Consider the following 55356-nt stretch of genomic DNA (forward strand, 5'->3'; position numbering starts at 1 on the left):
CCCCAGCCCTGCCCCGCCACCGCCCAGGGCGCCTTGGCTGCCGGAGGCGTTGGCCACCGTAGTGCTGGTGGAATTACCGGCCAGGCGGCCCAGGTACCACTGCACGCCCAGGTCCAGTTCGCCGGTGAGCTTGACCTCCAGAATGCGGGTCTCGATCTGCACTTGCAGCGGTGGGTTGTCGAGGCGTTTGATCGCCGCTTCGATTTCTTTCCATTGCGCCGGGCGGGTGCGCACCAGCAGTTGGTTACTGCTTTTTTGCGCGGTGATGCGCGTGCCCGCCTCGAGGTCGCTGGTGTGCGATGCCTGGGTGTTTTCGGCAGGCTCGGATTCAGGTTCTTCGGCTGCGGGCACCGGGGCGCTCGCCTGCAAACCGGCACTGGTGGATGAGGACAAGGTGGTGGTACGCAAGCCCGGCGCTACTTTCGCCGGGGCGTCATCCTTGATCGCGCCATTGCCGTAGATCTGCCGCAGGTACTTGGCCAGATCGGCGGCCTTCATATTGCGCACGTCGTACACATACATCTGCGGCTCGTTACCGCCGCCCTCGTCGATGGTGCGGATCCAGTCGCCCACTTCGCTGAGGTACTGGGGCTGGGAAGAAATCGCCACCACCGAGTTGGTGCGCTCGACCGGCAAGAACCGCAGCATGCCGGCCAGGGGTGTGCCACTGTCCGCGCCGAACATGGCTTGCAGCTCGGGCATCAGCTCGGCCACCGAGGCGCGTTGCAGGCCGAACACCGCCACCGACATGCCCTTGAGCCAGTCCACGTCGAAGGTGTCGATGGTGTCCTGGTAGTTGGCCAGTTCGTCGGGCGTGCCGGCCAGGCTCAGGACATTACGCGCCGGGTCCACCAACAAAAAAGCGTTTTCACGGGCGAAGGGTTTGAGCAGTTTCTGCATCTCGGTGGCCGAGATATAGCGCAGTGAAAACAGACGTGCCGAGAGGCCGCTGGCCGGTTGCGCCACGCGCATCTGCGGCACCAGCTTGCCCGCCACGGCCTGGTTGGCCGGCAGGATCACATAGCGGTTGCCCTGTTTGATCATGGCGTTGTCGGTCCAGGACAGCAGGGTTTCGAGAATCGACAGCGCTTGCTGTTTGTCCACGGGCTTGGAGGTGGAGAAGCTGACAGTGCCCTTCACGCCCTCGGCGATGCTGTAGTTCTCGTGCAGCAGGTCGCCCATCACGCTGTTGATCACGGCCTCGATGGGCTGATCGGCGAAATTGAATACGATGTCGCCGCCCTGCTCCGGCACGTTTACGGGCGCCGCGGGCTGGCGCACAAACGCTTGATTGCCACGAATCAGCTGGCGCTGCGGCGGAGCCTGGGTGGCAGGCGGGGGGCTTTCGGCCACAGGCGCCTGAAGCGGCGGGCGTTGTGCGCCGGTGCCCTGCAGGGCCTCGTGCAGCAGGTCGTCGTCCGGGTCGAGGGTGTCGGGCAAAGATCCACAGCCGCCCAGGGAGACGGCGGTAGCCAGGCAAAACAGCGAAGTGCGCATATCGATCAAGGGAGAGACTCGCGGGGATGTGAGTTCAGGGGTAACCGCTTACCGTAGAGGCTCAGGGTCTGGGTGCGCCCGTTGAGGGCAAAACGGGCGTATTGCGGGGTCAGGTGCTCCAGGCGCCAGCCGTTGGGCAACGCCTGGCCCAAGCGCACCGTGAGCATTGGGCCACCGGCTTGCTTGAGCATGGCCATTTGCAGGTTGCCGGTGATCATGATGCCGCTGAGGGTCAGGTTGGCCAGGCTCGCCACCTGGGTTTTACCCACCTCCCGGTCCGAGCGGCGATCCGGGCTGAACAGCGGTGCTTGCCAGGTACCGGCAAGGTCTTGCAACGCTGGCGTGGGAGCGGCCTGCACCTGGAACGAGGGTGGCGCGTGCGCCGGCGCATCGGGTAACCACCGGGGGGCGTCGCCGATGCTGCTGAGGATCATCGCCATCAACACCCCCAAGAGCCCGGCCACGCCGAGCCAACCCCATTCAAGAGGACGCAAGGGGCCGATCATGGTGCCACCCGCGCCGGTTGCAGGTAGCCGCGCACCAGCAGTTGCACCGCCAGCTTGCCTGCCCCACCACTGGCTGGCGCCTGTTTGTCGCGACGGATATGCAGCTCATCGACGAACAGAAAAGGCGGCTGATATTCCAGCCCATGCAGGATCGCGGTCAGCGGTTCGATGGCGCAATTGAGCGTGAGGCTGACCTTGACCTGGCGATAGGGCTCGCTGTCATCCTGTTCGGGCGTGATCGGCTTGCGCTGGGTGAGGTTGCAGCCGCCGCCGAGGTTGGCGTGGCTGTTGATCAGGTCGGCGAGACGCTGCATCAAGTCGGCGGCGACCACGTCCGGGTCGTCCCCCGGCAACAGGCTGGCGCTGCTGGCCGGGTCTTGCTGTGCTTGCGCCAGCTGTTCGCGCAAGGCATCGCCCTGGCGTATGACGCTGGCATAGCGCTGCTGCTGTTCACGCAACTGTTCGGCCTGTTCACCCATGGCCCGCAGCGGCCCGGCGAACCAGCTGTCGATCAACAGCCAATAGGCCGCGCCGAGCACCAACGCCAGGGTCAACAAGGCGGCGCCGCGGCGTTCACGGGGTGTGAGGGGTCGGCGCATCGGCGGCCTCCTGGCGTAAGTGGGCACGCAAGGCAAACTGGTCCTTGCCGCTGCGTGCGTCGGGTTGGATCACACCTTCAAACTGCGCGTTGTCCAAGCGCTGGCAGCCTTTGATGCGGCTGATCAGGCCACTGGCCTTGGCGCTCTGGCCGGAGAAACTCACCTCGCCGTCCTTGACGTCCAATTGGTCGAGCCAGGTGTCGGCGGGCAGGCAACTGGTCAAGTCATTCAGCAGCGCGGCCAGGGGCGGTTGCGCCCGTTTACGCTGGCTGAGGTACTGCGCCGCGCCACGGGTGTTGAGCAGTTGCTGGCGCAGGGCGTGCACCTGGGCGACCTCGGCTTTTTGCTGTTGGACAGTGGCGTGCATGCTGTCGAGTACCCGCTGGCGGTCGTTGAGCCACAACAGCATCGCCGCGATCAGCAACGCGCCGCACAACCACGGCAGGCTGCGCTGCAATTGCTTGCCGGCAGGCCGCGAACGCGGGCGTAACGGCGCGGGCAGCAGGTCGATACCCAGGCCCGCCACATCCACGCGGTGTGGGTACAGGCCGAGGGCGGCGCAGTCAGTGAGGACCTGGTCAAGGCGCTCGCGCAGGATCGCCACCACCCTCACCTCCAGGTGGCTGGGTGTGCGCCGCTCCTGGCGGGCGACGAAGTAGAGCTGCTCGGCGTTGAACGGGGTGTAGCGGTCCAGTTCATAGCCAACCACCTCCACGAGGTTGCGCGCGGCAGCCAGAGGCAGTTGCACGCTTTGCTGCAACACGGCGTCGGGGGCAAGCATCAGCACCTGGCGCGTATTGCCTGGGACCACCGGTGTCGTCAGCGGCCAGTGATGAACGTGCTCGGGCGGTTCCTGGAACGCCAGCCACTTGGGCAAACAGCCGCGTAACTCCGTGAGCCACAAACGCCAGCCTTGTTGCAGCAGGCTGCCGCGCCAATAGCGGGCAATCGGTTCGAGTTGAATCATTCTTGCCACCGCACTACCCGATAGGGCTGTGCGCTGTCCTCCGCAGGGCTTAGTAAAAGGGTCAGTCGCAGGCGTGCCTGATAGCCGCCGGGACGCTCGGCGCGGCTGTCGATTTCCACGACCTGGCCGGGGTCGACGCCCTCGGCGTCCTGGCGTGGCAGGTTCAACGCCTTGCGCATCAGGGGGCTGGCGAATGCCGGAGCGGGCCGGTCGAGGTCGCTCCACAAGGTGATGTGTGGCAGTAGTTGGCTGTAGAGCGCCGGGGTCATGCCGGGGAGTTGACGTACCTCTTCCAGCACCCGAAACGGCGCCAGGCCCTGATGGCGGCGAGTCTCAAGGGCCTTGGTCAACTGCTGGGCCTGAACCGGTGTAGCGCCGCAGGCCAGGGCCAGGCGCGTGAGGTCTTGGGAGGCGGCGTTGACCAGGTACAGCTTGCCGCGCTCACTGCGCACACTGACCTGCAAGCGGGCGTCGTCGAAGGTCAGCGCAATAGAACGCCCGTCCGCCACCCACTGCCCTTGCGCCATGACCTGTGCGATACCGGCCTGGGCGGCCAACAGTGTCTGGGTGTGCTGGCGCAGCCACAGCGCCTGGCGACTTTGCAGTTGCACCCACCCGGCCAGGCCACCCAGCAATACGCTGAGCAAGGCCAGCACCCACAACACCAGCAACAGGGCCGCACCGCGTTGGCGCTTCATTCTTCGCTGCTCGCGCTGGACAGGTTCAGGCGCAGCGCAACCACCTGGGCGACCCATGGCACCGGCCCGTCGACGGAGGCGTCGATACGCACCGCAGTGGGCAGGCGCCGGGGCCAGGGCCACGGGCTCAACCAGTCGGTGGGCTGGCCCAGTGGCGAGACACCGCGATAGCTGAACTGCAGCGCCTCGACGTTATGCAAAAGCACCTGCGGCTCATCGCGCTGCGCGTTGGCGTGGGAGTCCCTCTGCGAAAAAGCCACCTGCAGATCCTGCCCGACCCGTTGCAGGGTAAAGCGCTGGATACCCCCGCCCAATACACCGGGCAAGGTCGCCACAAACTGCAGACGTTCAGGCGTGCCGATAAAAAAACCTTCGGCCTGGCTGTCATCGTCAGTGAGCTTTAGCGGCAGCGCCTCGCTGATCGATGTGCGCAAAAACTGTTGGGCGGCGCGCATTTCATCCAGGCTGACGGTGTAGGCCTGGGCCTTGGCCACCGCCCGATTGGCCCCCAGCAACGCTGCGCTCACCAGCAGCAACAATACCGACAGCAAGCTGAGCACCACGAGTACTTCCAGCAACGTGAAGCCCTGCTCACGGCGCTTCACAGGCGCGCCTTCAAGGTGCTGAAGTGCGCCTGATGCGCGCCTTCACGCACGTTCAGGTCAAGACGAAACAGGTGCGGCTGTTGGCGGGTACTGGTCAATTGCCAATGGATACCCTCGAGTTCGCCTTGGCGGGTTCCCTCCGTCAGCGGGCCGGCGGCTTCCTGGTCCAGCAGCGTGAGCGCGGCATGGCTGAGGCGGTCGCTGCGGGCCACCTGGGACAAGGCGCGCGCGCTTTGGCCGAAGGCAACCAGCAACACGCTGCTGCACACCGCCATCAACGTCAAGGCGGCGAGCATTTCCAGCAGGGTGAAACCGGCCTGGTGCTTCATGGCAGCGCCTTGGACTGCACACTGCCGGTAAGCCAGCCAATGTCGATGCGCCAACGCCGGCTGCCGTTGGCCAGCAGCAGGTTACCGCCTGTGGAACTGCCGTCGGGATAGAACACCACCGCGGGCCCAGCCTGCTCGGCACTGTGCAAGGTCACTTGCACCTGCGCTGGCCACTGCTGTGACGCACGCCCTGGAGCCTGGAACGAGCGGCCCTGGAGGTCGAACTGAGTGCGCGCCGCCTGGCCGCTGACGATGGCGCTCGCCCGCGTGGCGCGCAGCGCCTCGACCATCTGCGCGACCACCCGGCGCTCCTTGGCCACCTGCAGCCCTTGCCGTACACCCAGCCCCAACAACCCCGCCGCAATGCCGATCAATAGAATGACCACCAGCATCTCCAGCAGGGTAAAGCCTCGCTGGGCCACGGGCGGGTTATTCCCAGTTGCCCAGATCGGCACTGTAGCCCTCACCGCCGGGTTGGCCGTCCTGGCCGTAGAAGATCAGGTCGAAGGCGCCGTGCTCACCGGGGAAGCGATAGCCGAACCCGTGGCCGAACGGGTCTTTCAGCTCCGAAGGCTTGGCGTAGGGGCCGGCCCAGTTGGAAGCACTGGCCGGCTTGTCGAGCAATTGTTGCAGGTTGTTGGGCGGCGCCCCCACGTCCAAGGCGTAGCTGTCGATCTTCATGCTCAAACTGGCCAATTGCGCCTTGCCCGCGCCGTACTTGCCCTTGTCCACATTGCCACCGACCTGGCGCACCACAATGGTCGCGACAATGCCCAGCAGCACGATCACCGCCAACATTTCCAAAAGGGTGAAGCCGCCTTGGCGGTGTCGGGTTTTCATCGGTTCTGCTCCTTGAAAGTTCATATATGGCTGGTGAGGCTCATCAGCGGCAGCATGATCGCGAGCATGATCACCGCCACCAGTACCGCCATGACCACCGTCAGGGTCGGCACCAGTGCAGCGAGCAAGCGTTCGATGGCGCGCTTGGCCTCGACGTCGAAGGTGTCGGCGACCTTGAGCAGCATGCTGTCCAGTTCGCCGGCCTGTTCACCGACTTCGATCATGTGCAGCGCCAGCTCCGGTAACAGCGGCTGGCGGCCGAACGCATCGGCCAGGGTGCCGCCGCCCTTTATCCGTTGCGCTGCCAGCGCCACTTGCGCCTGGAGCGCACGATTGCTGCAGACCTGCCGGGCGATCACCAGCGCGGGCAGCAGCGCCACGCCATTGCTGAGCAACGTGCCCAGGGTGCGGGTCAGGCGGGCGGCTTGCACCCGTTGCAGCAGCGGGCCGATCACGCGGATGCCCAGCAGGTAACGGTCGTAACGCTCACGGCGGAGGGGGTCGCGCAAGCGCGCCGCCAGGATCCATCCACTGATCGACAACCCGGCCAGCACCACCAGGCCATAGGCGCCGAGGAACTCGCCGAGCGCCAGGATCACCTGGGTGATCAGTGGAATCGGTACGCCAAGGTCCTGAAAAATCGGCACGAATTGCGGCACCACATAGGCCAGCAACAGCGCCAGGGAACCCAGTACACCCACCACCAGGAACGCCGGGTAGATCAGCGCATTGATCACCTCGCCGCGCAGCAACTGGCTACGCTCCAGGTAGTCGCTGAGCTGGCGCAGGGTACCTTCCAACGCCCCGCCGGCTTCACCGGCGCGCACCATGCTCAGGTACAGCGGGGAAAACGTGCCGCCCTCCTCCTCCAGCGCAGCCGACAGCGGTTTGCCGGCCTTGACCTGGTCGCGGATACGCTCGATCAAGGCCCGCACCTCAGGATGGCGGGCTTGCTTGAGCAACAGGTTTAAAGCGCGTTCGAGGGGCTGGCCGGCGCCCAATAACGTGGCCAACTGCTGGGTGAAACTCACCAGCGCGGCGCCCTTCAACTGCCCGCGTGCCTGGCGCAACAAGGGGCTGCTGGCCGTTTCGATGTGCAGCAGCAACCACCCGCGCTGATGCAAGGCGGCGACAGCAGCCGCCTGGTCAATGGCCTGCAACGTGCCGTTCTGGGCCACGCCCTGGCTGTCCAGGGCACGGAACTTGAACAGGCTCACACGTCATCTCCACGGGTGACACGCAGTACTTCTTCCAGGGACGTCACACCGGCCAGGGCCTGGCGCAAACCGTCTTCATACAAGGTGCGCAAACCGGCGCGGCGGGCGGCGTGCTCGAGGCTGGCGGCGTCGGCGTGGCCCATCAGCAGGCCACGCAACTCGTCGTTCATTACCAACAACTCAGTGAGGGCACTGCGGCCGTGATAGTCACCGCGGTAAAGCAGGATGGGACGCTGCTCGGTCAGGCGATCCAGGCCGTGCTCCTTGATCAATTCCGCTGGGGCCTGGAAGGCAACCCGCGTGGCAGGGTCCAGGCGCCGCACCAGGCGCTGCGCGAGAATACCGCTGACCGTGGAGGCAATCAGGTAGCTCTCCACGCCCATGTCCAGCAAGCGCGTGATGCTCGCAGCGGCGCTGTTGGTGTGCAGGGTTGAGAGCACCAAGTGACCCGTGAGGGAGGACTGTACGGCAATGCGGCAAGTTTCAAGGTCGCGGATTTCGCCGATCATGATCACGTCCGGGTCCTGGCGCACGATGGCGCGCAGCGCTCCGGCAAAGTCCAGGCCGATGGCCGGCTTGACCTGGATCTGGTTAATCCCTTCAAGCTGGTATTCCACCGGGTCTTCCACGGTAATGATCTTGCGTTCAGCCGTGTTGAGCTGCGACAACGCGGTATAAAGCGTGGTGGTTTTGCCCGAGCCCGTAGGCCCGGTGACCAACAGGATGCCGTGAGGCCGCGCCAATAGATCCTGGAAGGCCGCCAGGCGCGGGCCATCAAAGCCCAGGCTGGGGAAATCGAATTGCACGGTTTGCCGGTCCAACAGGCGCATCACCACCGACTCGCCAAAGCTGGTGGGCACCGTGGACACCCGCAGGTCCAACGCTTTGCCCTGGATGCGCAGCATGATGCGCCCGTCCTGGGGCAGGCGCCGTTCGGCAATGTCCAGGCGCGCCATGATCTTCACCCGCGAGATCACCGCCGCCGACGAACTGGCAGGCGGTGCTTCGGCGTCGTGCAGCACGCCGTCGATGCGGTAGCGCACCTTGAGTTGGTTTTCGAAGGGTTCGATATGGATATCCGAAGCGCGCTGTTCCACCGCGCGCTGCAGGATCAGATTGACCAGGCGAATCACTGGCGCTTCGGAAGCCATGTCCTTGAGGTGTTCGATGTCCTCCAGCACGCCGCCCTGCTCATCGAGGTTTTCGATCAGGCTGCCCATGGCGGAACGGCCCTGGCCGTAATAGCGCTCGATCAGCGTCTCGACATCATTACGCGAACCGACGGCCAGCCAGACCGGCACCTCACAGGCATACGCCAGGGCCTGGAACGGATACCACTGCGCCGGGTTGGCGGCCATTACGCGCAACCCGCCCTGATGCCAACCCATCGGCACGACCTGGTAATGACGCATAAAGCGCTCGGTGAGCACGGGAAGCGGATCGAGCAACGGCGGCGCCGCGTCAGCCAGCAGCAGTGGCGCATCCAGCAAATCGGCCCAGGCGCGAGCCAGTTCGACTTCGGACACCAGGCCCAGGCGCGTGAGTAAACCGAGCAGGTCGCCAGGCTCAGTGGATAAACGCTGGGCGCGTTCCAGATCAGCGATTTTGAGCCCGGCGTGCTGCATCAGCCACGCGCACACTTGGTCGGTATGCGGGATCTGCATCTTGCAAGCATCGATGGGCACTGACGACATCATTGAGGAATATCTAACGTTGCGAAAAGTATGGCTATTTAGAACTACCGAACAATGCCATTAGTTCGCCATAGCCCAGGCAGGCGTTAGCCGGGTGTATCGACTGGAAGTTATAGCCCTAGTTCCGGATAAGGGGGTAATTAAATACAAAACATTGCTAAATGCACTGATTTAGAGCGTTAGCAGCCAATAGCCACTAGTTGCAATTAGCCATAACGGCGGGTCATCAGGTGCTCTCTCTTTCAATTAACTGACAGTGCAAAAGATTCAAGCGTTTGACTTCCTCATTGGTGGCTAATACGCCCAGACGTTGCAGGACGCGTGTGGCGGCGAGTACGCCGATCTCCAACGCGGGTGGCTGGAGGGTGCTGAGGCTGGGCAGCAACATGTGGGCAAACGGGTAGTCGCCAAATCCCAATAAGGCGCACCCTGGGGGATGCTCAGCCCGGCGCGTTGACGGGCGAGCAAACCGCCGGCGGCGAGGTTGTCGTTGGCGAAGAAAATCGCGTCGGGCGTGACCGCCTGCCCCATCAGCGCTTCCATGGCCTGCTTGCCCGCTTCGAAGGGCGCACGGTCGGCGTCCGGCACAAAGACCCACGGCTGCACACCCAACTCGGAGAGGGTCGCGGTAAACCCATCGCGCCGCTCCAATTCGCTGAAGTCGCCCACTGCACTGTTTTGTACGAAGGCGATCGGCCTGATCGCAACCGCTACCACCAGCTATAACGAGCCGTACCACATAGCGCGCAAATTCGCCTCGCTGGATCACCTCTCCGGCAGTCGCGCAGACCTCACTGGCCGACGCGCAGGCCTTCTATAGCGACCTCAACGGTCGCCTGGGCCAATACGGGCGCGAGGCCGATTCGCTGAAAATCATACCGGGCGTGTTTGTGGTGGTGGGGCAAACCGAAGCTTTCGGCCCAGGCCAAATTCAAAGCGTTCCAGGCGCTGGTCGAACCCGAGGTGGGAGTGGCGTTGTTGGGGCGCAACAGTTTGACCGGCATGCCGAGGATTTTGCCGGCTTGGTCGTTCCTGAGTTACAGAGGCGCGGCTTGCTTCGTCGCGAATACACCGGCACCACGCTGCGCGAAAATCTCGACTTGGGGCGGCCGATCCGTCGACCTCACGCATTAAGGTAGGCACAGCCGTGGGCAACGTACGAAACAATGACTGTGAGCTGACTCTTCCTCTGGATCAACCTCTCACAGTGCACACGCGCTAGTGAAAGCCACCTAAACTAACCAGGGTTTGGGCCGATACCCCGATCAAACTCCCTTTACCGGGAAATTGAGAAACGCTTCAGCGGATTTAGATTATGAAAGACATTTACCTACTCGTAGAACATGGAGCCGATCAAGGGGAGGTGTACATTTTGGGTTGGTTCGATGACCAAAAAAGTGCAGCCGATATTGCAGAAGCAAAGGAATGGCAGGCTTACCGAGAGGCGCTGAACACTGAGCACTCATGGTCTCGCCAAAAACCTGTACCTCCCGACCAGACCAAATACCGCCGCTACTGGATTCAGAGTGTCTCCAAATTTTCTGTGCCTACAATTCAAGCAACACCCGCGCTTCATTAAGCTGCGGAACGTCATTTAACGCCGACATAGTCGGTGCCGTAGGCTTGGTAGGCATGCACAGCCATTATGGCGCTGGCTCCGTCGGCGGTGATGGAGGCGGCGATTGACAGGCGAGCCTGGCGCAACCGCTAACCCTCCAAGTTTTGGAACTCCTCTCAAAAACCGCCCCACCGAAGCGCAAAGCGCTCCATTACCTCAAGGAAATGACAGGGCTGGAGACTGCACTCTACAAGGGGTGCGCCTTTAGTTCTGGAACGATCCACCCTCCCTCGGCGTCCTGCCGAACGAAATTTACCGAATGCCCTGCCGCAATTTCAAAACACGTCTACAGTCACTGTGATTCGAACGGACCTCGATTAATGCAATACAAAGGAATCATCATGCGTAGGATTGCTTTTGCGAACGCGGGCTACCGTCTCCAAAATCAGGCACCGCCGATTTGTAAAATCGGCGTTTGCGAGACGAGTCCGTACAGTGCGTTTTATTTGGAAATTCCAACATAAGGTTCGTGAAGAATGCTGTTATTTATTTCAGCTATTTTACTGTGCGTTCCGTTACGGATATTTGTTCCAGCTCTTGGTGTCGAAATAGCCCCCTCCGACGGCCTATGCCTAATTGCGCTACCCTACGTACTATTTATTTATCAGAAAGCGAACAAATGGCTTTTGACTAGCATAGCTTTTTCACTCATCTCGATAATTTACATACAACTATTCTTCCAGCCGGGAAACATAACAAGAGCACTTCTTTCCATGGCCTTCTTTTTCAAACCTTACTTAATATACTTACTGGGACGAAGCTTAGCAGAAGTCAATTTTAACCCCGAAAAATTCAACAGAAATCTCATCTACTTTATTACCGCCACTGCGTTTGCAGCAACAATTGATGCGATTTTATTCAAGGGACATGTGACGACATTTGTTGAGTTTGAACGTATTCCGGGAGAGGTCATTTATGGTGGGGTATTTGACCCAACATTTTTTGGCCTGAAATTTCACGGAAGCAATGGAATTAATGGTATCGCTGTATTTTTCTCAGTGGCATTCATGATTTGCCTGTCACTTGGCGTAATAATGAAACCAAAAAGAAGCTTACGATTAGTTTCATATATTGGAATGATGTGCAGCTTGATTTTAGTGTTAGGCAGCGGATCACGACAAGCTGCGCTCGGGTTGGTCGTTAGCTGCCTGTGCTGTTTTTTTGCTGGAAAGATGACACCCCGCAGAACAATAAAAGTATTCTTTTATATAGTCTTTTCTCTATTTTCTTGCGCCACCATTGTAATATTATTTTCAGACTACTTCTCTGAACTGTTTGCAAAAATATTAATCATGATAGACAACATATACTCTGGAAACTGGGATGGCGTATCGTCTGGACGATTAGGTTTGTATGTGATACTAATTGAAGACCTGATTAAGAGCCCGTTATTCGGTACTGGCTTTAGCGGATATGGTATTTTCGATTCAGAACTCGGCTACTTCGACAATGACGTTACTACATCTGGATACACTCCCCACAACCAATATTTAGGAGCGCTTTGGAAGATGGGAGGGATAGCGGGAATATTTTACTTAATATTTCTCTGGAAAATAATAAAACCATTCTTTAAAGCACAACAAGAAGACGAATACCAAAAACGATTTTATATTGCGATGATGGTGATAATCATACCGTTCTTTACAGTGTTTAATATGTTTCAAGATGGTCTTTCCTCACCATCTACAGGTCCTATATTCTTGCTAATAGTGGGCTTCTATTGGCGACATGCTGTCAATTTAAACCTCCACAAAAGCATCTCCAAGAACGCTCTCCCTGACCCATGCCTCATTCCATCCGGCCAGCCAGCTTAAATAAAAACGTATCGTCTTTACGAGCACCTCACGCGAGGCTAAGAACGCCAGTCTTAGGGAAGGCGTCTGGTGGGGGAGTAAAAAAGCTATTCAGGGAATATTTTTGAGCGAAGAAGGTCAAGTTTTGACCTTCTTCGTGTCTCCTCTTAAATGATATCGAAACATTGAGAGGCGAACCGATTCATCACACAGCTACAGCTTATGAAAAATCCTGCTTGCTAAAGATAAAGCAATCAACGTTCTCTGGACTCTCGTAAGTATCAAGAATTAGAGGAAGCTCTGTCCTCGGCCGAATATAACCACTTCGAATAGATTGGGTATATACGCCGACATTTACATTATTCCTGCGGGCTCTTGCATCAACAGCTACGCTATCAATACAGTAATTCATTGCGCTGCCATTACCGCAAAGCTCACCGCCGCTATTAACCATGCGAGATGAATCTTGCCCCTCCATAACTACGCCCCAAGCATTTTGCGTAGGACCGGCCCCTGGCTCAGTGCCAGAACAATAGCAATCAATAACAGAGTTATTGCTTCCGCCATTATCGATAAGAACTAGAGAGCGGCCACGCCAATCGACAGACGTAATGTCTTGAAATGTGCAGTGCTGCGCATAATGAACATGAACTCCAACAGCCGAGTTCCCAGTGAACTCAAGACCTCGAATAATCACGTTACGAATTGGTACGCACGTAGCTACGATGGCTCCATTAGGATGCCCTTTTTTTAGGGCATTGTTGATAACCAAGGATTCGCTAAATACCCTAATGACTTGACGAACCTCCATAGGGCCATCAAGTGGAAGCGGCTGTGTATCAAAGTCCGTGGACGCATCGGAAATTACAATCCAATCACCGGCAACATATTTTGTCGGGTCATCGACAAAAATTTCATTTTGATTCAGAAAAGCTTCCCGAGTTAAAAAGCTTGCTGGGCGGACCTTCCCTTGATAATCAAATGCGGCATAGCTTGGATCAGTAGGAACTTCAGGATTTCGACCAACCCCGCTCGAGTCAATTAGCACCTTATCAATGCCTGGTGCAGGCTCAATAACCAGGCCATGAATCGGGGTTAGATCTGCCTTATTCAAAGGAACCGTAGTCTTGATCGGGCACACGTCGCGGTTAATTTGAATCCAGCGATAACCTGCCTGGATGATGGACCTAAGCTGTGGACCGTTATCGAGCGTAGCGCTTGGGGTGAATACATAGGGCGTCGCGTAGTACATGGACATGTTTTTCTCCTTGTTTAGTGGTCATCCTTAACCACATCAGAACTGTACATACATACAGCACAAACGTCAAAGAAGAGTTTTCCCCAGTGAGATATTTCCCTAGCGTAAGCCTGACACGCCCGCAACGCGATCACTCCTTGGTCGCCGCCTTCATGATCTTTTAGCCAAGCTTTACTCGACAAGCAGCATGAACCATTAACGGCGCTAGGGGTGTCAAGCTCATTGCAGCCAATGACTGAATCCCAGAGGAAAACTGACAGCCAGCCGGAGATCAGCAATAGCAAGCTGGTCGCGCAGGCGCCCTGGTTACGCTGGGCGTCAGACAATTCCTTGGTGTGTTTTTGATCCTGGGTTGCGAACTACTACTTGCTGGTCAAGCGCTTGTGCTGCTCGGAGCGAGCCTGGGGCAGCGCCCAGTATCTGACTGGGCATCCTCACGACACACCCGTGAAAAAGTTGTGGTGACACAGGCGTAGCGTCTGTGCTGCCGCAGTGCCACGTCATTGATCGATCCGGACGTTCCGCTCTCATAGAGCCACATCAGCGCGCAGTTAGCCTCCCGCTCCGACTGCTCGCCCAGATGGCCCTTTCACCATACCCTTGTGTACTGCAAGTCGGCCCGGCTGAAACATAAGCAGGCACAGACAAAGGACACTGGACGCAGATTGAGGAGCGGTATTTGACGCGAGTGCTGAAAGAAACCGGAAAGGACGGGCAGACGATCGCAGGCCATGCGAGTGAGGGCATGACCAAAACTACCAGCGAGACCACGAGGAAATCATCTGGTCCGAGGCGATGCCGGACGTGAATATTAGCGAAATCACCGGATAGTTTTGCGCGGGTTTTGCGCAGGCACAAAAAAGCCGATCTGTCTGATCGGCTTAAGTGTCTGATTTTACTCAGGAATAATGGTCGGGACGGAGTGATTCGAACACTCGACCCCTAGCACCCCATGCTAGTGCGCTACCGGACTGCGCTACGCCCCGACTAGGCGTGTTACTGGGTTCGCTTCTTAACGAAGCGAACCGGAATATACCGCAAGCTTTTGAAATGTGGAAGTATTTTTAAAGCTTGAATCATTTTTTCAGCACCACCAGTACATCTTCCAATTCGGAGATCATCTGGCGGATCAGTTGCTTGTATTGGGTGGTGTCGTCTTTGGCTTCATCACCGGACATACGCTGGCGTGCGCCGCTGATGGTGAACCCCTGGTCGTACAGCAACGCACGGATCTGTCGGATCATCAGCACGTCCTGGCGCTGATAATACCGACGGTTCCCGGTGCGTTTGACGGGGTTGAGTTGAGGAAACTCCTGCTCCCAATAGCGCAGCACGTGCGGTTTTACCGCACACAGCTCGCTGACTTCACCGATGGTGAAGTAGCGCTTGCCTGGGATGACGGGTAGCTCGTCGTTATGACTTGGTTCCAGCATAAGCCTCAACTCGGGCCTTCAACTTCTGCCCTGGACGAAAGGTGACCACACGGCGAGCCGTGATCGGGATTTCTTCTCCCGTTTTTGGATTGCGGCCAGGCCGCTGGCGTTTGTCTCGCAGGTCAAAATTGCCGAAACCGGACAATTTGACCTGTTCGTTGTCTTCCAGAGCGTGTCTGATCTCTTCAAAAAACAGCTCGACCAATTCCTTGGCCTCGCGCTTGTTCAGACCCAACTCTTCGTACAGACGTTCCGCCATCTCAGCTTTCGTCAAAGCCCCCATACGTCACTTCCTTAACGTGGCGTTCAACCTTTGTTCGAGCGAGGTGAGGATATTTTGCGTCGTGGTATTCACCTCATCGTCATTAAGAGTGCGCGATGGATGCTGCCAGGTCAAGCCAACTGCAAGGCTTTTTCTATGCGGATCAATGCCTTTACCCTGATAGACGTCAAATAGCCTGAGGTCTGTCAGCCATTCCCCTGCATTTTCACGGATTACATCCAGAACCGCAGTGGCGGCGACTTCACGGTCGGCTATCAGGGCCAGGTCGCGACGCACTTCAGGGAAGCGCGACAACTCGCTGAATTTAGGCATCTTGCCCGACGCAACTTCAGCCAAGACTAGCTCAAACACGAAGACTGGACGGTCCAGCCCCAAGGTTTTCGACAGTTCTGGGTGAATGGCGCCCACAAAGCCCACCAGGCGACCTTCACGCTCGATACGTGCAGTCTGGCCTGGATGCAAGGCTGGGTGGCTACCCGGCACGAACGTAAAGGCGTCCAACGCACCGGCAAAGCCGAGCACCGCTTCCACGTCTGCCTTGACGTCGAAGAAGTCCACGACCTCACGGCCTTGCGCCCAGCCTTCGGGCAGACGGCTGCCGCAGACGACGCCCGCCAGCATCGGCTCTTGCTTCAAGCCATCAAGCTGGCCGACGAAACGCAAGCCGCTTTCGAACAGACGCACGCGGTCTTGCTGGCGGTTCAGGTTGTGGGAAAGTGCCTTCACCAGGCCCGGCCACAGCGACGTACGCATGGCGGCCATATCGTTGGAGATCGGGTTGGCCAGCAACAGCGGTTCAACACCAGGGTTGAACAACTCAAACTGCTTTGGATCGATGAAGCTATAGGTCACGGCTTCCTGGTAACCACGGGCCACCAGCAGGCGACGCAGTTCAGGCAGGTGCGCACGCGCTTCGGCCTTGGGTTGCGGCGCCAGGCGTGCTTGCGGATAGCGAACCGGCAGACGGTTGTAGCCGTACAGGCGCGCCAGCTCTTCGATCAGGTCGACTTCCAGGCTGATGTCGAAGCGATGGCTAGGTACTGCAACTTGCCACTGCCCTTCCCCGCCCGCAGAAATACCCAGGCCGAGCGCGGACAGCAGTTGCTCGATTTCAGCCGGCTCGATGACCAGGCCAAGCATCTGCTCAACGCTTTTGGCACGCAGGGTGATCGGCGCAATCGACGGCAGGAACTGTTCGTTGACGGTTTCGGTAATCGGGCCGGCTTCACCACCGGTGATTTCCAGCAGCAGGCCGGTAGCGCGCTCCATGGCTTCACGGGCGAGTTTCCAGTCCACGCCACGCTCGTAGCGGTGCGACGCATCGGTGTGCAGGCCGTAGGAACGAGCCTTGCCAGCGATCGCGATCTGGTCGAAGAACGCGCTTTCAAGGAATACGTCACGGGTGGTCGCGGATACACCGCTGTGCTCGCCACCCATCACGCCGGCAATTGCCAGGGCACGTGTGTGGTCGGCGATGACCAGAGTGTCGGCACGCAGGCTGACTTCCTGGCCATCGAGCAGCACCAGCTTCTCGCCTTCTTCGGCCATACGCACGCGGATGCCGCCATTGATTTCGGCAAGATCAAACGCATGCAACGGCTGGCCGAGTTCCAGCATCACGTAGTTGGTGATGTCGACGGCGGCGTCGATGCTGCGTACATCGGCACGACGCAGGCGCTCGACCATCCACAGCGGGGTTGGCTTGGACAGGTCCACGTTACGGATCACACGCCCCAGGTAACGCGGGCAGGCGTTTGGTGCCAGTACCTCAATCGAGCGTACTTCGTCGTGTACCGCCGGTACGCCAGCGACCACTGGACGAGCGACAGGTGCGTTGTACAGCGCGCCCACTTCACGGGCCAGGCCAGCCAGGGACAGGCAGTCGCCGCGGTTGGGGGTCAGGTCGACCTCAATGCTGGCGTCTTCCAGTTCCAGGTAAACACGGATGTCCTGACCCACTGGCGCGTCGGCCGGCAGCTCCATCAGGCCATCATTGCCCTCACCCACTTGCAGCTCGGCCTGGGAGCACAGCATGCCGTTGGATTCAACGCCACGCAGCTTGGCCTTCTTGATCTTGAAGTCGCCCGGCAACTGGGCGCCGATCATAGCGAACGGGATCTTCAGGCCCGGGCGCACATTAGGCGCTCCGCACACGACCTGAAAGGTTTCCGAGCCGTTGCTGACCTGGCACACACGCAATTTGTCGGCATCCGGGTGCTGCTCGGTGCTCAACACCTCGCCCACCACCACGCCACTGAAAACACCGGCGGCCGGCGTAACGCTATCGACCTCAAGACCGGCCATCGACAGACGAGCAACCAGCTCGTCGCGATCTACCTGCGGGCTTACCCAGCCACGCAGCCATTGTTCACTGAATTTCATCCTGCTCTCCTAAAGATTCGTTACGACTAGCGAAATTGCGCGAGGAACCGCAAGTCGTTGTCGAAGAACAGACGCAAGTCGTTCACGCCGTAACGCAGCATGGCCAGACGCTCAACGCCCATGCCGAAGGCAAAGCCCGAGAACTCTTCCGGATCAATCCCGGACATGCGCAGCACGTTGGGGTGAACCATGCCGCAGCCCATCACTTCCAGCCAGCCGGTCTGCTTGCACACGCGGCAGCCTTTACCGCTGCACATCACGCATTCCATGTCGACTTCGGCGGATGGCTCGGTGAACGGGAAGAACGAAGGACGGAAACGTACCGCCAACTCTTTTTCGAAGAACACCCGCAGGAACTCTTCGATGGTGCCTTTGAGGTCGGCGAAATTGATATCGCGATCAACCAGCAGGCCTTCGACCTGGTGGAACATCGGCGAATGGGTGATATCCGAGTCGCTACGGTACACACGGCCTGGGCAGACAATGCGGATCGGCGGCTTGTTCGCTTCCATGGTGCGGACCTGTACCGGCGAGGTATGGGTGCGCAGCAGCATGTTGGCGTTGAAATAGAAGGTGTCGTGCATCGACCGGGCCGGGTGATGGCCTGGGATGTTGAGCGCCTCGAAGTTGTGGTAGTCGTCTTCGACCTCAGGGCCTTCGGCAATGCCGTAGCCGATGTGGGTGAAGAACTGTTCGATACGTTCCAGAGTCCGGGTGATCGGATGCAGACCGCCCGACGCCTGGCCACGACCAGGCAAGGTCACGTCAATGGACTCGGCGGCGAGCTTGGCCGCAAGATCGGCCTCCTCGAGCGACGCCTTGCGCGCATTGAGAACCTCTGTGACACGCTCCTTGGCGACGTTGATCAGCGCACCGACTTGCGGACGCTCTTCAGCGGGCAGATTTCCCAGGGTCTTCATCACCTGAGTCAATTCACCTTTCTTGCCAAGGTAGTGAACCCGGATTTGCTCCAGGGCATTTACATCTTCAGCGCTTTGCACAGCCTCAAGGGCTTGGGCGACGAGCGCGTCCAGGTTTTCCATGTACAGACTCCAGATACAAAATAGGGGAAGAGCTTGAAGGCTCTTCCCCTATTTATGACGTTTACCACCTTGGGCCACAGGAGTAGCCCAGGGTGACTGTCGGGGGTACTTAAGCCAAGGAGGCTTTAGCTTTCTCGACAATCGCAGCAAACACCGCTTTTTCGTTCACGGCCAGTTCAGCCAGAACCTTACGGTCGATTTCGATGGACGCTTTTTTCAGGCCAGCGATGAAACGGCTGTAGGACAGACCGTTAACACGTGCACCGGCGTTGATACGAGCGATCCACAGAGCGCGGAACTGACGTTTTTTCTGACGACGGTCACGGTAGGCGTATTGGCCTGCCTTGATTACCGCTTGCTTGGCAACACGGAATACGCGTGAACGCGCGCCGTAGTAGCCTTTAGCGAGTTTCAGAATTTTTTTGTGACGCTTACGGGCCATGACGCCACGCTTTACACGAGCCATGAGTTACTTCCTCTATTCTTGAACCAAAATTAACGAAGGCGCAGCATGCGCTCGACTTTTGCCACGTCAGACGGATGCAGCAAGCTGCTACCGCGCAGTTGACGCTTACGCTTGGTCGACATTTTGGTCAGGATGTGGCTCTTGAAAGCGTGCTTGTGCTTGATGCCGTTAGCAGTTTTCAGAAACCGCTTAGCAGCACCACTTTTAGTTTTCATCTTTGGCATGTTCGGTACTCCGCATTCAGTTGATAAACATAATCAGAAGGCCTGCCGTGCCCTGTTGATTACTTCTTCTTTTTCGGGGCGATGACCATAATAAGCTGGCGTCCTTCCATCTTAGGATGCTGTTCGACCGAACCGTACTCCAGCAGGTCAGCTTCAACCCGCTTGAGGAGTTCCATCCCCAGCTCCTGGTGGGCCATCTCACGGCCGCGGAATCGCAAGGATACCTTGGCCCTGTCCCCATCACTCAGGAAACGTACCAGGTTGCGCAGTTTTACCTGGTAATCCCCTTCCTCCGTCCCTGGACGAAACTTGATTTCTTTTACTTGAATCTGCTTCTGGTTCTTCTTCGCTGCGGCAACCTGCTTCTTCTTTTCGAAGATCGATTTGCCGTAGTCCATCACCCGACAAACAGGTGGGATTGCATCGGCGGAGATTTCCACCAGGTCCAGCTTGGACTCTTCTGCAATACGAAGCGCTTCATCAATCGAGACGATGCCAATCTGCTCGCCATCAGCGCCAATTAACCGAACCTCGCGTGCCGAGATATTCTCGTTGATCGGGGCTTTCGGTGCAGCTCGTTTATCTTGTCTCATTTCACGCTTAATAATAATTACTCCGAATCTGGGCGACCACGCCGGGAAACCGCTTGCGCGAGGAACTCAGCGAACTGGGCGACGGGCATCGAGCCCAGGTCAGCACCTTCACGAGTACGCACAGCGACAGTCTGCATCTCGACTTCCCGATCTCCGATAACCAAAAGATAGGGAACCTTGAGCAAAGTATGCTCGCGGATTTTAAAGCCGATCTTTTCATTTCTCAAGTCGGACTTGGCACGAAATCCGCTTTCGTTGAGAGTTTTTTCAACTTCAGCGGCAAAATCTGCCTGTTTATCAGTGATATTCATGATCACTGCCTGGGTCGGAGCCAGCCACGCTGGGAACGCGCCCTCGTAGTGCTCGATCAGGATACCGACGAACCGTTCGAACGAACCGAGGATCGCCCGGTGCAGCATAACCGGGTGTTTACGGCTGTTGTCTTCGGAGACGTATTCGGCTCCCAGACGGATCGGCAGGTTAAAATCGAGCTGCAGGGTACCACACTGCCAGACACGGCCAAGGCAATCTTTGAGCGAGAACTCGATCTTCGGACCGTAGAACGCGCCCTCACCCGGCTGCAGATCGTACGCAAGGCCCGCACTGTCAAGCGCAGCGGCCAATGCCGCTTCGGCGCGATCCCATAGTTCGTCGGAACCGACGCGTTTTTCCGGACGAGTGGACAGCTTCATCTCGACTTCGGTAAAGCCGAAATCGCGATAAACGTCCATGGTCAGCTTGATGAACGCTGCGGACTCGGCCTGCATCTGCTCTTCGGTGCAGAAGATGTGGGCGTCGTCCTGGGTGAAGCCACGCACCCGCATGATGCCGTGCAGCGCACCCGATGGTTCGTTACGGTGGCAGGCACCGAACTCGGCCAGGCGCATCGGCAACTCGCGGTAGCTCTTCAGGCCCTGATTGAATACCTGCACGTGGCATGGGCAGTTCATCGGCTTGATGGCGTAGTCGCGGTTTTCCGACTGGGTGGTGAACATGTTGTCGGCGTAGTTGGCCCAGTGCCCGGATTTCTCCCACAGGCTGCGATCAACCACCTGGGGAGTCTTGATCTCCAGGTAACCGTTTTCGCGCTGCACCTTGCGCATGTACTGCTCAAGCACCTGGTACAGGGTCCAGCCATTCGGGTGCCAGAACACCATGCCCGGCGCTTCTTCCTGAAGGTGGAACAGGTTGAGGCGCTTGCCGATCTTGCGGTGATCGCGTTTTTCAGCTTCTTCGATGCGCTGGATATAGGCGGCCAGTTGCTTCTTGTCAGCCCAGGCCGTGCCGTAGATCCGTTGCAGCTGTTCGTTCTTGGCGTCACCGCGCCAGTAGGCACCGGAGAGCTTGGTCAGCTTGAACGATTTGAGAAAGCGCGTGTTCGGCACGTGCGGGCCACGGCACATATCCACATATTCTTCGTGGTAGTACAGCCCCATGGCCTGCTCGTCCGGCATGTCTTCTACCAGACGCAGCTTGTAGTCCTCGCCACGTGCAGTAAACACGTCGATCACTTCGGCACGCGGGGTGACTTTCTTGATGACGTCATAATCTTTTTCGATCAGCGCGTGCATGCGCTGCTCGATGGCCGCCAGGTCGTCCGGAGTAAAAGGACGCTCATAGGCGATGTCGTAATAGAAGCCTTCTTCAATGACCGGGCCGATCACCATCTTGGCGGTTGGATACAGTTGCTTGACCGCATGGCCAATCAAGTGCGCGCAAGAGTGGCGAATGATCTCCAGCCCCTCTTGATCCTTGGGCGTGATGATTTGCAGGCTGGCGTCGCTGGTGATCAGGTCGCTGGCGTCAACCAGCTTGCCGTCGACCTTGCCGGCCACGGTGGCCTTGGCCAGGCCAGCACCAATGGATGCGGCGACCTCGGCTACGGAAACCGGATGATCGAATGAACGCTGACTGCCGTCGGGAAGAGTAATAGTTGGCATGGCGCCTCCTCTCCTAGTGGTGACCCCTACCAAAGGTCACGTGGGTTGGGATGAGCCAGTACAAGATCCAACACCAGGCCGCTCAATAATGAACGCCTGCCTTACAGCGGCAGGAGCCTTTCGGCCAACCGATAATCGAACCAGAGTGACTGGAGTGAACAAAAAGAACCTGGCAAGGCGGCAAATGGCGCGCCCGGAAATAGCCAGGCAAGGATGCTAGCACAGATGAACGGTCATCGCGTCGGCCAAGCGCTGGGTAAATAGCAATTCATGGCTTTATAGCTGCAAAAGTGAACTTGAGCTGTACGCAGGGCCTCAAAGCCACTGAGAATCGCCGTTCGTCCTCGACCCAAAGGAGCATCCCATGATGCGTTTTACCTCTACCCTCGCTGTCGCCGCTACCCTGAGCCTCCTTTCCCTCGGCGCGCAGGCTGCAGCCCCTTCCAACTGGCCAGTTGGCGCCCGTGACGCCTTCGTCAGCGACTGCAGTGCCGCCGCCAGCCGGAACGTGGACGTCAAAACTGCCAAAGCCCACTGTGAATGTGGCGCTGACAAGATCAATGCCGAATTGAGCACTGCCGAGATCAAGGAATTGATGACCAACCAGAACGCCAGCCCGGAGCTTAGAAACAAAGCAGTCGCGGCTATTTCGTCCTGCAAAGTGATGAAGAAAAAGTAGGATTGGCTGATGATTCGACGGTCATTTCGCTGAAAAAACGGCCTGAAAACTGCCATTTCACACAAATTATGCAGGTTTTACGGCTTTTTTTAACAGCTGATATTTCGTCGCAAAGCCCCGTAAATCGGGGCTTTCAGCCCAAAAACGGGTCAAACGCAAAGCGATTGATTAGCAAACAGTGCCTTGGGGGGGCTCCCAAGCCGAACATTTCGACTATGATAGCCCTGTGTGCCCAGTTGGCCTGAGCAGCACAGCACTACTGAAAATATATGTTTCTTGGAGATACACCATGTCTAATCGCCAAACCGGCACCGTTAAATGGTTCAACGATGAAAAAGGCTTCGGCTTCATCACTCCTCAAGGTGGCGGTGACGACCTGTTCGTACACTTCAAAGCTATCGAAAGCGACGGTTTCAAAAGCCTGAAAGAAGGCCAAACCGTTTCCTTCGTGGCTGAGAAAGGCCAAAAGGGTATGCAAGCTGCACAGGTTCGCGGCGAGTAATTCTCCGCTGAGCTAAAAAAACCCCGTCCATGTGACGGGGTTTTTTATGGGCGATGCAAAAGCCGTATCAGCCGCAGTTAACCCGGTTGATCACCAGATTGTCGTCGGTGTTCAGGTTCAGGCGGTCAGAGCGATACTCCAGCGTGACCATGTCATTGGGCTTGAGGATGCGTGCATTCTGCGCGCCAGCACGCGTGCGTGCTTGCTCCAGCAACTGGGGCGAGGCTTTCTGGCCGATGGCGAACTCTGCGGCCTTCGACTCACAGCGGCTATGACCGGCATCGGTCACAGTGGCAGCTTTGCCTGGCTCAGAGGCACCCGGGGTACTGCAACCCGCCAACGCAAGCGCAGCCAACAAAGTACCGAATGATGCGAGCTTCCAAGGCATGAAGCCTCCTATGATAAAAAGTGGACAGAGATCGTGCGACAGCATTCAAAGCGATTGGTTTCAAGACGTTAACCGCCTGCGGGCAAGTCTGCCTGAGTCACGGCCTGCAATCGCTTGGTGAATCGTGACTAGATATGAACGTATTCAGTAGATATCGATGTAGTCCGACGAAGGAGTAGGCCAATTCTGCTTCAGCGCGTTGAAAACCTGCATGACCCAGACTTCATCGCTGGCCGCCACGTTGCCGACATAGCCGGAACCTTTGGCCCAGGTCTCCAGGCGAAACACCAGGCCAGCGATATCAGCCCCCCCGACTACGCCGGAAGAAATGTAGGCGATGCCTTCTTTGGTCACCCGCAACTGGGTATGTTCGTCATCACTGGCGCTGCCAATCAATTGGCGCACGGCGTCCAGCGTCAGGTTGTCGGGCTTGCTCAAATCGATTTGCACGCGGTGTTTCCCGGCCATTTAAAAGGCCAACAGTGTCGCACAGCCGCTGCTTCATGCCTAAGTAGCAGTGCCAAATGCCGTACAAAATGCTTAACTGCGCCCCTCTGGAACGGCGTTCCAGTGCATTGCCCCCGCATTTTTCAGCCCGTGAGATTTCCATGACCACCGTAACGCTTCAAGCCGACATCAAAGCCAAGTGGCCCCAAGGGCAAAGTTCCTACAGCCCCGGAAGCCCGGAAGAACTGGCGATTATTGGTATCGACCTGTTGGTCAAGGAGCTGGGCACCCAGGCGGCACAAGCGTTCATCGGCCAGATATTCGAGAAATACCCGGCCGACTACATGGGCGCCCAAGAGCGCGAATAGAACCGGGCGACGAGCGCCGCCCCGCTAACTTACTTCAGACGCGCCAGGCGCTCGGTCAGCAGATCGAAGAAGCCCTGGGCGTCGCCATTCTCAACCCAGAACACATTCTTCGGCTGCTTGAGGCCGTCGTACCAATCGACGATGGTCTGGCCGAAGGTCGGGCCTTCGCGGCTGTCGACCACCATATTGGCCTCACGACCGCTGAACAGCGAAGGCTTGAGCAGGTACGCCACCACGGTAGCGTCATGGACCGGGCCACCCGGAATGCCGTAGTGCTCCATATCGCCTTTGACGTACTCATTCAGAATACTGCTGACGACCTTGCTCGCGTTGTTGTTCAGGTCCGCAATCTTCTTCAGGCGGGCGTCGCTGGTGAGGACTTTATGAGTCACGTCCAACGGCAGGTAGGTCAACTTCACACCGCTTTTGAGCACGATCTCCGCCGCCACCGGATCGGCGAACAGGTTGAACTCGGCCACTGGGGTGATATTGCCGCCGTTGAAGTGGGCCCCGCCCATCACGACCACTTCTTTGATGCCCTGGGTGATTTCGGGCGCTTGAGTCAGTGCCAGTGCCAGGTTGGTCTGCGGGCCGAGCATGGCGATGGTGATGCTGTGCGGCTTAGCGCTGCTCAGGGTCTTGATCAGGTAGTCGACGGCATTGCCTTCGGCCAGGCCTTTTTTCGGTTCATGCACCGTGACGCCCGAGATGCCTTCCTTGCCATGGATATTCTCGGCGTAGATCGGTTTGCGCAACAACGGCGCTGGCGCACCTGCGTACACCGGGATGTCCTCGCGACCTGCCCACTCGCGCGCCAGGCGCGCGTTGCGGGAGGTCTTGTCCAGGCGCACATTGCCGGCGACGGTGGTCAGCGCACGAATGCTCAACTCCTCCGGCGAGGCCATGGCGAACAGCAAGGCCACCACGTCATCGGCACCCGGGTCGGTATCGATGATCAGGTCGATTTTTTCCGCCGCTTGGGCGCTTGCAGCAGTGAGCGCGGACAAAAGCAGAACACTCCGGAACAGGTTTTTCAGGGTAGGTAGACCACGTTGCATAAAGCACTCCTTGTCATAGGGGGACACTAGAACGTTACGCCGGACACCAGCGCGATATTGCAGTACGGCTGGCACTCGCCAGTGCGCACCACAGCGCGGGCATTGCGGCTCAATTGCTTGAATTGGTCATGGCTGAGCAGGCGTCGCTCGCCCAGTGCAGCCTGCTCTGTGAGCACATCAAGCTCGGTCAGCGCAGGCGGTTGTTTCAGCAGGATCTCTTCTGCCAGAACATGGCTTTCCACCTGCATTTCGCTAAGCACGATGCGCAAGGTGCTGATGAAGTCCGGGATGCCCTGGGTCAGTGCCAGGTCGATCAATTCGACGCCGGGAGGTACCGGCAGGCCGGCATCGCCGATGACCAGAATGTCACCGTGGCCCAGGGACGCGATCACGCGCGACAGGGCGATATTCAGCAAAGGTGTCTTTTTCATGCGGGCACAAAACCTTGTACGTCGTGCAGCGTAGGAATGGAAGGCTGAGCGCCGGCGCGGGTCACTGACAACGCCGCCGCCACCTGGCCAAAACGGATCGCCTCGGCTTCGCTCTGGCCCGCGGCCAGCGCGGCGGCAAAGCCACCGACAAAGGTATCGCCAGCAGCGGTGGTATCCACCGCCTTGACCTTCGGCGCCACCAGGTGCTCAAAGCTCTTGCCGTCGGCAAACAGCGCGCCCTGGGCGCCCAGGGTAATGATGACCTTGCCAGCACCCGCCTGGATCAGCGCGGTCGCGGCGACCTTGGCGCTGTCGAGGGAGTCGACCGCTACGCCGCTGAGAGCACTGGCCTCGCTTTCATTGGGGATCAGATAATCGATCGAGGCATACCAGTCAGCGGGCAATGGTCCGCTTGCCGGGGCCGGGTTGAGGATGACGGTCTTGCCCAGCTCGCGACCCCGCTTGAGCGCATACCCAACGGTCTCCATCGGCACCTCAAGCTGGCAGATGATCACGTCTGCCGCCTGCAGCACAGCGTCGCACGTTCGCAGCGACGCAGGCGTCAGCTCACCGTTGCTGCCGGCCACAATGACAATGGCGTTCTGGCTGCTGTCATCGACCACGATCAACGCCACACCGCTGGAGCCGTCCACCGTGCTGACTGCCTGGCAATCGATCCCTTCCACCAACAGCGCATCGCGCAATTGGCTGCCATAGGCGTCGGTACCGATGCATCCCACCATTGCGACACTCGCCCCCAGGCGTGCCGAGGCGACGGCCTGGTTGGCGCCCTTGCCGCCGGGCACAGTGGAGAACGTCTGGCCGATCAGGGTTTCACCGGCACGCGGCAAGCGACTGGCGCGGGTGACCAGGTCCATGTTCAAGCTGCCTATTACCACTACTTTTGCTGGCATACATCAGTACTCATCAATTCGGTTCAGCGGTATTGGGCGAACACATCAGCCAATGGCGCGGTCGACTCACGCAAAACAATACTGGGCGTCACGATACGTTGATCGATCGGCAGTTGGGGTGTTGCTATTCGTTGCAGTAATAATTCGGCCGCAGTCTCGCCCAACTGCAGGATCGACTGGCCGACCGTCGTCAGCGCCGGATAGACGTAGCGCCCCATCTGGATGTCATCGAAACCGATCACCGACAGCTCGCCCGGCACCCGCACATTGCGCTCGGCGGCGGCGCGCAGCACGCCAAAACCAATCATATCGTTGCTGGCGAAAATCGCGCTGGGCGGGTGTTGCGATAATAACTGTACAGCTGCGGCATACCCGCCCGTGCTGGTGAAATCGCTTTCCAGGGTACGACTGGCCAACACCTCGATGCCCGCCTCGCGCAATGCACGCTGGTAACCCGCCAGGCGCATCTGCGCCACGCGGGTATGCCCAGGGCCGCCGATACAGGCGATGTCCCGGTGCCCCAATTCCAGCAAGTGCCGGGTCGCCAGGTAAGCGCCCTCTTCGTGATCGATGCGCACCAGGTCCACATCAATCCCATCCAGCGCCCGGTCGACAATCACCATGGGCGTGCGCACTGCACTCAAGCCTGCGGCAAGGCCACTGTCATCACCGCCCACGGATGTGACGATCAAGCCGTCGACGCGCTTTTCCAGCAACACGCGCAAATAACTGCGCTGTTTCTCTGCGTCGTCATCCGAGTTGCAGAGGATCACGCAATAGCCATTACGCTCGCAGTAATCCTCGATACCCCGAGCCAGCTCGGCAAAATACGGGTTGAGGCTGTTGGGCACCAGCAGCCCGATGGTGGCCGTGGTCTTGGCCTTGAGCGAGCGTGCGACGGCACTGGGCACGTAGTCCAACTGCTTGATCGCCGCCTCGACCTTGATGCGTACCGGCTCGCTGACTGGGCGCGTCTTGTTCACCACATGGGACACGGTGGTGTAGGAAATACCTGCAAGCGCTGCCACATCCTTGATCGTTGCCATGGTTCAGCCCCGCCGACTGGCGCGCTGGCTGCGATAAGTATCAAGGACCACGGCGATCACGATCACGGCACCGGTAATGATGCGTTTAGTCGGTTCCGTCGCGCCAATCTGCGCCAGCCCGGCGGCCAGGACCGAAATAATCAACACCCCGAAGAACGTACTGATGACCGAGCCACGCCCGCCCATCAGGCTGGTGCCACCAATCACCACGGCGGCGATCACTTGCAGCTCCAGGCCCGAACCGGCATTCGGGTCCGCCGCTTCCAGGCGCGAGATCTGGAACAGCGCCGCCACACCGGCCAACAGGCCCATCAGGCTGAACACCAGGACCTTGTAAGGCTTGGGATTGATACCCGCCAGGCGCACCGCTTCTTCGTTGGTGCCGATGCCGATCAGGTAGCGGCCGAAGACCGTACGGGTCAGAACCAACTGGGCCGCGATGATCACCAGCAAGGCGATGATGAACGACGGGGAAATACCGAAGGCAATCGGGTTGGACAGCCAGGCAAACGAGTCACCGATATAAGCGGTGCGCGAGCCCGTCATCTGGTAGGCCACGCCGCGGGCCATCTCCAGCACGCCGAGGGATACGATAAATGACGGAATGCGCCAGGCCACCGTGATGGACCCGGTGATGGTGCCGGCCAACGCCGCGCAGCCCATGCCCAACAGAGCGGCGGGCAACACGCTCCAGCCCCAGCCCAGGATCGCCACGCTGACTGCCGAGGCCGCCAATGCCAGTACCGATCCCACAGACAGGTCGATGCCGCCAATGATCAGGATGAAGGTCATGCCCACCGCCAGCACCATCAGGTCTGGAATCTGGTTGGCCAGGGTGCTGAAGGTGTCATAGGACAGAAAGTGATCGCTGAGCACCGAGAACAGCGCAATCATCGCCAGCAAGGCACCTGCCAGCCCGAGGTAAGTACCCAGGCCATAGAAGTTGCCGCCAGTTTTACCGGGGGAAATGTTTGTTTTCATGGGGTATTCCTAGGTGCTGCTTCGTTGAGCAGCGCATCACGTTTCTGATAGCCGGCAAAGGCGGCGGCGAGCAATTCGTCCTGGGTCCAGCTGTCACGCTCGAAGGTCTCGATCAGGCGCCCGGCGGACAGCACACCGATGCGGTCACAGATCAGCATCAGCTCACGCAGGTCACTGGACACCACCACCAGCGCTTTGCCTTGGCGGGTCAGTTCACCGAGCAAGGCATAGATATCGAACTTGGCACCGACGTCGATACCGCGGGTAGGCTCATCGAACAGCATTACTGCGCAGTCGCGCTCCAGCCAGCGGCCAATCACCACCTTCTGCTGGTTACCACCCGACAGCTCGGACACCAGTTGCGTCGGGCTGGAACTGCGGATTCGCATGGCGTCGATCTGGCGCTTGGCCAGAGCGGTTTCGTTACGGCTGTTGACGACGCCCCCGCCGGAAATTTCCGGCATGTTGCCCAGGGCGATGTTGGCGCTGATGGACTGGGTCAGCAGCAGGCCCTCGCCCTTGCGGTCTTCGGTGATCAGGGCAATACCATGACCGACCGCGTCCACCGGCGAGCGAATGCTCACCACCTTGGCCGGCGAACCCAAGGCCACGGTGCCGCTGTCGGCCGGGTCGGCGCCGAAAATCAGGCGCAGCAATTCGGTGCGGCCGGCGCCGATCAGGCCGGAAATGCCATAGATTTCACCGGCGCGTACTTCAAAGGACACATCGCGGACCTTGTCCGAACGGGTCAGGCCCGTCACGGTCAAGGCCGGGCCTCCGATGGTGCGCGGGCCCAAATCGATGTGTTCACCCAGTTCGCGACCGACCATCAAGGTCACCAACTGCTCACTGTTGTAATTGGCCATCGGCTCGACGCAGACCAGCTTGCCGTCGCGCAATACCGCAATACGCTGGGCGACACGGGCCAACTCTTCGAGCCGGTGCGAAATATAAATGATCGCCACGCCTCGAGCCTGCAGGCGCGTGATTTGTTCAAACAGCATCTCGACTTCACGAGCAGTAAGCATCGCCGTGGGCTCGTCGAGGATCAATACATGGCAGTCGCCGATCAGGTTACGAGCGATCTCGACCATTTGCTGATGACCAATGCCCAGGCTGCCTACCAGTGTGTCCGGGTCGATCGCGTCCAGGCCGACTTGGGCCATGGCTTCGATCGCGGCTTTGCGCAGTTGTTTGCGGCTGATCCAGCCACAGCGGCTCGGCAGGTTATCCAGGAACAGGTTTTCAGCCACGGTCAGCGTCGGCAGCAGGTTGAGTTCCTGCATGACCATGCGCACGCCCAAGGCTTCGGCCTGGGTGCGGCTGGCGGGACGATAATCCTGACCGTTGAATTGCATGTGCCCGGTGGTGGGCGTGACCAGGCCGCCGATGATCTTCGACAAGGTACTTTTGCCTGCGCCGTTCTCACCGGTCAGAGCCAACACTTCCCCGCGATTGAGCGTCAGGGTGATGTCGGACAGAACCGGTTGGGCATAGGTCTTACCGATACCGCTGACCGAGAGGACAGCGTTCGGGGCGGAAGATGACATAGGAAAATCTCCAGGCGCCCGCTCAGGACGAGCGGGCGCTGTTGGGTACTGCCAGGATTACTGCTTGATGACGAGTTCGACCGGGGTTTCGATCACGCCATCTTTGGCATCGACTTTCTCACCCTTGACCAGCTTCAGCGCGTTCTGGATACCGAACACGGCTTGCTGGGCGGCGGCCTGGTCAGCGGTGGCCAACACGCGGCCGTCCTTGAGCATTGGCTTGATCGCGTCAATGTTGTCGTAACCTACCACCAACACCTTGCCGGCCTTGCCTGCCGCACGCACGGCGGAAACAGCGCCCAGGGCCATGTTGTCGTTACCGGCCAACAGCGCCTTGATATCCGGCGTTTCGCTCAGCATCGCTGCCGCGATCTTGTTGCCTTGGTCGATTTCCCAGTTACCGGATTGGGTGGAAACAATCTTCATGCCTGCCGCGTCCATCGCATCCTTGAAGCCTGCGGTGCGCTGCTGGGCATTGGTGGTAGTGGGTACGCCCTCGATGATGCCGACCTTGTCACCGGCGGCCAGTTGCTTGGCCAGGTAGTCGCCCACCAGCTTGGAGCCTTTGCGGTTATCCGGGCCTACAAAAGGAATATCGAGGTTTTTGCTTTTGAGTACTTCCGGGTCCAGGCGGTTGTCGATGTTGACCACCTTGATACCGGCATCAGAAGCCTTTTTCAGCACACTGGCGAGTGCCTTGGAGTCGGCGGGAGCAATGACAAGCGCATCAACCTTGGCGTTGATCATTTCGTTGACAATGGCGATCTGCGCGCTGGTATCGGTTTCGTTCTTGATGCCGTTGGAGATCAACTTGAATTCTGTTGGGTGCGCTTTCTGGTAATCCTTCGCACCGTCGGTCATGGTGACGAAAAACTCATTGGCAAGGGACTTCATGACCAAACCCACGGTAGGCGTTTTGGCAGCGTCATCGGCAAATGCAGAAGAGAGAGGCAAAGCGGCGGATGCGGCAGCAAGCACAGCAACAGCAAGAAGACGTCCAGCAAATGGCAGCTTCATGGGTTCACTCCGATCTTATGATTATTGTGAGCAACGCTTGCACCGAAGAGCCCTTCGGCAGCCCTCCCACTTGGGCGGCTGATACGAGCTGTCACGATGCGCCAAGGGCGCAGTGAAACATCTCGCAAACGTTTGCGTTGAGCAAACTATGAGAACCTTGTCGAGATTTGTCAACGGTAGCAGCAAGCCTTTCATTGGCGGCCTCCAAACTCTCCCTTGAGCTACCGACGGCTGATACGTTTAAGCAAATTCGCCCTCTCTGACGTTCGCTGAAAACGACAGGCTGCACTGCGAATGATCAACCACAGCGCTCGGACAAATCGTGTTCGCTTTCGGACAACCGAACACCACAACCCTTCGCGTTCGGAAAGCCGGACAGCGCCAAGCCCCATGAAACTAAAATATTAGCTTAAGTTGTTTTAAATCAATAAGTTAATTTATAAAAACCAACATGCTCAGTCTGGTACAAATCCTGCTCTTTCTCAGCACCTCGCGGCGTTCAGAACCGCCCGGGTGTTCTAGATGAACCTGCTACAGCACTCATCAAAAACCAGAGAGAAAAATAATGAAATCTGCATTGAAGAACGTCATTCCGGGTGCCCTGGCCCTTCTGCTGCTGTTCCCCGTTGCCGCCCAGGCAAAGGAAGTCGAAAGCAAGACCAAACTATCCAACGTAGTCATCCTCGCCACCGGCGGTACCATCGCTGGCGCCGGCGCCAGTGCGGCCAACAGTGCCACCTACCAGGCGGCCAAAGTCGGCATCGAACAACTGATCGCCGGCGTTCCTGAGCTTAGTCAGATCGCCAATGTTCGCGGCGAACAAGTGATGCAAATTGCGTCGGAAAGCATCAATAACGAAAACCTTCTGCAACTGGGTCGCCGTGTCGCCGAATTGGCCGACAGCAAGGACGTGGACGGCATCGTGATCACCCACGGCACCGACACCCTTGAAGAAACCGCCTACTTCCTGAACCTGGTGGAAAAAACCGACAAGCCTATCGTGGTGGTCGGTTCCATGCGCCCAGGCACCGCCATGTCGGCAGACGGCATGCTCAACCTGTACAACGCCGTTGCGGTCGCGGGTAGCAAGGATGCACGGGGCAAAGGCGTGCTGGTGACCATGAACGACGAGATCCAATCTGGCCGCGACGTCAGCAAGATGATCAACATCAAGACCGAAGCGTTCAAGAGCCCATGGGGCCCGCTGGGCATGGTCGTCGAGGGTAAATCCTACTGGTTCCGCCTGCCGGCCAAGCGTCACACCATGGATTCTGAGTTCGACATCAAGACCATCAAAAGCCTGCCTGACGTTGAAATTGCCTACGGCTATGGCAACGTGAGCGACACCGCCTACAAGGCATTGGCCCAAGCGGGCGCCAAAGCAATCATTCACGCCGGTACCGGCAATGGATCAGTATCGTCCAAGGTCGTTCCAGCGCTGGTGGAATTGCGTAAACAAGGCGTGCAGATCATTCGCTCTTCCCACGTCAACGCCGGTGGCATGGTTCTGCGTAACGCCGAACAGCCAGACGACAAATACGACTGGGTCGCCGCCCTTGACCTGAACCCGCAGAAAGCCCGCATCCTGGCGATGGTCGCCCTGACCAAGACCCAGGACAGCAAGGAACTGCAACGGATCTTCTGGGAATACTGATCCCTGCTGATTCATCTGTAGAAAGATGCTTTTGTGGCGAGGGAGCTTGCTCCCGCTGGGCTGCGAAGCGGCCCAAAATACTTGCGGGCGCTACGCACCCGAGCGGGAGCAAGCTCCCTCGCCACATTCAGCCCCTCTCCCCCCCGAACCTCAACAAACTCCCTGATTCGCTGTCAGACGAACTTCTTGAAATTTAAGCAGTTGCGAAATTGCCTACAGTTAAATACTGTATGTGCGTACAGCCCATTAAGGAATGCTCTGTGGCAAAGCCCTCTTCCGCAGCACCTGCAGCGCCTGACGCCTATCAGCGCCTGGCTATCCGCGTGCAAAAAATCATCAACTCGACCAACGCGCAGAAAGCCAAGGCGGCGTTGATCTTCCGTTTACCCGAGGAACCGGAGAACGATTGGCAACGTTTACTGGAAGAGATTGCAGAAAATGACAACGTCACCCTCGCCTATCGGGACGACGGTGGCGTGCAGATTTTTTGGGTTGTGCCGAAGGAAGATTGATTGTGAGTGCCCGTTTTATTGCTGTGTGCTGTCTGTTTTTAACCTTCACTGCCAACGCCCAAGCCCCTCGCACCTTCAGCGAAGCCAAGAAGATCGCCTGGAAGCTCTACGCGCCGCAATCCACCGAATTTTATTGCGGCTGCAAATACACCGGTAACCGGGTGAACCTGAAAGCCTGCGGTTACATCCCCCGCAAAAACGCCAACCGCGCTGCACGCATTGAGTGGGAACACATCGTGCCGGCTTGGCAAATCGGACATCAGCGCCAATGCTGGCAAAATGGCGGGCGAAAAAACTGCACGCGCCATGATGAGGTGTTCAAGCGCGCCGAGGCAGACCTGCACAACCTGGTGCCGAGCATCGGTGAAGTGAATGGCGACCGTAACAACTTCAGTTTTGGCTGGCTGCCGGTGCAAAGCGGGCAGTACGGCTCATGCCTGACCCAGGTGGACTTCAAGGCGAAGAAAGTCATGCCGCGCCCGTCCATTCGCGGGATGATCGCACGCACGTATTTTTATATGAGCAAGCAGTATGGCCTGCGCCTGTCGAAGCAGGACCGGCAATTGTATGAAGCCTGGAACAAGACCTATCCGGTGCAAACCTGGGAGCGCCAGCGCAACCAGACAGTGGCGTGCGTGATGGGACGTGGTAATGAATTCGTCGGCCCGGTCAACCTGAAGGCCTGCGGCTGACTGTGGGCGGGGGGGCCGCCCACTTCGCCCGCTACTGCGCAGCCTTGTGTTCGATAATCTCCGACACGGTGTCGTTTTTCTTGGCCCGCGCCATTTTTTCGTTTAGCAGCGCCTGCTTGGCTTCGGCCTCGGCTTTGGTCGCGAACGGCCCCAATAGCACCTCATCCTTGCCGTCGACTTTCACGATGTAGAAATTGAACCCGTGCTCCAGCAACCAGGCGGTCAGGTCGGTGATCGCCTGCAGCTTATGGTCCGGCGGGCCGACCCGTATATCCCATTCCTGAGCGGCAATCGCACCGGTTTGCGGCAGGCTTTCGGTCACGGCAGGCTTGGCCTTGGGGGCGTCGACCGACTTACCTTCACCGCATCCGGCCAACGCCAACACCACAATTGCCATCGCTACTTTACGCACTGCCCTGCTCCTTTGAGGATCAAAGAGGCAACTTTACCATTCACTGTCTATTCTGGCCGTCATAAACGTTGGCTTAAACAATGCGAATCATGTATCGCGACCTGTATGATACCGCCATGGGAATTAATGTCGCCTCTATGCGTCCTAGAAAGAGGCAGTCACAGGGAAGCGCTTCGCAGTAAGCTACACACATCCGACACCTACCCTGTCTGAAACATGTGTCCTTAAAAGTAATTCAAGGAGAAGTCCATGCTTATACTCACCCGCAAAGTCGGTGAAAGCATAAACATCGGTGATGACATTACGATCACCATCCTGGGCGTTAGCGGCCAGCAAGTACGAATCGGCATCAACGCACCTAAGGATGTTGCCGTGCATCGCGAGGAGATTTACCAGCGTATCCAGGCCGGCCTGACTGCACCCGACAAAAACCAGACGCCTTGAAACGCCTCCAGTAGCCAGCCTTTTCGTTCACTGTAACGGCTGGCGAAAACCCAATTGGCCTGTTCGCGCTTCCGCGCGTGACCAGCGCACCTTGAGCCCTCCCTTCGCTGCAAGATGAAACTGTCAGGGTATCCGGAACTTGTCGCGCTATTGGCAGCCCAACTTCTGACACTTTATCCTGCCGTCCGAGTGCATTTCGGGAACACGTCGATGAGGCCAGCCGCGTCGCAACCGCTTGTTTCAAAATCCTGGATGATCGCCCTGCTGATAGGGCTGGTCTTCGTGGCACTCGGGTGCTGCTTGAGAATGGAAGTGGAAGGGGCTGATCCCGACACCCATTCCTCGTTGGATCTTGCGCTTCTGCTCTGCGGCTACCTGCTTGCGTTCTGCCTCAAGCCCATTCAGAAGGTGATCTTGCGCAAGCTGCGCCAGCGTGCCGCTCATCGCCCCCATGAAAAAACCGCACGCTGAGGGCGTTTACCTGTTATCGGATCGCCGGTATTTACAGCACCGCCGCACCACCTATCATTGGGCTTGCGCAGTCAGCCAAAGGGGCAGATACAGATGGATACCCTCAGCAAAGCCCAGATCGAGTCAGCACTGGCAGCGCGCCTGCCCAGCTATACCGTTGAGTGCACGCTGCATGCCGACGGTACTCTCTCAGCCGTTCTCAGCGGCCCGGGAACCGATCACTTCGCCATTACCGGCATCGTGCGCGCGCATTATCACGGTACAGAAGCCATCAACCGGCTCGCCACCGAGATACTCAGGGAAATGGTGGTGTCGCGCCAGGGGATGAAAAACAGCCGGCTGCAGGCACTGTCCGATCCCATCGACTGCATGGAAGGCCGAGACCGGTAACGGGCTCGGCCTTCCACGTATCATGGCGCCAACGAACTTAAGGACAGCAAGCCATCAGCCCCACGCTCGGCGTTCAACGCACCGTATTGCTCGATGCAAGCATGGGCGGTCACCATCGGCGTCAAGTGTGTCGAGGTCACCACCATGATATCCGCCCCCGCCGCTTCCCCAGCCTGAATACCCACTGTGGCGTCCTCGAACACCAGGCAGTCTTGAACCGGCACTCCCAGGCGCCGAGCACCCAGCACATAACAGGCCGGATCGGGCTTGCCCGTCGTCACATCTTCGGCTGTCACCAGTACCGCCGGCACGGGGATGCCCGCTGCTTGCAGCCGGCGCACGGCCAATGCCTTTGGCGCTGAGGTGACCAACGCCCATTGATCGACGGGCAGGCTCGCCAAAAACGCCACCGCGCCGGGAATCGCCACGATGCCTTCGACATCGTCCAGCTCAGCCTCGGTGATCCATTGGGCTTCTACCTGTGGATCGACGCCCGGCAATGCCTGGCGGGTGATCGTATCAATCGCGCGGGCGCCATGAATGGTGTGCAGAAACGCTTCCACATCCAAGCCATGCCGTGCAGCCCAGATGCCCCAGACGCGCTCCGCAGCGGCAATGGAGTTGAGCAGGGTCCCGTCCATATCGAACAGAAAGGCGCGGTAACGCCGGGTAAATACATTTGGAGTTGGGCTGGACACTGCGCGGCTTCCTCATGGGCTGGGCCCTGCAATCTACGGATCACCTCGACGCTTGTAAACGCCGAGTCCTGGCCCGTCACCTCCAAGTAAAAAATGACGAACTTGTCATGATCCTGTTGGTTGGCTGTTGGGGTCGCCTGGTTACCGTGAGCTCACTACCCACCCGGAACGTGAGACACCACCATGAAACTCTTCGCCTTAGGCTTCGCCGCTTTGCTTGCCACTGGCTCGGTATTCGCTGCCGACACCGCCCCCGCCACCCACGTGATCCACGATAAAACCGGCTTCTTCGTGCACCTGGATGTCGCCAAGGTGCTGTCGAGCACCGACACCTACGGCCAATGCGGGGTTGTGCCGGCGCAACTGCGCTACCTGGACCACCAAGACCGCGAACATGTGCTGGATTACCAAGTCCAGGGCACCGGTTGCGCCAATGACAATTGATCGGGCTACACTGGCGCAACTTATTGAAGCAGAGCACCTTCCATGAACATCCTCGTAGTCGAAGACGAACCCAAGGCCGGTAATTATCTGCTCAATGGCCTGCAGGAGCTGGGGCATTGCGTAAGCCTGGCCCGCGATGGCGTGGACGGCTTGCACCAGGCCCTTGAAACGCCGTTCGACGTGATCGTACTGGACGTGATGATGCCGAAAATGGATGGCTGGGAAGTGCTGCGCCGCCTGCGCAAAGAAGCCGATACGCCGGTGCTGTTCCTCACCGCCCGCGATGACATCGCCGACCGCATCAAAGGCCTTGAGCTGGGTGCCGATGACTACCTGATCAAGCCCTTTTCGTTCGCCGAACTGGTGGCGCGCCTGCGTACCCTCAACCGTCGTGGCCCGAGCCGGGATGAAGAACAACTGCAAATCGCCGACCTGCACATTGACGTACTCAAACGTCGGGTCACCCGCGCCGGCACGCGCATTACCCTGACCAACAAAGAGTTCGCCCTGCTGCATCTGTTCGCGACGCACCAGGACCAGGTGCTGTCCCGCTCGCTGATTGCTTCGCGGGTATGGGACATGAACTTCGACAGCGACACCAATGTGGTGGATGTCGCCGTGCGCCGCCTGCGCCTGAAAATCGACGACCCGTTCCAGCTCAAGCTGATCCACAGCGTGCGGGGCATTGGCTACCGCTTCGATACCCAGCCATGAACCGCCAACACCCTTACTCCCTGACCCTGCGCCTTGCACTGATCTTCGCCCTGCTCGCCTTTGCCCTGCTGGCCACCCTGGGCGTGGCGCTGTACCGGGAACTGGAGCGCGAACTGATCCGCCGCGACGACGCCGCGCTGATATCCCGGGTGGATCAGCTGCGCAACCTGCTCAACGACAGCAATACCCTGGACCTGATCAAGACCAAGCCAGAGCTGTTCCAGAACATGTTGGGCAATCGCGAATCCGTGCTGAGCATTGCCGCCCCCGGCAAACAGCCACTGCTGCTGGTAAACCCGGGGAATATTGAGTTGCCGTCGATCCAGCCGCTCCCCAAGGATCACAAACTCATGTTGAGCGACGTGCAACATTTGCCAGGCCTGAACGGTATTCCCTTCTCGCTGGTGGCCGTGGCTATCGACTCCGGCGACCTGGGCAGCCTGCAAATCACCAGCGGCCGCCTGATGACAGAGCGCACCGCGGTGCTCGCCAGTTATCGACTCAGCGTATACATCCTGGCGAGTATCGCCGCGATCATCCTGGCGCTGGTGGGTTACCTACTGGTTCATCGCGGCTTGCTGCCATTGCGCCGCCTGGCCCGGCATGCCCAAGGGATCGGCGTCAGCAACCTGGCCGAACGGCTCGACAGCCACGGCGCACCGAAAGAGTTGCTGCCCATGATCGACTCGTTCAACACCATGCTTGAACGCCTGGCCAAAGGCTTTGTACAACTGGGCCAAGTGTCCACCGACATGGCCCATGAACTGCGCACCCCGATCAACAACCTGCTCGGCGAAACCCAGGTTGCCCTGCAGCAGCAGCGCAGCATCGAGAGCTACCAGCAACTGCTGGCCTCCAATGTCGAAGAGCTGGAACGCCTGGCGCGAATGCTCGACAACATGCTGTTCCTGGCCCGCACCGACCCCGCCAGCGCACTGCGCCAGCGCCAGGCGCTGGACGCGGCGGATGAAGTGGAACGCATCGCGGATTACTTCGAGGGGTTGGCCGGTGATGTGGACATGCACATCACCGCCTTGGGCGAAGGGGTGATTTGGGCTGAACCGATGTTGCTGCGCCGTGCCCTGGCCAACCTGTGCGCCAACGCCATCAAATATGGCGCGCCGGGCTCGGAACTGAGTATCCAGGCAGTGCCGGATGGTGCGGGCATCAACCTGAGGGTCAGTAACCACGGCCAGACGATCCCGGCCGAGCACCTGCCGCGGCTGTTCGAACGGTTCTACCGGGTGGATGAATCCCGCGAGCGGTCATCCCAGTCCAACGGACTGGGACTCTCGATCGTAGCGACCATCATGCAACTGCATAACGGGCGGTACCGCGTAAGCAGTGAAGATGGCGTGACCTGTTTTGAGTTGTTTTTCCCCGGCCGTGAAGCCTGAGGGCGCTGCGACTCAATCAAACGCACCGTTCAGAACTTCGTAGATGATACCGGTCGCAATGGCCACCAATATCAAGTCGGTTCCCGCTTGCTGCCACTCGTAACCGTCGTAGCGAGGCAATTGCCCCAGCAAGCGGCCGTCCAGCTTCTTGGCAATACCGGGCGGCAGGGGCTTGCCGCGTGCCAGGTTTTTCTGAATGCCAGGCGGTAAGGCTGGCCCTGGGCTCCAATAATCGCGGTGACCGCCCAGCACGTTCAGTACGAGACCGCGATCAACGCTGAAGTCATTCCTGGAGGGCCCGCCATTGTCCTTGCCCTTACCTTGCCCACCCTGGGCATTACCTTTGTTATTACCCTGGCCTTTACCCTTGTCCTGCCCACCATAGGCATCACCCTTGCTATTGCCTTGGCCTTTGCCCTGCCCACCGTAGACATCACCTTTATTGTTACCCTGGCCTTTGCCATTGCCTGGATCTGCAAGGGCAAGGCCACTGGTCACGGACAGTGCAAGGGACAACGCAACCGACACGAACTTCGTACGCTTTAACATGGCGACTTCCCAACGCAAATATGTGCTTGAACTGTAGTTGAAATCGCAACACAGCGTACACAAACAACAGCGCCTGCCGTCAGCTCACCTGACCACCACTCAAGGCGATATCTACTTGGGTTTGCCAGGCTGCCAACGCCGCCACCCTCAAACCCTCGACTATTGTCGATAGCGCCATCGAAGGCTCGCCCGCGTCAGGCAAACCAGGTACGTGAATAAACCCACTGCGCACCCCAGTCCCCACCAAGGCGTGCTGCAAGCGATAAAACACCTGGTTGCACACAAACGTCCCCGCCGTCTGCGATACCGAGGCCGCAATACCCGCCTCACGCACCGCCTTGACCATGCCCTTGATCGGCAACGTCGAGAAGTACGCCGCCGGGCCGCCATCCACGACCGCAATATCAATCGGCTGCGCCCCCAGATTGTCGGGAATACGCGCATCGTTTACGTTGATCGCAACGCGCTCGATGGAAATATCACTGCGCCCAGGCCCCAGGCCCGTGGCGATGACCATTGCCGGCCGCAGTTCATTGATCAACTGCAGCAAGGTTTCGGCAGCGGTGGCAAATGCGCAGGGCAAGCAACGCGCAACCATCTGCACGCCGTCGCACAAAAGCACACCGTCCAACTGGCGCACGGCCTCCCAAGAGGGGTTTACCGCCGCCTTATCAAAGGGCTCGAAGCCCGTCAGCAATACGTTTTGCACAGTGGCCTCACATCAACAGATAGAGCAGCACGATATTGACCACCAGCATCATCAGCGCCGTGGGTATTTGGGCTTTGATCACCGCATTTTTATCCGGCAGCTCCAGTAGCGCCGCCGGTACGATATTGAAGTTGGCCGCCATCGGCGTCATCAACGTACCGCAATAGCCAGAGAACATACCAATCGCCGCCATCACTGCAGGGTTGCCGCCGTAAATCCCCACCAGCACCGGCACGCCGACGCCACCGGTCATCACCGGAAAGGCCGCAAAACCATTGCCCATGATTACGGTAAACAAGGCCATGCCCAACACATAGACCATCACCGCCACCAACTTGTAGTCCAGGTTGATGTAAGTGGTGGTGACATGAGCGACCGCCGTGCCCACCCCGGCCTCATTGAACAACAGCCCGAGCATCGCCAGCATTTGCGGAAGCACCATGGCCCAGCCCAGGGCTTCGGTCAGGCGACGGGATTCGCGTAACGCTTGTACCGGCGTATCCCGGGTCAGCCAGCAGGCCAGGCCAAGGGCGATCAGGCAACCGATGCCGAGGGAGACAAAGGTGGTGTTCTTCGGGTCCAGCAGCGGTACACCGCCGATTTCGGTGTGTTTTAGCAACACTGAACCAATCACCGTGGTCAGCGGAATCGCCAACGCCGGGATGAACAGTTTGTGGCCCAGGCGCCCGGCACTGGCGCGGGACGCCTTGTCGTGCAATTCGGCATGGCGGCCACGACCAACGCCGCCCAAGCCCGCAATCAATGCCATCACCACCACACCCACTCCGATGACCACCGAAGGCAGGCGCTCGCCTATAAGGAACGGTACGGCGAACAACAACCAGAACAGCGCACTGGACCAGCGCTTGGGGTGGGAACGGTCGAGCAGGATCATGCCGGCGGTGATCAGCAACAGCACGCCCGCCAGCCAGTACAGGTATTGAATGGAAATAATCATTGAGCAGCCTCCACCGGAGCGGTGGCCGAGCTCATTTCGCGGGTCAAGCGCCGGTCGAAACGATGCAACCGGATAGCGTGAATGATGAAGGCGCAGATCGCCGTCGGGATGCCCCACACCGCAATGTGCAGCGGCTCCACATCAATCCCCGAGCCAAGCAGGAAGGTGTGCATCAACGCAATCGCACCAAAGGCCACGAAGATGTCCTCACCAAAGAACAACCCGACGTTGTCGGTGGCAGCGCACATGGCCAGTACCTTGTGGCGCAGCTTGTCAGGCAGCTTGCCATAACGTTTTTCTGCGGCGCCCTCGGCCATCGGCGCCAGCAGCGGCCGCACCATCTGCGGATGCCCACCCAGGCTGGTCAACCCCATGGCCGCCGTGGACTCACGCACAAACAGATAAATGATCAGCAAGCGCCCGACCGTGGCGCGTTCGAAGCGTGCGATCCAGTTCTGCGCATGCAGGCGCAGGCCATGGCGCTCCAGCAGGCCAATCACCGCCAGCGGCAATAACAGAATCAGTTGCAGCGCACGGGTCTGAAGGAAGCCATCGCCCATGGTGGCGAGAATTTTTTCCAGAGGGAACTGGGCGGCAAGCCCGGTGGCGATGGCGGCTGCGGTGACCACCAACAGCGGATTGAAGCGCAATACAAAGCCGACCACGATGACAAGTACGCCGATCAACGGCCATAAGTTCACAACAGTTTGCATGGCGGGGAGGTCCTTTAGTGCGCGCTGCGGCGCCATTACAGCAGGATGTGGGCAAAGGGCTCACAGCGTGAAAGTGGCGTGCAGTCGGCTCGGTTTTTTATTGTTGACCTGGAAGGTCGAGCGTCAGTGGCGCAACTTTGCTGCCTGGGGCCGGGGGTGTCCAACAAGAAAAATTGTTGCTGCAAACCAATAATTTTTGTGGGGGGATGGCTTCGGGCGGTACGGTGCCATGCAGAGATTCAGCGCAGTTTTTTTGGAAAAGTCGTGAAGATGAACTCGCTAGGGCGTCGGCAGGGAAAATTCCTGATCAGCGCCTATACTCCACGATGCAGCTGTGTGTACTTGGAGTTCATTCACGGCGTCATGCCGACAATGAGGGTTCCCGCTATGTATGCCGGACAAATGAGTAGTATGGCGACCACGCTTGGCGAAATACGCTGCCAGCTGTTCGCCCAGGTAATTTGCCTGCTGGCGGTGGCGACGCTTTTCGCCTGATTGGACATACAAGCCCTGAAAGACGCCGCCAGGCGTCTTGACTTTCCTTTGCCCAAATTCCAGGCAACAAAAAAGGGCCCACCTTTCGGTGAGCCCTTCTAGACCGCCCAGCAGAGCGGATTTTGTTTGGTAGGCGCGATTGGACTCGAACCAACGACCCCCACCATGTCAAGGTGGTGCTCTAACCAACTGAGCTACGTGCCTGCTGTGAGGCGGCATTCTACGGAATTCCGAAGGGGTGTCAACATCTTTTTTGCAGCTAACCCTATGAATATGCGAATTTTTTATTTGCGCCGGGTACACCCGTGATTTTCGGGTGGCTGGCAGGCAATTTTCAACTCAGGTAGGATCGGCGCACTCGTAAAAAATATAAAACAGAGGTTCCAGGATGGCGAACACCCCCTACCCCCAGTCGTATTACGCCGCTTCCGCGAATGCAGTTCCGCCCCGTCCTGTGTTGCAAGGTGAAGTCGAGACCGATGTGTGCGTGATCGGGGCCGGCTATACCGGGCTTTCCAGTGCGCTGTTTTTGCTGGAGAACGGCTTTCGCGTCACGGTGCTGGAAGCCGCCAAGGTGGGTTTTGGTGCTTCGGGTCGCAACGGTGGGCAGATCGTCAACAGCTACAGCCGCGATATCGACGTGATCGAGCGCAGCGTCGGGCCCCAGCAGGCGCAGTTGTTGGGGCAGATGGCGTTTGAAGGTGGCAGGATCATCCGTGAGCGCGTGGCCAAGTACCAGATCCAGTGCGACTTGAAGGACGGTGGCGTGTTCGCCGCCCTCAACAGCAAGCACATGGGCCACCTGGAGTCGCAAAAGCGCCTGTGGGAGCGCTACGGCCATACGCAACTGGAGTTGCTGGACGAGCGCCGCATCCGCGAGGTGGTGGCCTGTGACAACTATGTGGGGGGTTTGCTGGACATGAGCGGTGGCCATATCCACCCGCTCAACCTGGCGCTCGGTGAAGCCGCGGCTGTGGAATCCCTGGGCGGCACGATCTATGAGCAATCGGCAGCGGTGCGCATTGAGCGCGGTGCCAATCCGGTGGTACACACCGCCGAAGGCAGGGTCAGGGCCAAATTCATTATCGTCGCGGGGAACGCTTACCTGGGCAACCTGGTGCCGGAGCTGGCGGCCAAGTCGATGCCGTGTGGCACCCAAGTGATCACCACGGCGCCACTGGGCGATGAAGTAGCCAAGACTTTATTGCCACAGGATTACTGTGTCGAGGACTGCAACTACCTGCTCGACTACTACCGCCTCACCAGCGACAAGCGCCTGATCTTCGGCGGCGGCGTGGTGTATGGCGCGCGGGACCCGGCGAATATCGAAGCGATCATCCGACCGAAAATGCTCAAGGCCTTTCCGCAACTGAAGAACGTGAAGATCGACTACGCCTGGACCGGCAATTTCCTGCTCACCCTGTCGCGCTTGCCGCAGGTCGGCCGCCTGGGTGACAACATCTATTACTCCCAGGGCTGTAGCGGCCATGGCGTGACGTACACGCACCTGGCAGGCAAAGTACTGGCGGAGGCCTTGCGAGGTCAGGCTGAGCGTTTTGATGCGTTTGCGGGCTTGCCGCATTACCCGTTCCCGGGTGGGCAAATGTTGCGCACGCCGTTTGCGGCGCTGGGGGCTTGGTACTACGGGTTGCGAGATAAATTCGGGATGTAAACACAGGCAACCTGTGGCGAGGGAGCTTGCTCCCGCTGGGCTGCGAAGCGGCCCCAAAAGCCTGGGAGCGCTACGCACTCCAGCGGGAGCAAGCTCCCTCGCCACATTACGACGCGCCTTTAAGCAGGGCTGCGCCTCAGAGCTGGTCGCGAGCAATCCCGCTACGAATCCGTACGATATCGGCCAATACCGCCAACGCAATTTCCGACGGCGTCCTGCTGCCCAGGTTAAGCCCGATAGGCGCGTGTATCCGCGCCAGTTCAGGCTCCCCCAACCCACCGACGCGGCGCAGTCGCTCAAAGCGCTTCTGCGAGGTCTGCAACGACCCCATCACGCCAATGTAGAACGCGTCGGTACGCACCGCTTCCATCATCGCCAGATCGTCGATACGCGGGTCATGCGTCAGCGCAACCACCGCCGTATCACGGTGACAGCCGCCGTCGGCAATAAACACCGACGGCAACTGGCGACGAATCTCCACACCATTGAGCACCACGCCTTCGAGCACTTCATCACGTGGGTCGCAGAGAATCACTTCGAACCCAAGGCCGACCGCAAACTCGGCACACGCCTGCGCCACGCTGGAGTACCCGGCCAGCAATAGACGCTGAGCCGCACCGACGCGGATGTGTACCCGCGCACTGTCACGCTCGATGCGCGCGCCCTGTTCACAATCAGCGACCAGGCTGCGCTCCCCGCTGGCCAGGTCGACCTGGCGAATCAAGCGGCGCTGCCCGAGCAGCGCCGACTCCACTTCACGCAGGTGCGCCTGCACCTCGCAGTCAGGCTCGAACTTCTCAACCAATACATCGAGAATGCCGCCGCAGGGCAGGCTGACCCGCGAGCGCGGATCGCCCCCTGCGCCGTAGCGCACCACGTTGACCGCATCGAAAAACGCACCTTCGGCGACGCGCTCGAGAAAGTCTTCCTCGACGCAACCACCCGACAACGACCCAATCCACTGCCCAGCGGCGTTCACCGCCAACAGCGAACCCGGCGCCCGCGGCGCCGAGCCGTAGGTGGCCAGCACGGTGCACAGCCAAAGGCGCTGCCCCGCCACCGACCACGCCAGCGCCCGTCGCACCACTTGCAGATCCAGATGCTGCATGTCAGTGCGCCTTGTGCTCGATGGACGGCGCCTCAGCCTGCAGCTTCTGCACATCGCTCACCGCCAGCTCCGCCGACTGCCCACCCCAACCTTGGCGCAGGTAATTGATCAGATCGGTGAGTTGTTCCGGGCTGAGTTTTCCCGCGAAGCCCGGCATCGGTTGCATGTGCTCGAACCCGGAGAACTTCTGCTCGCCAATCCCGTCCTCGATCACCCGCACCAGGTTGCGCGGGTCTTCCAGACGCAGCGTGGTGTTGCCGCGCATCGCCACCGCGATGTGCGGCTTGCCTTCACCACCCGCAGCATGGCAACCGGCACAGACGTTCAGGTATTCCTGGCGGCCGCGCTGAGCGCTCGGGCCAAGGTGTTCCACCGGCACTTCGACCAGCGCCTTGGCTGCCGGCGGTTTATCACCGAGCAGGAAGGTCGCCATCGCGGCCAGGTCCGTATCGCCCAGGCCCTGGGTGCTGTTGTGGAACACCGGGAACATCTCGTTGAACATCGTCCCTTGGGCGCTCATGCCGTGCTTGAGGAACGTGGCCAGGTCCTGCTCATTCCAGCCGCGCGCGGCCAGGTCCGTGGCGAGCAGGCTGGGCGCCAGATAGCCGTTGAGGATGCCGCCGGTCAGGCGCTTGTCCAGCTCCATCGCACCGGGCAGGCCACGTGGCGTGTGGCATTCGCCGCAGTGGCCAAGCACTTCGACCATGTACTGGCCGCGCTTCCAGGCTTCGCTCTTGCCTTCGGCCGGTTCCAGTTTCAGCGCTTTGCCGTACAGCACGTTCCAGCCCATCAAGCCCAGGCGCACGTTGAAGGGAAAGCTCAGGCTCGTGACCGGTGCTGCGCGCTCGATCGGCTCGATGGTTTTGACGTACGCATGAATGGCGTCCGAGTCTTCACGCGGCATCAGGTGGTACGAGGTGTAGGGCATCGCCGGGTACAAGTACGCACCGTCGCGACGCCTGCCTTCGGTCAACGCGGCGAAGAACTCGTCATCGCTGTACAAGCCGATGCCGTGTTCTTTGCTTGGTGTGATATTGGTGCCGTAGATGGTGCCGAACGGCGAGACAATCGGCAGGCCGCCGGCAAACGGCGCGCCGCCCGGTGCAGTGTGGCAGGCCATGCAGTCAGCGGCGCGGGCGAGGTATTCGCCGCGCTTGGCTTGATCATCAGCGTGGGCAAACAATACCGGCGCGGCCAGGCCGACCGCCAAGGCCAGGCGGGTCAGAAAAAGCTTCATGCTTAACCCTCCTTGACCAGGCCGAGATCGGTCAGCACGTTGCGGGTGGCGTTGTAATAACGCACGTACCCGGTACAACGGCAGACGTGATGACCGAGGCTGTCCTCGATGATTTGTTCCAGCTTGCTGTACACGGTCGGCTGGCGTTGCAGTTTCTCCACCAACACGGTCGCCGCGTTGACGAAGCCCGGCGCACAATAGCTGCACTGAAAGGCGAACTCATCCACGAAGCGCTGCTGGATCGGGTTGAGCTCAGTGACCTGGCCCGACTCATCGCGCTTGGCGTGGCCTTCGATAGTGCGCACTTGCTTGCCTTCGAAGTAATGCGCGCCAGTGATGCAGGTGCGCACTTCTTCGCTGGTGCCGTCCGGGTTGTCGACGATCACCACACAGGCGTGGCAAATGCCTTGGCCGCAGCCCAACCGCGAGCCGGTGAGGTTTTTGTATTCGTGCAGGTAGTCGATCATCGGCAGGTCATCAGGGATGTCCACCGGGCCGACGGGTTGACCATTGAGGGTCAGTTGAAGCGGACGGTTAGCCATTGAGGGCCTCCTTGATGCGGGCAGCCGTGATTGGCAGGTCGCGAACACGTTTACCGATGGCGTGTGCCACCGCATTACCGATGGCCCCGACAATCGGGATCATCACCACTTCAGCGATACCTTTGGACGGGTCGCTTGGCGACAGCGCCGGCAGAATCTCCGAGGTCTGTTTCCACACGGCAACGTGACGCGCCATCGGCAGACGGTAGCGGTTGAAGTTCCAGTCGCCCTCCCCCGGCCCGCCTTCGTACAACGGCATTTCTTCCATCAAGGCGTGACCGATGCCCATGGCCACACCGCCTTCGAGCTGGCCCTTGACCAACTCCTCAACCAGCACACGCCCGCACTCGACCCACGAATGGTGATTGAGCACTTCGACCTGCGCCGAACCCTTGTTGACCTTCAACTCGACCAACGTGGCGACGGGGCTGTAGTACGTCACCGCAGCGTTATTCAACTGGGTGGCGGGATAGCTGACGTTCTGACGATCGAGCAGGTGGAAACCGGCAGTGCTCATCAGCGCCTGCTTGGCTTTCGGTGCGCCATCGCCGTATTTCACCGCCAGACCGTCGAGCGGCAGGCGCTCGCGCACGCCGTCGATGCTGTACTCAGCCTCGGCCCAGCTCCAGCGGTTGAACCCGTGGACCGTGGCAGCGGTGACCAGGCCGCGCTCATGAGCGCGCTTGGCCAGTTCTTCAAAGCTCAATGGCTGCATGCCGTTGGCGGTGAGCTTGCCGTCCACCCAATGCGCGTCTTCGCGGCGCACCACATAAGGGTTGGCCTGGCCGCCGAACGGGCCCTGGCGCCAGATCTCCAGCGCAGCCGGCCACAAGCCGTGGTTGAACAGAACGCGCGCCGCTTCACGGGTGGCATGGCTGAAGTAGTACGCCGAGTTGGTCGCGGACGACGCCGACGCGAGCTTGCCCACCCAACGCGGGTTGCGCAGCAGGTTGTCCTGCTCGGCCTGGCTCATGGTGTAAGGGTTGCCGCCGGTGACCAGCTGCATTTCCTGCCATTGTGTTTCGCCGGTCTTCACTTCGTGGGCCGGGCTGCCGAGGAAGTCGGCAACCACCAGCGACTGCGAAGTGGACATGCCGGTGCCGATTTCGATTCCGATGTGGCGCAGGCTGATGCGACCGTCAGCGCTGAATTCAACACTGGCCATCGGCGCTTCGGAACCGGTGCCGAAGTCTTTCTGGCAGATGGCAAAACCGACGCCATACCAGTTATCCGGGTCTGCGGCTTCACGCTGTTGCTTGATCGCGTCACGGTTTTTCCACACGTCGTGCGCAGCGGCCTTGTCGAGAATTTCGTGCAGCCGCAACGCACCGGCAGGGATCGCGCCCTGGGTGTTCTTCATGCCCGAACGCAGTGCGTTCTTGCGCCGCAGCTCGATGGCATCTACACCGAGTCGACCGGCGATTTCGTCGACCATCATTTCGGTCGCCGCCATGCTTTGCAGGGTGCCGTAGCCACGCATCGAACCGGCTTCAACGCCACGGGAGTGGTACGCAGTGACCTGCAGGTCGTTCTGCGGCATGTAGTAAATCGACTGCGCCGCCGTGGCGCCGACCGCAGCCACCGATGGGCTGTAGTTGATCCGGCCACCGCCGTCGACGCTCATGTCGGCGAGGAAGATTTTGAAGCTGTGGTCGTTCTTGTCGACCGCCAACTGATAGCGCATATCGAACGGGTGACGCTTGATGCCGCTCTGGAATTGCTCGTAACGGTCGTTGGCCAGGCGCACCGGTACACCGGCGCCATACAACGCAGCGAGGGCGGCGTAGTAGACGAAAATGTTGTGGTCTTTGGAACCGTAACCCACGGTATAACCCGGATGCATGTTCAGGTGGGCCAGGCCGAAGCGCGACGGCGAGATCATCTTGGCGGTCTCGGTCGCCACTTCCAATGGGCACTGGGTGGCCACCACAAAGTGTAGGGTCTTGGTCGCCGGATCGTACCAACCGTTGCCGTTGTCCGGCTCCATGGCGGCCGGTTCGATCGATGGGGTTTTGTAGCGCTCGTCAAACACTAGCCAGTTGTCCGGTGGCGTGTTGATCTGGCTCTTCATGCGCTCGGCGTAGAACAGCCCGCGCTCGGTCAGGTTGCCGTGCAGGTTCGGCTGGGAATTCCACACTGGGCGACGGTTTTTCAGCATCGGGAACAGGATCGAATCCTTGAGGCTGGCGAATTCGTCTTCATCGGCCGAGGTCGGGCCACCCACGCGCACGTAGCGGAAGCTACCGTAGGGGTCACCTTCGTAATACGGCACTTTGGCGCCGTAACGAATCGCCTTGTCATTGAACTTGAGCTTGTTCTTGGCCTGACGGAAACGCTCGAAGTCGTTCCAGATCAGGATCGCCACCGGGTGACCGATGAACATCGGCACTTTGCCCTCGGGCAGCAATGGGTCCGGCGCATGTTCTTCCGGGAAGACGATACCGTCTTTGTCCAGGTCGGCAGCGGTGACAATGCGGTCCGGCTGCAACTCGGCGCCAAGCCACGACAAGTCGTAGCCCGCGTAGATGTGGTCGGCCTTGATGGTTTTGAGCAACATGGCGTGACCTTGCTGCTGGGGCCAGCCAGGCATGTCCTTGGAACGGATGTCGCGGGCAAACACCTTGCTGCCGCAGACTTTCGACAAGGCATCGTTACGCTGGCGCGCCTTGCCGTTATGGCCAAGCCACTTTTCAGACGGCACGGTCACGCTGTTTTCCATCAAGGCAGCCAGCGCCTGGGTGCTGAGCGGCGTGAGCGTGACACTCACACCCGCCACCAGCCCGCCCTGGAGGAACGAGCGCCGGGTTATTTCACGGTTGGACATGGATCATCCTCTGAGCGGTTATAAATCCGCCCTTATGGTTAAGTACACCGAATCTGGAGACTTGCAGAAACCTTTCTCGACGAATCAAAAGGCCATGAAGACAGTGCAAAGTTGACCGAAGGGTTAACTTTAAAGGTTTCTGCGCCTGCGGCAAATAACCACATTGAAATTTTTTGACACAAGAACGCAAAACGGCCGACAGAATCGAAATGATCTGTCGGCCGTTTGCCGATAATGAGCGCTGATGGCAGCGAAGAAGATGGGTTTTTTTCAAACCCCAGACACAAAAAACCCCGGTCTTTCGACCAGGGTCTTTGCTATCGGATCAAGGTGAGCCAGTGGCTTTCCTTGTGCTTCAAGGCGTTCAGTGGGCCTTGATGCAGATATGGCGCAGCGGACGGGACTCGAACCCGCGACCCCCGGCGTGACAGGCCGGTATTCTAACCGACTGAACTACCGCTGCGTATCGCTTGGCTGATTGAGCGTAAACCCTCAACCACCTTTAAACATCTGATCGATCAACCTGGGTTGTTCAATCTCAAGCCCGACAGATCGAACCTGGAAAATATGGCGCAGCGGACGGGACTCGAACCCGCGACCCCCGGCGTGACAGGCCGGTATTCTAACCGACTGAACTACCGCTGCGCGTCGGTGCAACCTTTAACGTTGCGTCTTGCCCTGAGGCAAAACTCTCAAGAAGTGGTGGGTGATGACGGGATCGAACCGCCGACCCTCTGCTTGTAAGGCAGATGCTCTCCCAGCTGAGCTAATCACCCTTTGCTTCGTTGAGGCCGCGAAATTTACGCAGGTAGCGGACCTAAGTCAATAGCCTGCTTGAAGTTTTTCTGAAAAAGACAAAATGACTTCAAGACGGCTACCCGCCCTACTCGCTGTAAATCATCTTCTTGCTCATGCCGCCGTCCACCACGAACTCTTGCCCGGTGACGAACCCGGCCTGACGTGACAGCAACCAGGCCACCATCGCCGCCACGTCCTCCACCGTCCCCACCCTGCCCGCCGGATGCTGGGCATGATCGGCGTCGGTGAGCGGCTCTGCACGCCGCGCAGCCGGGTCACGGGCGTCGATCCAGCCAGGGCTGACTGCATTGACCCGCACTTCCGGCCCCAAGCTCATGGCCAGGGCGTGGGTCAAGGCCAACAGCCCACCTTTGCTGGCCGCATAGGCTTCGGTGTCAGGCTCGGATTGACGCGCCCGGGTCGAGGCCAGGTTGACGATGGCACCGCCATGGGCACGCAGGTAAGGCGCGCAGTGCTTGGCCAGCAGCATCGGCCCACTGAGGTTGACCGCCAGCACGCGATTCCAGTACGCCAGGTCGAGGCTTTCCAGGGTGATATTGCGCGGGTCGGCCACCGCCGCGTTGCACACCAACGCATCCAGGCGCCCGAACTGCCCCAGCACCTCGGCGACACCCTGGGCCACTTGCTTCTCGTCGGCCACGTCCATGGTGATAAACCAGGCATTGTCGCCCAGCACCTTGGACACCTTGGCACCGCGCTCGCGGTCCAGATCGGTCAGCACCACCTGCCAGCCTTCGCTGATCAGCCACGCGGCAATCCCGAGGCCAATGCCCCGCGCCGCGCCCGTCACCAGCGCCACACGCCCGTTACTGGCCGCCGCAGCCTCCATGGACCACTCGATCACAAGGCCGCCAGCCCGCGGGCCAGGTCTGCCTGCAAGTCAGCAACATCTTCCAGGCCCACCGCGATGCGGATCAGGCTGTCCCGGATGCCGGCCGCTTCACGCTCCTGCGGCGCCAGGCGCCCGTGGGAGGTGGTGCTCGGGTGGGTGATGGTGGTCTTGCTGTCACCCAGGTTGGCGGTAATGGAGATCAAGCGCGTCGCGTCGATGAAGCGCCAGGCGCCGTCTTTGCCGCCCTTCACTTCAAAACTCACCACTGCACCGAAACCGCGCTGCTGGCGCTGGGCCAAGGCGTGTTGCGGGTGGCTCTTGAGGCCGGCGTAATGCACCTTCTCGATACCGTCCTGCTGCTCCAGCCACTCGGCCAGAGCCTGGGCGTTGGCGCAATGGGCTTTCATGCGCAGGCTGAGGGTTTCCAGACCCTTGAGGAAGATCCAGGCGTTGAATGGGCTGAGGGTCGGGCCGGCGGTGCGCAGGAAGCCCACCACTTCCTTCATCTGCTCGCTGCGACCGGCCACCACGCCGCCCATGCAACGGCCCTGGCCGTCGATGAACTTGGTTGCCGAGTGCACCACGATGTCCGCACCCAGCTTCAGCGGTTGCTGCAAGGCCGGGGTGCAGAAGCAGTTGTCCACCACCAGCATGGCACCCTTGGCATGCGCGACTTCGGACAGCGCGGCGATGTCCACCAGCTCAGCGAGCGGGTTGGACGGCGATTCGACGAACAACAGCTTGGTATTGGCCTTGATGGCCGCCTCCCAACCGGACAGGTCCGCCAGGGGCACGTAGTCCACTTCAATACCGAAACGCTTGAAGTACTTCTCGAACAGGCTGATGGTCGAGCCGAACACGCTGCGCGATACCAGCACATGGTCGCCGGCGCTGCACAGGCTCATCACCACGGCCAGGATGGCCGCCATGCCGGTGGCAGTCGCCACGGCCTGCTCGGCGCCTTCCAGGGCCGCAATGCGCTCTTCGAACGCACGCACGGTCGGGTTGGTGTAGCGCGAATACACGTTGCCCGGCACTTCGCCAGCAAACCGCGCAGCGGCGTCGGCGGCGGTACGGAACACGTAGCTGGAGGTGAAGAACATCGGGTCGCCGTGCTCACCTTCCGGGGTACGGTGCTGGCCGGCGCGCACAGCCAGGGTATCGAAAGCTACGCCATCGAGGTCGCTGTCCAACCGACCGGCATCCCATTCCTGACTCATGCTGCGACTCCTTACTCAATGCTTTATTTAAGATACAAAACCGGCCCCTCAGGGCCGGTGTTTACTCAGTTGTTATACAGGTCGATGATCGCGCTGACCGCCTGGGTCTTGATCTTCGACGAGTCGTTGCGCGCCTGTTCGATCTTGTTCAGGTAGGCCTCGTCGACATCGCCGGTCACGTACTTGCCGTCGAACACGGCGCAGTCGAACTGCTCGATCTTGATCTTGCCACCGCCAACCGCTTCGATCAGGTCCGGCAGGTCCTGGTAGATCAGCCAGTCGGCGCCGATCAGGTCGGCCACGTCCTGAGTCGAACGGTTATGAGCGATCAGCTCATGGGCGCTCGGCATGTCGATACCGTACACGTTCGGGTAACGCACCGCAGGCGCAGCGGAACAGAAGTACACGTTCTTCGCCCCGGCTTCGCGGGCCATCTGGATGATCTGCTTGCAGGTGGTGCCCCGCACGATGGAGTCATCCACCAGCATCACGTTCTTGCCGCGGAACTCAAGCTCGATGGCGTTGAGCTTCTGGCGTACCGACTTCTTGCGCGCAGCCTGGCCGGGCATGATGAAGGTACGACCGATGTAGCGGTTCTTCACGAAGCCTTCGCGGAACTTGACGCCCAGGTGGTTGGCCAGTTCCAGCGCAGCGGTACGGCTGGTGTCCGGGATCGGGATGACCACATCGATATCGTGCTCGGGACGCTCGCGCAGGATCTTCTCGGCCAGCTTCTCGCCCATGCGCAGGCGCGCCTTGTAGACCGAGACGCCGTCGATGATCGAATCCGGACGCGCCAGGTAGACGTGCTCGAAGATGCACGGGGTGAGTTTCGGTGCTACAGCGCACTGACGGGTGTGCAGCTTGCCGTCTTCAGTGATGTAGACAGCCTCGCCCGGCGCCAGGTCGCGGATCAGGGTGAAGCCCAGCACGTCCAGGGACACGCTTTCGGAAGCGATCATGTACTCGACGCCTTCGTCGGTGTGACGCTGGCCGAACACGATCGGGCGAATGCCGTGGGGGTCGCGGAAACCAACGATGCCGTAACCGGTGATCATCGCCACCACCGCATAACCACCGACGCAACGGTTGTGCACGTCGATCACGGCGGCGAACACGTCTTCTTCGGTCGGCTGCAGCTTGCCACGCTGGGCCAGCTCGTGGGCGAACACGTTGAGCAGCACTTCCGAATCGGAGCTGGTGTTGACGTGGCGCAGGTCAGATTCGTAGATCTCCTTGGCCAGTTGTTCAACGTTGGTCAGGTTACCGTTGTGCGCCAAGGTGATGCCGTAAGGCGAGTTGACGTAGAACGGTTGAGCTTCGGCCGAGGTCGAGCTACCGGCAGTCGGGTAGCGCACATGGCCAATGCCCATGTGCCCGACGAGGCGCTGCATGTGACGCTGATGGAACACGTCACGCACCAGGCCATTGTCCTTGCGCAGGAATAACCGGCCGTCGTGGCTGGTCACAATACCGGCAGCGTCCTGGCCGCGGTGCTGGAGGACGGTTAGCGCGTCATACAGCGCCTGATTGACGTTCGACTTACCGACGATACCGACGATGCCACACATGCGACGCAACCCCTACTTAATGAATCTTGACTGAACACAGCTTACTGAGGCGTTTTGGCCGGTAAGAGGTGCTCCTTGAACGGAAGATCAGCGGGTACGCTGATTCCGCTGGCCAGCCACTGACTGCTCCACCCCAGGATGAGGTTCTTGGACCAGTCTGCAACCAATAGAAATTTTGGCACGAGTACCGACTCCTGCCACCACGAATCCTGCTGTACCGGCCCCAGGCTCAACAGCCCGACCGCCACGACCACCAGCAGCGCGCCACGCGCAGCCCCGAAGGCCATGCCGAGAAATCGATCGGTCCCGGAGAGGCCGGTGACACGTATCAACTCGCCAATAAGATAATTGACCATTGCCCCCACCAACAGCGTGGCGATGAACATGATGGCGCAGCCCGCGATGACGCGAGCCGAAGGTGTCTCTATGTACCCGGCCAGGTAGACCGACAGTGAACCACCGAACATCCAGGCTACGACTCCTGCGATGATCCAGGTCAGCAACGACAGTGCTTCTTTTACAAAGCCGCGGCTCAGACTGATCAAAGCGGAGATGGCGACGATTGCAACGATCGCCCAATCAACCCAGGTAAATGGCACAGTGCAGCCTACGTACGGATAAGGCGGCGCATTTTAGCAGAGCGCCGGGCTATCGGTAAGCGGTGATTGCGGGTGCTTTGCAAATCAATAGATTGTGACGGGCCAATCGCATTTCAACCCCAGCACAAACCAATGTGGGAGCTGGCTTGCCTGCGATGAGGGCGGCACGCTCGACATCGTTGTCGATTGAACCACCGCCATCGCAGGCAAGCCAGCTCCCACATTTAGAGCATATTGCCCGTTCAGCCGCGCTCGGGCTGGAAACGCACCACAAACCCGTTGAGGTTCTGCTGACGACCCAGCAAATCGCGCAG

The 55356-nt window shown here is 59.4% G+C and carries 59 protein-coding genes, 5 tRNA genes and 2 pseudogenes (1 of these 66 only partly in view); 16 read left to right on the top strand and 50 right to left on the bottom strand.

All coding sequences use genetic code 11. From position 1 onward, the window contains the following. From GIV35_RS15155 to GIV35_RS15210, 12 genes and pseudogenes are all read right to left on the bottom strand, one after another. The coding region (locus tag GIV35_RS15155; protein WP_236491414.1) for a secretin N-terminal domain-containing protein at window positions 1–1497 on the bottom strand (1497 nt) is incomplete at its 3' end. A 5-nt stretch (window positions 1498–1502) separates the two neighbouring features. After that, entirely contained in the window at window positions 1503–2003 is a 501-nt protein-coding gene (locus GIV35_RS15160) for a general secretion pathway protein GspN (RefSeq protein ID WP_223023958.1), read from the bottom strand. Then, a complete protein-coding gene (gene gspM, locus GIV35_RS15165; RefSeq protein WP_116668313.1) occupies window positions 2000–2602 on the bottom strand; it encodes a type II secretion system protein GspM in 603 nt (200 codons plus the stop codon). The genes GIV35_RS15160 and gspM overlap by 4 nt, the downstream gene beginning before the upstream one ends. Continuing rightward, the gene (locus GIV35_RS15170; RefSeq protein WP_105227301.1) at window positions 2577–3569 is read right to left on the bottom strand and encodes a PilN domain-containing protein; all 993 of its coding nucleotides are present in this window, start codon (window positions 3567–3569) and stop codon (window positions 2577–2579) included. The genes gspM and GIV35_RS15170 overlap by 26 nt, the downstream gene beginning before the upstream one ends. Next, the gene (locus GIV35_RS15175) at window positions 3566–4267 is read right to left on the bottom strand and encodes a helix-hairpin-helix domain-containing protein (protein WP_236265534.1); all 702 of its coding nucleotides are present in this window, start codon (window positions 4265–4267) and stop codon (window positions 3566–3568) included. The genes GIV35_RS15170 and GIV35_RS15175 overlap by 4 nt, the downstream gene beginning before the upstream one ends. Beyond that, a complete protein-coding gene (locus tag GIV35_RS15180) occupies window positions 4264–4872 on the bottom strand; it encodes a prepilin-type N-terminal cleavage/methylation domain-containing protein (protein ID WP_223023956.1) in 609 nt (202 codons plus the stop codon). Before GIV35_RS15180 ends, GIV35_RS15175 begins: the two co-directional genes overlap by 4 nt. Further along, window positions 4869–5201: a type II secretion system protein gene (locus GIV35_RS15185; RefSeq protein ID WP_236265536.1), complete on the bottom strand. Its 333-nt coding sequence runs from the start codon at window positions 5199–5201 to the stop codon at window positions 4869–4871. Before GIV35_RS15185 ends, GIV35_RS15180 begins: the two co-directional genes overlap by 4 nt. Beyond that, on the bottom strand, window positions 5198–5623 hold the full coding sequence (locus GIV35_RS15190; protein ID WP_034128224.1) for a GspH/FimT family pseudopilin: 426 nt from the start codon (window positions 5621–5623) through the stop codon (window positions 5198–5200). The genes GIV35_RS15185 and GIV35_RS15190 overlap by 4 nt, the downstream gene beginning before the upstream one ends. Window positions 5624–5630: 7 nt before the next feature. Next, window positions 5631–6041 carry a type II secretion system major pseudopilin GspG gene (gspG, locus tag GIV35_RS15195; RefSeq protein WP_019821138.1) on the bottom strand — a complete coding sequence of 137 codons (411 nt, stop codon included), beginning with the start codon at window positions 6039–6041 and terminating at the stop codon, window positions 5631–5633. Between the two features lie 20 nt (window positions 6042–6061). Further along, window positions 6062–7258 carry a type II secretion system inner membrane protein GspF gene (gspF, locus tag GIV35_RS15200; protein WP_236265539.1) on the bottom strand — a complete coding sequence of 399 codons (1197 nt, stop codon included), beginning with the start codon at window positions 7256–7258 and terminating at the stop codon, window positions 6062–6064. Further along, complete coding sequence (locus GIV35_RS15205) at window positions 7255–8952, bottom strand: GspE/PulE family protein (protein ID WP_236265544.1); 1698 nt, start codon at window positions 8950–8952, stop codon at window positions 7255–7257. Before GIV35_RS15205 ends, gspF begins: the two co-directional genes overlap by 4 nt. A 226-nt stretch (window positions 8953–9178) precedes the next feature. Beyond that, window positions 9179–9651: pseudogene (locus tag GIV35_RS15210) on the bottom strand (substrate-binding domain-containing protein); the annotation flags it as partial. 83 nt (window positions 9652–9734) lie between these two features. Between GIV35_RS15210 and GIV35_RS15215 the strand changes: the two are divergent. The 3 genes and pseudogenes from GIV35_RS15215 to GIV35_RS15225 form a co-directional block, all read left to right on the top strand. Beyond that, window positions 9735–10091 (top strand): annotated as a pseudogene (locus tag GIV35_RS15215) (nitrilotriacetate monooxygenase); the annotation flags it as partial. 176 nt (window positions 10092–10267) lie between these two features. Next, a complete protein-coding gene (locus GIV35_RS15220; RefSeq protein ID WP_080751120.1) occupies window positions 10268–10531 on the top strand; it encodes a hypothetical protein in 264 nt (87 codons plus the stop codon). 752 nt (window positions 10532–11283) lie between these two features. Then, window positions 11284–12384 carry an O-antigen ligase family protein gene (locus GIV35_RS15225; RefSeq protein WP_202692096.1) on the top strand — a complete coding sequence of 367 codons (1101 nt, stop codon included), beginning with the start codon at window positions 11284–11286 and terminating at the stop codon, window positions 12382–12384. 199 nt (window positions 12385–12583) lie between these two features. On the opposite strand, the gene GIV35_RS15230 is transcribed toward GIV35_RS15225, so the two are convergent. From GIV35_RS15230 to thrS, 10 genes are all read right to left on the bottom strand, one after another. Continuing rightward, entirely contained in the window at window positions 12584–13621 is a 1038-nt protein-coding gene (locus GIV35_RS15230) for a hypothetical protein (RefSeq protein ID WP_202692097.1), read from the bottom strand. A gap of 909 nt (window positions 13622–14530) precedes the next feature. Next, window positions 14531–14607, bottom strand: a tRNA-Pro gene (locus tag GIV35_RS15235). A gap of 90 nt (window positions 14608–14697) precedes the next feature. After that, complete coding sequence (locus GIV35_RS15240; protein ID WP_003174972.1) at window positions 14698–15054, bottom strand: MerR family transcriptional regulator; 357 nt, start codon at window positions 15052–15054, stop codon at window positions 14698–14700. Next, window positions 15035–15337 carry an integration host factor subunit alpha gene (gene ihfA, locus GIV35_RS15245; RefSeq protein WP_002553164.1) on the bottom strand — a complete coding sequence of 101 codons (303 nt, stop codon included), beginning with the start codon at window positions 15335–15337 and terminating at the stop codon, window positions 15035–15037. The genes GIV35_RS15240 and ihfA overlap by 20 nt, the downstream gene beginning before the upstream one ends. A 3-nt stretch (window positions 15338–15340) precedes the next feature. Beyond that, complete coding sequence (gene pheT, locus GIV35_RS15250; RefSeq protein ID WP_236264812.1) at window positions 15341–17719, bottom strand: phenylalanine--tRNA ligase subunit beta; 2379 nt, start codon at window positions 17717–17719, stop codon at window positions 15341–15343. A gap of 26 nt (window positions 17720–17745) precedes the next feature. Continuing rightward, window positions 17746–18762: a phenylalanine--tRNA ligase subunit alpha gene (gene pheS, locus GIV35_RS15255; protein ID WP_003192486.1), complete on the bottom strand. Its 1017-nt coding sequence runs from the start codon at window positions 18760–18762 to the stop codon at window positions 17746–17748. Window positions 18763–18871: 109 nt separating this feature from the next. Continuing rightward, a complete protein-coding gene (gene rplT, locus GIV35_RS15260) occupies window positions 18872–19228 on the bottom strand; it encodes a 50S ribosomal protein L20 (RefSeq protein ID WP_003192488.1) in 357 nt (118 codons plus the stop codon). Window positions 19229–19257: 29 nt separating this feature from the next. Beyond that, the gene (gene rpmI, locus GIV35_RS15265) at window positions 19258–19452 is read right to left on the bottom strand and encodes a 50S ribosomal protein L35 (RefSeq protein ID WP_002553160.1); all 195 of its coding nucleotides are present in this window, start codon (window positions 19450–19452) and stop codon (window positions 19258–19260) included. Between the two features lie 59 nt (window positions 19453–19511). Beyond that, window positions 19512–20063, bottom strand: coding sequence for a translation initiation factor IF-3 (infC, locus tag GIV35_RS15270; protein WP_015884933.1), 552 nt, complete (start codon window positions 20061–20063; stop codon window positions 19512–19514). Continuing rightward, a complete protein-coding gene (gene thrS, locus GIV35_RS15275) occupies window positions 20063–21985 on the bottom strand; it encodes a threonine--tRNA ligase (RefSeq protein WP_003192490.1) in 1923 nt (640 codons plus the stop codon). Before thrS ends, infC begins: the two co-directional genes overlap by 1 nt. Window positions 21986–22349: 364 nt before the next feature. Between thrS and GIV35_RS15280 the strand changes: the two genes are divergently transcribed. Together GIV35_RS15280 and GIV35_RS15285 are read left to right on the top strand one after the other, a co-directional pair. Further along, window positions 22350–22664 (top strand): hypothetical protein, encoded by a 315-nt coding sequence (locus GIV35_RS15280; RefSeq protein WP_236264813.1) that lies wholly within the window; start codon window positions 22350–22352, stop codon window positions 22662–22664. Window positions 22665–22953: 289 nt separating this feature from the next. After that, a complete protein-coding gene (locus GIV35_RS15285; protein WP_003234260.1) occupies window positions 22954–23166 on the top strand; it encodes a cold-shock protein in 213 nt (70 codons plus the stop codon). A gap of 67 nt (window positions 23167–23233) precedes the next feature. Here GIV35_RS15285 and GIV35_RS15290 read toward each other — a convergent pair whose 3' ends face one another. After that, the gene (locus tag GIV35_RS15290) at window positions 23234–23554 is read right to left on the bottom strand and encodes an I78 family peptidase inhibitor (protein WP_054898318.1); all 321 of its coding nucleotides are present in this window, start codon (window positions 23552–23554) and stop codon (window positions 23234–23236) included. Window positions 23555–23698: 144 nt separating this feature from the next. Then, window positions 23699–24004 (bottom strand): hypothetical protein, encoded by a 306-nt coding sequence (locus GIV35_RS15295; RefSeq protein WP_236264814.1) that lies wholly within the window; start codon window positions 24002–24004, stop codon window positions 23699–23701. Window positions 24005–24162: 158 nt separating this feature from the next. On the opposite strand from GIV35_RS15295, the gene GIV35_RS15300 reads away from it, so the two are divergent. Next, entirely contained in the window at window positions 24163–24369 is a 207-nt protein-coding gene (locus GIV35_RS15300; RefSeq protein ID WP_003192496.1) for a hypothetical protein, read from the top strand. Window positions 24370–24398: 29 nt separating this feature from the next. On the opposite strand, the gene GIV35_RS15305 is transcribed toward GIV35_RS15300, so the two are convergent. The 7 genes from GIV35_RS15305 to GIV35_RS15335 are packed head-to-tail and all read right to left on the bottom strand — an operon-like array spanning window position 24399 to window position 31366. Further along, on the bottom strand, window positions 24399–25427 hold the full coding sequence (locus GIV35_RS15305) for a nucleoside hydrolase (protein WP_034128235.1): 1029 nt from the start codon (window positions 25425–25427) through the stop codon (window positions 24399–24401). A gap of 26 nt (window positions 25428–25453) precedes the next feature. Beyond that, window positions 25454–25858 carry a D-ribose pyranase gene (gene rbsD / locus GIV35_RS15310; protein ID WP_202692100.1) on the bottom strand — a complete coding sequence of 135 codons (405 nt, stop codon included), beginning with the start codon at window positions 25856–25858 and terminating at the stop codon, window positions 25454–25456. Beyond that, window positions 25855–26772: a ribokinase gene (gene rbsK / locus GIV35_RS15315; protein WP_054922656.1), complete on the bottom strand. Its 918-nt coding sequence runs from the start codon at window positions 26770–26772 to the stop codon at window positions 25855–25857. Before rbsK ends, rbsD begins: the two co-directional genes overlap by 4 nt. 23 nt (window positions 26773–26795) lie before the next feature. After that, on the bottom strand, window positions 26796–27818 hold the full coding sequence (locus tag GIV35_RS15320; protein WP_003192500.1) for a LacI family DNA-binding transcriptional regulator: 1023 nt from the start codon (window positions 27816–27818) through the stop codon (window positions 26796–26798). 3 nt (window positions 27819–27821) lie between these two features. Next, on the bottom strand, window positions 27822–28799 hold the full coding sequence (locus tag GIV35_RS15325; RefSeq protein ID WP_105227347.1) for an ABC transporter permease: 978 nt from the start codon (window positions 28797–28799) through the stop codon (window positions 27822–27824). Beyond that, complete coding sequence (locus GIV35_RS15330; RefSeq protein ID WP_106118487.1) at window positions 28796–30349, bottom strand: sugar ABC transporter ATP-binding protein; 1554 nt, start codon at window positions 30347–30349, stop codon at window positions 28796–28798. Before GIV35_RS15330 ends, GIV35_RS15325 begins: the two co-directional genes overlap by 4 nt. A 57-nt stretch (window positions 30350–30406) precedes the next feature. Then, the gene (locus GIV35_RS15335) at window positions 30407–31366 is read right to left on the bottom strand and encodes a sugar ABC transporter substrate-binding protein (RefSeq protein WP_003192504.1); all 960 of its coding nucleotides are present in this window, start codon (window positions 31364–31366) and stop codon (window positions 30407–30409) included. 565 nt (window positions 31367–31931) lie between these two features. On the opposite strand from GIV35_RS15335, the gene GIV35_RS15340 reads away from it, so the two are divergent. The 3 genes from GIV35_RS15340 (at window position 31932) to GIV35_RS15350 (ending at window position 34224) form a co-directional block, all read left to right on the top strand. Next, window positions 31932–33020: an asparaginase gene (locus GIV35_RS15340; RefSeq protein ID WP_034128241.1), complete on the top strand. Its 1089-nt coding sequence runs from the start codon at window positions 31932–31934 to the stop codon at window positions 33018–33020. Window positions 33021–33280: 260 nt separating this feature from the next. Continuing rightward, window positions 33281–33532 carry a DUF1654 domain-containing protein gene (locus tag GIV35_RS15345; protein ID WP_034128242.1) on the top strand — a complete coding sequence of 84 codons (252 nt, stop codon included), beginning with the start codon at window positions 33281–33283 and terminating at the stop codon, window positions 33530–33532. A gap of 2 nt (window positions 33533–33534) precedes the next feature. After that, a complete protein-coding gene (locus GIV35_RS15350) occupies window positions 33535–34224 on the top strand; it encodes an endonuclease (RefSeq protein ID WP_052199994.1) in 690 nt (229 codons plus the stop codon). A 31-nt stretch (window positions 34225–34255) separates the two neighbouring features. On the opposite strand, the gene GIV35_RS15355 is transcribed toward GIV35_RS15350, so the two are convergent. Then, window positions 34256–34621: an SPOR domain-containing protein gene (locus tag GIV35_RS15355; protein WP_019820896.1), complete on the bottom strand. Its 366-nt coding sequence runs from the start codon at window positions 34619–34621 to the stop codon at window positions 34256–34258. 264 nt (window positions 34622–34885) lie between these two features. On the opposite strand from GIV35_RS15355, the gene csrA reads away from it, so the two are divergent. From csrA to GIV35_RS15370, 3 genes are all read left to right on the top strand, one after another. Further along, a complete protein-coding gene (gene csrA, locus GIV35_RS15360) occupies window positions 34886–35080 on the top strand; it encodes a carbon storage regulator CsrA (protein ID WP_003192511.1) in 195 nt (64 codons plus the stop codon). Between the two features lie 210 nt (window positions 35081–35290). After that, entirely contained in the window at window positions 35291–35551 is a 261-nt protein-coding gene (locus GIV35_RS15365; protein ID WP_236264815.1) for a hypothetical protein, read from the top strand. A gap of 93 nt (window positions 35552–35644) precedes the next feature. Continuing rightward, complete coding sequence (locus GIV35_RS15370) at window positions 35645–35941, top strand: hypothetical protein (RefSeq protein WP_054898326.1); 297 nt, start codon at window positions 35645–35647, stop codon at window positions 35939–35941. Between the two features lie 20 nt (window positions 35942–35961). Here the strand turns inward: GIV35_RS15370 and GIV35_RS15375 are convergent, their stop codons facing one another. Continuing rightward, window positions 35962–36639, bottom strand: a complete 678-nt coding sequence (locus GIV35_RS15375; RefSeq protein ID WP_236264816.1) for an HAD family hydrolase — start codon at window positions 36637–36639, stop codon at window positions 35962–35964. A gap of 183 nt (window positions 36640–36822) precedes the next feature. Between GIV35_RS15375 and GIV35_RS15380 the strand changes: the two genes are divergently transcribed. Genes GIV35_RS15380 through GIV35_RS15390 form a run of 3 tightly spaced genes read left to right on the top strand, consistent with a single transcriptional unit; the run spans window position 36823 to window position 39194 of the window. Beyond that, window positions 36823–37083, top strand: coding sequence for a DUF2790 domain-containing protein (locus tag GIV35_RS15380; RefSeq protein WP_054922395.1), 261 nt, complete (start codon window positions 36823–36825; stop codon window positions 37081–37083). Between the two features lie 42 nt (window positions 37084–37125). Next, window positions 37126–37797: a heavy metal response regulator transcription factor gene (locus GIV35_RS15385; RefSeq protein ID WP_032896183.1), complete on the top strand. Its 672-nt coding sequence runs from the start codon at window positions 37126–37128 to the stop codon at window positions 37795–37797. After that, on the top strand, window positions 37794–39194 hold the full coding sequence (locus GIV35_RS15390) for a heavy metal sensor histidine kinase (protein ID WP_105227352.1): 1401 nt from the start codon (window positions 37794–37796) through the stop codon (window positions 39192–39194). The genes GIV35_RS15385 and GIV35_RS15390 overlap by 4 nt, the downstream gene beginning before the upstream one ends. Before the next feature lie 12 nt (window positions 39195–39206). Here GIV35_RS15390 and GIV35_RS15395 read toward each other — a convergent pair whose 3' ends face one another. The 5 genes from GIV35_RS15395 to GIV35_RS15415 all read right to left on the bottom strand — a co-directional run bounded on the left by GIV35_RS15395 (window position 39207) and on the right by GIV35_RS15415 (window position 42822). Continuing rightward, complete coding sequence (locus GIV35_RS15395; protein WP_202692103.1) at window positions 39207–39743, bottom strand: anti-virulence regulator CigR family protein; 537 nt, start codon at window positions 39741–39743, stop codon at window positions 39207–39209. Between the two features lie 79 nt (window positions 39744–39822). After that, entirely contained in the window at window positions 39823–40452 is a 630-nt protein-coding gene (pcp, locus tag GIV35_RS15400; protein ID WP_236264817.1) for a pyroglutamyl-peptidase I, read from the bottom strand. Between the two features lie 7 nt (window positions 40453–40459). After that, window positions 40460–41410 (bottom strand): DUF979 domain-containing protein, encoded by a 951-nt coding sequence (locus tag GIV35_RS15405; protein ID WP_105227355.1) that lies wholly within the window; start codon window positions 41408–41410, stop codon window positions 40460–40462. Continuing rightward, on the bottom strand, window positions 41407–42123 hold the full coding sequence (locus GIV35_RS15410; RefSeq protein WP_014719143.1) for a DUF969 domain-containing protein: 717 nt from the start codon (window positions 42121–42123) through the stop codon (window positions 41407–41409). Before GIV35_RS15410 ends, GIV35_RS15405 begins: the two co-directional genes overlap by 4 nt. Window positions 42124–42745: 622 nt before the next feature. Beyond that, window positions 42746–42822 (bottom strand) — tRNA-Val (locus GIV35_RS15415). Window positions 42823–43006: 184 nt separating this feature from the next. Between GIV35_RS15415 and GIV35_RS15420 the strand changes: the two genes are divergently transcribed. Beyond that, window positions 43007–44290 (top strand): NAD(P)/FAD-dependent oxidoreductase, encoded by a 1284-nt coding sequence (locus tag GIV35_RS15420; RefSeq protein ID WP_116666556.1) that lies wholly within the window; start codon window positions 43007–43009, stop codon window positions 44288–44290. 136 nt (window positions 44291–44426) lie between these two features. Here GIV35_RS15420 and GIV35_RS15425 read toward each other — a convergent pair whose 3' ends face one another. The 12 genes from GIV35_RS15425 to GIV35_RS15480 form a co-directional block, all read right to left on the bottom strand. Continuing rightward, a complete protein-coding gene (locus tag GIV35_RS15425) occupies window positions 44427–45398 on the bottom strand; it encodes an XdhC family protein (protein ID WP_213154037.1) in 972 nt (323 codons plus the stop codon). A gap of 1 nt (window position 45399) precedes the next feature. Further along, a complete protein-coding gene (locus GIV35_RS15430) occupies window positions 45400–46635 on the bottom strand; it encodes a c-type cytochrome (RefSeq protein ID WP_236265137.1) in 1236 nt (411 codons plus the stop codon). Window positions 46636–46637: 2 nt separating this feature from the next. Next, window positions 46638–47177 (bottom strand): (2Fe-2S)-binding protein, encoded by a 540-nt coding sequence (locus tag GIV35_RS15435; RefSeq protein ID WP_014719147.1) that lies wholly within the window; start codon window positions 47175–47177, stop codon window positions 46638–46640. Further along, entirely contained in the window at window positions 47170–50001 is a 2832-nt protein-coding gene (locus tag GIV35_RS15440) for a xanthine dehydrogenase family protein molybdopterin-binding subunit (protein WP_166406047.1), read from the bottom strand. The genes GIV35_RS15435 and GIV35_RS15440 overlap by 8 nt, the downstream gene beginning before the upstream one ends. A gap of 386 nt (window positions 50002–50387) precedes the next feature. Next, window positions 50388–50464, bottom strand: a tRNA-Asp gene (locus tag GIV35_RS15445). A gap of 105 nt (window positions 50465–50569) precedes the next feature. Then, window positions 50570–50646: transfer RNA gene (locus tag GIV35_RS15450), tRNA-Asp, on the bottom strand. Window positions 50647–50701: 55 nt separating this feature from the next. Continuing rightward, window positions 50702–50777, bottom strand: a tRNA-Val gene (locus tag GIV35_RS15455). A gap of 107 nt (window positions 50778–50884) precedes the next feature. Next, entirely contained in the window at window positions 50885–51649 is a 765-nt protein-coding gene (locus GIV35_RS15460) for an SDR family oxidoreductase (RefSeq protein ID WP_003192533.1), read from the bottom strand. An 11-nt stretch (window positions 51650–51660) separates the two neighbouring features. After that, window positions 51661–52872 (bottom strand): O-succinylhomoserine sulfhydrylase, encoded by a 1212-nt coding sequence (locus tag GIV35_RS15465; RefSeq protein ID WP_014719150.1) that lies wholly within the window; start codon window positions 52870–52872, stop codon window positions 51661–51663. Between the two features lie 65 nt (window positions 52873–52937). Beyond that, a complete protein-coding gene (gene purF, locus GIV35_RS15470) occupies window positions 52938–54443 on the bottom strand; it encodes an amidophosphoribosyltransferase (protein ID WP_003192537.1) in 1506 nt (501 codons plus the stop codon). A 41-nt stretch (window positions 54444–54484) separates the two neighbouring features. Continuing rightward, on the bottom strand, window positions 54485–55042 hold the full coding sequence (locus tag GIV35_RS15475) for a CvpA family protein (protein ID WP_003192538.1): 558 nt from the start codon (window positions 55040–55042) through the stop codon (window positions 54485–54487). 242 nt (window positions 55043–55284) lie between these two features. Then, window positions 55285–55356, bottom strand: partial view of an SPOR domain-containing protein gene (locus tag GIV35_RS15480; protein ID WP_105227361.1) — the 3' end only. 597 nt of this gene lie beyond the right edge of the window; the window shows 72 of its 669 coding nt (coding positions 598–669); the start codon falls outside the window, past its right edge — the gene reads right to left on this strand; its stop codon occupies window positions 55285–55287.

The organism is Pseudomonas sp. PA-1-6B (assembly GCF_021609545.1).
Lineage (GTDB): Bacteria > Pseudomonadota > Gammaproteobacteria > Pseudomonadales > Pseudomonadaceae > Aquipseudomonas > Aquipseudomonas fluorescens_BV.

Excerpts from the sequence above, each read along its gene's own strand:
- GIV35_RS15160 (WP_223023958.1), bottom strand. The coding sequence starts at position 2,003 with ATGATCGGCCCCTTGCGTCCTCTTGAATGGGGTTGGCTCGGCGTGGCC.
- gspM (WP_116668313.1), bottom strand. The coding sequence starts at position 2,602 with ATGCGCCGACCCCTCACACCCCGTGAACGCCGCGGCGCCGCCTTGTTG.
- GIV35_RS15170 (WP_105227301.1), bottom strand. The coding sequence starts at position 3,569 with ATGATTCAACTCGAACCGATTGCCCGCTATTGGCGCGGCAGCCTGCTG.
- GIV35_RS15175 (WP_236265534.1), bottom strand. The coding sequence starts at position 4,267 with ATGAAGCGCCAACGCGGTGCGGCCCTGTTGCTGGTGTTGTGGGTGCTG.
- GIV35_RS15185 (WP_236265536.1), bottom strand. The coding sequence starts at position 5,201 with ATGAAGCACCAGGCCGGTTTCACCCTGCTGGAAATGCTCGCCGCCTTG.
- gspG (WP_019821138.1), bottom strand. The coding sequence starts at position 6,041 with ATGAAAACCCGACACCGCCAAGGCGGCTTCACCCTTTTGGAAATGTTG.
- GIV35_RS15205 (WP_236265544.1), bottom strand. The coding sequence starts at position 8,952 with ATGTCGTCAGTGCCCATCGATGCTTGCAAGATGCAGATCCCGCATACC.
- GIV35_RS15220 (WP_080751120.1), top strand. The coding sequence starts at position 10,268 with ATGAAAGACATTTACCTACTCGTAGAACATGGAGCCGATCAAGGGGAG.
- GIV35_RS15225 (WP_202692096.1), top strand. The coding sequence starts at position 11,284 with ATGGCCTTCTTTTTCAAACCTTACTTAATATACTTACTGGGACGAAGC.
- GIV35_RS15230 (WP_202692097.1), bottom strand. The coding sequence starts at position 13,621 with ATGTCCATGTACTACGCGACGCCCTATGTATTCACCCCAAGCGCTACG.
- GIV35_RS15240 (WP_003174972.1), bottom strand. The coding sequence starts at position 15,054 with ATGCTGGAACCAAGTCATAACGACGAGCTACCCGTCATCCCAGGCAAG.
- ihfA (WP_002553164.1), bottom strand. The coding sequence starts at position 15,337 with ATGGGGGCTTTGACGAAAGCTGAGATGGCGGAACGTCTGTACGAAGAG.
- pheT (WP_236264812.1), bottom strand. The coding sequence starts at position 17,719 with ATGAAATTCAGTGAACAATGGCTGCGTGGCTGGGTAAGCCCGCAGGTA.
- pheS (WP_003192486.1), bottom strand. The coding sequence starts at position 18,762 with ATGGAAAACCTGGACGCGCTCGTCGCCCAAGCCCTTGAGGCTGTGCAA.
- rplT (WP_003192488.1), bottom strand. The coding sequence starts at position 19,228 with ATGGCTCGTGTAAAGCGTGGCGTCATGGCCCGTAAGCGTCACAAAAAA.
- rpmI (WP_002553160.1), bottom strand. The coding sequence starts at position 19,452 with ATGCCAAAGATGAAAACTAAAAGTGGTGCTGCTAAGCGGTTTCTGAAA.
- thrS (WP_003192490.1), bottom strand. The coding sequence starts at position 21,985 with ATGCCAACTATTACTCTTCCCGACGGCAGTCAGCGTTCATTCGATCAT.
- GIV35_RS15280 (WP_236264813.1), top strand. The coding sequence starts at position 22,350 with ATGATGCGTTTTACCTCTACCCTCGCTGTCGCCGCTACCCTGAGCCTC.
- GIV35_RS15285 (WP_003234260.1), top strand. The coding sequence starts at position 22,954 with ATGTCTAATCGCCAAACCGGCACCGTTAAATGGTTCAACGATGAAAAA.
- GIV35_RS15290 (WP_054898318.1), bottom strand. The coding sequence starts at position 23,554 with ATGCCTTGGAAGCTCGCATCATTCGGTACTTTGTTGGCTGCGCTTGCG.
- GIV35_RS15300 (WP_003192496.1), top strand. The coding sequence starts at position 24,163 with ATGACCACCGTAACGCTTCAAGCCGACATCAAAGCCAAGTGGCCCCAA.
- GIV35_RS15305 (WP_034128235.1), bottom strand. The coding sequence starts at position 25,427 with ATGCAACGTGGTCTACCTACCCTGAAAAACCTGTTCCGGAGTGTTCTG.
- rbsD (WP_202692100.1), bottom strand. The coding sequence starts at position 25,858 with ATGAAAAAGACACCTTTGCTGAATATCGCCCTGTCGCGCGTGATCGCG.
- rbsK (WP_054922656.1), bottom strand. The coding sequence starts at position 26,772 with ATGCCAGCAAAAGTAGTGGTAATAGGCAGCTTGAACATGGACCTGGTC.
- GIV35_RS15320 (WP_003192500.1), bottom strand. The coding sequence starts at position 27,818 with ATGGCAACGATCAAGGATGTGGCAGCGCTTGCAGGTATTTCCTACACC.
- GIV35_RS15325 (WP_105227347.1), bottom strand. The coding sequence starts at position 28,799 with ATGAAAACAAACATTTCCCCCGGTAAAACTGGCGGCAACTTCTATGGC.
- GIV35_RS15330 (WP_106118487.1), bottom strand. The coding sequence starts at position 30,349 with ATGTCATCTTCCGCCCCGAACGCTGTCCTCTCGGTCAGCGGTATCGGT.
- GIV35_RS15335 (WP_003192504.1), bottom strand. The coding sequence starts at position 31,366 with ATGAAGCTGCCATTTGCTGGACGTCTTCTTGCTGTTGCTGTGCTTGCT.
- GIV35_RS15340 (WP_034128241.1), top strand. The coding sequence starts at position 31,932 with ATGAAATCTGCATTGAAGAACGTCATTCCGGGTGCCCTGGCCCTTCTG.
- GIV35_RS15355 (WP_019820896.1), bottom strand. The coding sequence starts at position 34,621 with ATGGCAATTGTGGTGTTGGCGTTGGCCGGATGCGGTGAAGGTAAGTCG.
- csrA (WP_003192511.1), top strand. The coding sequence starts at position 34,886 with ATGCTTATACTCACCCGCAAAGTCGGTGAAAGCATAAACATCGGTGAT.
- GIV35_RS15365 (WP_236264815.1), top strand. The coding sequence starts at position 35,291 with ATGAGGCCAGCCGCGTCGCAACCGCTTGTTTCAAAATCCTGGATGATC.
- GIV35_RS15370 (WP_054898326.1), top strand. The coding sequence starts at position 35,645 with ATGGATACCCTCAGCAAAGCCCAGATCGAGTCAGCACTGGCAGCGCGC.
- GIV35_RS15380 (WP_054922395.1), top strand. The coding sequence starts at position 36,823 with ATGAAACTCTTCGCCTTAGGCTTCGCCGCTTTGCTTGCCACTGGCTCG.
- GIV35_RS15385 (WP_032896183.1), top strand. The coding sequence starts at position 37,126 with ATGAACATCCTCGTAGTCGAAGACGAACCCAAGGCCGGTAATTATCTG.
- GIV35_RS15390 (WP_105227352.1), top strand. The coding sequence starts at position 37,794 with ATGAACCGCCAACACCCTTACTCCCTGACCCTGCGCCTTGCACTGATC.
- GIV35_RS15395 (WP_202692103.1), bottom strand. The coding sequence starts at position 39,743 with ATGTTAAAGCGTACGAAGTTCGTGTCGGTTGCGTTGTCCCTTGCACTG.
- GIV35_RS15405 (WP_105227355.1), bottom strand. The coding sequence starts at position 41,410 with ATGATTATTTCCATTCAATACCTGTACTGGCTGGCGGGCGTGCTGTTG.
- GIV35_RS15410 (WP_014719143.1), bottom strand. The coding sequence starts at position 42,123 with ATGCAAACTGTTGTGAACTTATGGCCGTTGATCGGCGTACTTGTCATC.
- GIV35_RS15420 (WP_116666556.1), top strand. The coding sequence starts at position 43,007 with ATGGCGAACACCCCCTACCCCCAGTCGTATTACGCCGCTTCCGCGAAT.
- GIV35_RS15425 (WP_213154037.1), bottom strand. The coding sequence starts at position 45,398 with ATGCAGCATCTGGATCTGCAAGTGGTGCGACGGGCGCTGGCGTGGTCG.
- GIV35_RS15430 (WP_236265137.1), bottom strand. The coding sequence starts at position 46,635 with ATGAAGCTTTTTCTGACCCGCCTGGCCTTGGCGGTCGGCCTGGCCGCG.
- GIV35_RS15435 (WP_014719147.1), bottom strand. The coding sequence starts at position 47,177 with ATGGCTAACCGTCCGCTTCAACTGACCCTCAATGGTCAACCCGTCGGC.
- GIV35_RS15440 (WP_166406047.1), bottom strand. The coding sequence starts at position 50,001 with ATGTCCAACCGTGAAATAACCCGGCGCTCGTTCCTCCAGGGCGGGCTG.
- GIV35_RS15460 (WP_003192533.1), bottom strand. The coding sequence starts at position 51,649 with ATGGAGGCTGCGGCGGCCAGTAACGGGCGTGTGGCGCTGGTGACGGGC.
- GIV35_RS15465 (WP_014719150.1), bottom strand. The coding sequence starts at position 52,872 with ATGAGTCAGGAATGGGATGCCGGTCGGTTGGACAGCGACCTCGATGGC.
- purF (WP_003192537.1), bottom strand. The coding sequence starts at position 54,443 with ATGTGTGGCATCGTCGGTATCGTCGGTAAGTCGAACGTCAATCAGGCG.